Source organism: Actinomadura sp. NPDC049753 (assembly GCF_040674655.1).
GTDB lineage: Bacteria > Actinomycetota > Actinomycetes > Streptosporangiales > Streptosporangiaceae > Spirillospora > Spirillospora verrucosospora.
Map to the genome: position 1 here is coordinate 1 of NZ_JBFARL010000005.1, position 55458 is coordinate 55458.

The window sequence follows — 55458 nt, forward strand, 5'->3', positions numbered from 1 at the left end:
GTGCGTTCGGCGACGCCGCCGCCCGCGGCCGCGACGCCGCTGCTGGCGAGGACGGCGCCGGCCACGCCCAGGGCCACGATGGTGCGGGGCCCGCGGCGGCGCGGGCCGGGCCCCGAGGGGGCGGGCGGTTCGGGGGCGTCGCAGGCCTGGTCGTCGACGTCGACGATCAGGGCGCGCAGGAGCCGCACCGCGGGGTCGCGGTCGTCGGAGGGCTCCGCGGAGTCGCGGTCGTCGTCCTGCGGGACGGCGGGGCGGGCTTCGGCCGGGGCCTCGCCGGGGCCCTCACCGGGGGCGGCGGAACCGGCACCGTCCCGTGCCGCCAGCGACTCGAAGAGCGCGTCGGTCCGCCGCACCGCGGACAGGTCCACGGGCGGGACGGCAGGCGCCCGGGACCGCGGCGGCCGCGCCGGGGCGTCGCCGCGGTGGGCGGGGTCGTCCGGATCCGGGGCGCCCCGCAGGCCGGTGAGGGGGCCGCGCTCCGTCAAGCGATCGACTCCTCTCTGGCCATCGCACGCAGCCGGGCCAGGGCCCGGTGCTGCGCGACCCGTACCGCCCCCGCGGACATGCCCAGCACATTACCGGTCTCCTCCGCCGACAGGCCCGCGACGACCCGCAGCAGCACCAGCTCGCGCTGGTGCTCGGGCAGCCGGGTGAGCAGGTCGCGGGCGCGCTGCGCCTCGATGTAGCGGACCACCGTCTCCTCGGGGCCCGGGCGGTCGTCCGGACCGTCCGGCAGGTCCTCGGTGGGCACGGCGGCGCGGACCGCGCTGCGCAGCGCGTCCGCGATCTTGTGCGCGGCGATGCCGAAGACGAAGGACGCGAACGGCCGGCCCATGTCCCGGTAGCGGGGCAGGGCCGACAGGACGGCGATGCAGACCTCCTGCGCCACGTCGTCGGCGATGTGGTACTGCCCGGAGACCCGGCCGAGCCGGGCCCGGCAGTACCTGACGATCATGGGCCGCACCTCGGCGATGAGGACCTCGATGGCGCCCGGGTCGCCCTGCACGGCGAGATGGGTCAGCTCCCTGAGGTCGCCGTCGCCCGCGTCCGCGGCGCGCAGCGCCCGCGCCGAACGGGCGGTGTCGCGGGGGGCGGGAGGGGCGGGCCCGTTCGAGGGGTCGGCAGCGCGCGCGGTCATGGTCCCGGCGAAGCATCCCTCGGTCACGTCAAGCATGATGCCCAGCACCCCCGGGCGTGTCTCCACTGTCCTCTACAACGGAATGGTCACAGTGCGGGAGCGAACCTGGAGTTATTACGCGTCGTGGTCATCGTGCTGCCGGGCGTGGCGGGCGGGACGGCCACTCGGCCGCGACGCGGCGAGACCCCCGCCCGGACGGACGGGGGTCTCGCCTACTGCTTCCCGGACGGGACGAGCCCGCCGGTCGGCCGATCTCAGTGGCCGTGGCCGTGACCGTGGCCGTGGCCGCCGCCGGCGGCCTCGTCGGCCTCCTCCGGCTTGTCGACCACGAGCGCCTCGGTGGTGAGGAGCATGCCCGCGATGGAGGCGGCGTTGGTGACCGCCGAGCGGGTGACCTTCACCGGGTCGATGACGCCCTGGGCGATGAGGTCGCCGTACTCGCCGGTGGCGGCGTTGTAGCCGTGCCCGGCCTGCAGCGCCTCCACCTTGGAGACGACGACGTAGCCCTCCTGGCCGGCGTTCTCGGAGATCCAGCGCAGCGGCTCGAGCAGCGCGCGGCGGACCGCCTCGGCGCCGGTCGCCTCGTCGCCGGACAGGCCGAGGGCGCCGAAGCCCTCCTTGGCGACGTGCACCAGGGCGCTGCCGCCGCCGGAGACGATGCCCTCCTCGATCGCCGCTCGGGTCGCCGAGATGGCGTCCTCCAGGCGGTGCTTCTTCTCCTTCAGCTCCACCTCGGTGGCGGCGCCGACGCGCAGCACGCAGACGCCGCCGGCCAGCTTGGCCAGGCGCTCCTGCAGCTTCTCGCGGTCCCAGTCGGAGTCGCTGTTCTCGATCTCCACCTTGATCTGGTTGATCCGGGCGGTGACCTCGTCCGCCGAGCCCTCGCCGTCGACGATGGTGGTGGCGTCCTTGGTGACGGTGATCCGGCGGGCGCGGCCGAGGTCCTCCAGCCCGATCGAGTCGAGCTTGAGGCCGATCGCCTCGCTGACGACCTGGCCGCCGGTCAGGGTGGCCATGTCGCCGAGCATCGCCTTGCGGCGGTCGCCGAAGCCGGGCGCCTTGACCGCGACGGACAGGAAGGTGCCGCGGATCTTGTTGGCGACGAGCAGCGCCAGCGCCTCGCCCTCGACGTCCTCGGCCACCACGAGCAGCGGCTTCTTGGTCTGGGCGACCTTCTCGGCCAGCGGCAGGAACTCCTGCACGTTGGAGATCTTGCCGTCCACGATCAGCACGTAGGCGTCCTCCAGGACGGCCTCCATGCGCTCGTGGTCGGTGACCATGTGCGGCGACAGGTAGCCCTTGTCGAACTGGAGGCCCTCGGTGAACTCCAGCTCGAGGCCCATCGTGTGGGCCTCCTCGACGGTGATGACGCCGTCCTTGCCGACCTTCTCGAACGCCTCGGCGATCAGCTCGCCGATCTGCGGGTCCTGCGCGGAGATGGTCGCGACGTGCGCGATCTCGCCCTTCTCCTCGACCTCGCGGGCCGACTTCAGCAGCTGGTCGGAGACGTACTGGGCGGCCGTGTCGATGCCCCGCTTGAGGGCGAGCGGCGAGGCGCCGGCCGCCACGTTGCGGATCCCCTCGCGGACCAGCGCCTGCGCGAGGACGGTCGCCGTGGTGGTGCCGTCGCCCGCGATGTCGTTGGTCTTGGTCGCCACTTCCTTGGCGAGCTGGGCCCCGAGGTTCTCGTAGGGGTCCTCCAGCTCCACCTCGCGGGCGATGGTGACGCCGTCGTTGGTGATCGTCGGCGCGCCGAACTTCTTGTCGATGACGACGTTGCGGCCGCGCGGGCCGATCGTCACCTTGACGGCGTCCGCGAGAGCGTTGACGCCGCGCTCAAGAGCCCGGCGAGCGTCCTCCTCGAACTCCAGGATCTTCGCCATGCGGATACTCCTCTTTCACGCGATCCGCCCCGGCGGGCCGCCCGAAGGCGGCGCCGACCGGGGCGGGTGCATCACGTCTCGGTGATTACTTCTCGATGACCGCGAGCACGTCGCGGGCCGAGAGGACGAGGTACTCCTCGCCGTTGTACTTGACCTCGGTGCCGCCGTACTTGCTGTAGAGCACGACCTCGCCGACCTTGACGTCGACGGGGACGCGCTCGCCCTTGTCGTCGACGCGACCCGGGCCAACGGCAAGGACGGTGCCCTCCTGGGGCTTCTCCTTGGCGGTGTCCGGAATCACCAGGCCCGACGCGGTGGTGGTCTCGGCCTCAAGCGGCTGGACGACGATGCGGTCCTCAAGCGGCTTGAGAACAACCTTGGTGGCGGTCGTCACGATCTGACCTCCCCTTCGATTGGTCCTCGGCCGGCCACGGATGACCGACCAGCACATGTGACAGAAGAGGCGACCCTGGACCGGCCTGCCGTCGCGGGTGCCAGACCGACCTTCGTCGCTGTATTTGGCACTCTACCCTTGAGAGTGCCAGTCGTGAGACTATTCCGTGCCCGTTACCCCGTCAACACGGACACGAACCCGCCCGGCGGCCGTCCCCGGACGTTCACCCGCGGCCGCGGTCCGGTCTCCGCCGTCCGGCTCGGCCGCTAACTTCCACCCTATGGACATCGCGTCGTTCCGGGCCCTGAGCACCCCCTCCGGCCAGGCGCTCCTCAGGGAGACGGCCGAGGCGGACGTGAGCGAGGACGGTCTGCTCGCCACGGCGTCGCGGCTGCGGGAGCGGCACGATCCTCCGCTCGTGGCCGCCGCGCTGACGCAGGTCCGGTTGCGGAGGAGGGCGCGGGCAAAGTTCGGGGCGGACGCCGACCGCATGTACTTCACGCAGGCGGGGCTTGAGCAGTCGACGCGCGCGAGCGTGGCGGCCTACCGCGCCGGAAGGTTCGCGGACCGGCTGCCCGGCGCGCGCGTGCTGGAGCTGGGATGCGGGATAGGCGCCGACCTCATCGCCCGAGCGCGCGCGGGCCTGGCCGGGGACGGCGTGGAACTGGACCCGCTGACCGCCGAGGTGGCCCGCGCCAACGTGGCCGCCTTCGGGCTGGACGATCTCGCCTCCGTCCGGGTCGGGGACGCCACCGAGGAGGACCCGGCCGGGTTCGACGCGGTCTTCGCCGATCCTGGACGGCGCACGGCGCGGGGCCGCGTCTTCGATCCCCGTTCGTATGAGCCGCCGCTCGACGTCGTCCTGGCCATGGCCGGCCAGGTGCCCGCGGCCTGCGTGAAGGTCGCGCCTGGCATTCCGCATGAGGCCGTACCGGACGACGCAGAGGCCGAGTGGGTCTCGGTCGGGGGTGAGGTCAAGGAAGCAGCCCTCTGGCTGGGCGGGCTGGCCGGGGAGGTGGGTCGGCGGGCCACTCTCCTCGCGTCCGACACCCATCTCTCGGGAACAGAGCCTCACACGAAAGCAGAGCCTCAGGTGTGGACCCTGACTCCCCAGCGGCTGGACGACCCGGACGTACGCGCGTGGGGCCGTTACCTGTACGAGCCTGACGGCGCCGTGATCCGGGCCCATCTGGTCGGCGAAGTCGCGGACCTGGTCGGCGGCGGCTTGGCGGACCCCCACATCGCGTACGTCACCTCCGACGAGCTGCGCCCGACGCCCTTCGCCTCCGCCTACGAGGTAGAGGACGTGCTGCCGTTCTCCGTGAAGCGGCTGCGTGCCGAGCTGCGCCGCCGCGAGATCGGCGTGCTGACCGTCAAGAAGCGGGGTTCCGCCGTCGACGTCGACCGGCTCCGCCGCGACCTCGGCTTCGGGGGGCGCCGCGCGGGACGCGGCGCCAAGGAGCTGACCCTCGTGGTGACGCGCGTGGGGCGCGATCCCGTCGCCCTGCTGACGCACCCCGTCCCAGCGGCCTGACCGGCCGGTCGCCGGGGCCTGACCCGCCCGGGGCGGGCTCCGCCCGGCAACCCTGCCCAAAGATCTCCCACTCGGCGGCGCAACGCCAAGGGGGACCGGGCGACGCGCCATGGCGGTGCAAATCATCGACGCTTTCCGGCATTGCGCGCACCAGGGATTGCGGCCGCCCGGCAAGGGCACGGCGCGGCGCGGGAATCGGCTCGCCGAGATCAACCGGCGCGATAACACCAAGGCAGGTTCACCGGCCGGGACGCCCGTCCCCCTAAAGCCCTCCCGAAAAGGGCCCGAACCCGCCCCTCGGCATCACGCGCGACGCGCGCGCGTCGGGCCGGTGTGGCCGTCCCCGAGGTTCGGGAACTGCCGATGTTGGACGAGATGTACGGACAGAACGGCACCCGGAACGCCGGACCCGTCCCGCACCGCCCGCCACCGTCCACGCCACCTATCCCCCCAACAAGGGCAATAAGCGTGAAACGGAAACCCCGCCGCGCATTCGGCGATATCTCGCTATCCCGTCTAGTCGGATAACAGGCGCATTCCGCAGAACTCGCAATCTTCTCTGCTACCCGTTTTAGCCGCGCTCTACACGCACTACAGTGGCCACTCCAGAGATTCATTTGCCGTGCGTCATTTCGTCGCGCCGGCACACGAAGGAGCATCGGGTGGAAACGAATCACAACTTCCTGCAGACGGGGGGTCAACCGGTCTCGGATCGGATGCGGGAGTTGCTCGCCCGTGCGGCGCAGGACCACGTCTACGAACAGCGCTCACAGGGTCAGGTCCTCGACGAGATCCGCCAGCGCCTGGAAGGCATGGAGTGGCTTCTCCGCGAGGTCCGGGAGCGCGAGCTCAGCGGGCTGACCGGACAGATCGAGAGCGTCCGCGGGCAGGTCGACGACCTGTCCGGAAAGCCCCCTGAATGGGCCGAGGGCCTGGCCGAGCACATCGAGGCGTTCGGCGAGCGGGTCAAGCCCGTCGCCGAGCTGCCCGCGCTGTGGGCCGACGTCGGCGTGGTGGCCGAGAACGTCGACGAGGGCCTGACCCGCATCCAGGCCGTCCTCGACTCCGCGCAGCAGATCACCGACGCCACCCAGCAGGCGTCGCAGCGCATGGACGAGATGACCAAGCGGCTGGACAAGCTCCAGGGCAGCATGGAGGCCGCGTCCGTCCGCTTCAACCGGCTCGACAAGTCGCTCGCGGAGCTCGGCCACCGGTCCGAGCGGCTCGAACACTCGGTCAACGGGGTCACGTCACGGGTCGACCAGGCGCTCGGCGAGATGGCCGAGCGGATGGAGCAGGGCCTTGAGGCGGTCAACGGCCGGGTCGAGGGCGTCGGCGGCCGCCTCGACGGGCTCGACGGGCGGCTGGACGGCGTCGACGGGCGCCTCGAAGGGGTCTCGGGCAAGCTGGGCGGGCTGGACGGCCGGTTCGAGAGCGTCGACGGGCGCCTCGACGGGCTCGGCGAGCGGATCAACCGGCTGCCCGCCACGCTGGAGATCGCCGAGGTGCACCGGCTGCTGGCCGAGATCGCGCGGCGCCCGGCGGCCGAGTACGGCGACCGGTTCGACGCGCTGGAGAAGCACCTCGCCGAGGCCGTCGACCCGCTGATCGAGGAGCTGCGCGCCCGGCCCGACCGCGACGAGGTCAAGGCCACCATGTCGCAGATCGCCGAGACCGCCTACAGCGACGTCGCCAAGCGCATGGACGAGTTCTCCCGCAGGTTCGAGGACGTGCACGACGACGTCCGCAAGCGCATCGAGAACATCCACGAGGAGGTCACCAAGCGGGTCGACAGCGCGCTGGAGGAGTTCACCGCGCAGGTCGACATCGTCTCCCGCCGCGTCGAGTCGGTGCACGCCGACGTCGCCAAGCAGGTCGAGTCCGTGCACAGCGAGATGTCGCGGCAGGTCAGCGGCGTCCACCACGACTTCGGCAAGCGGATCGGCGACATCCACCAGGACGTCACGCGGCAGGTCGGGAGCATCCACGACGACGTCGCCAAGCAGGTCGGGACCATGCAGGAGGACGTCGCGCGGCAGGTCGGCGGCGTCCAGGCCGAATTCGCGAGGCGGGTGGAGAGCATGCAGGACGAGGCCGCGCGGCGCGCCGACGCGGCGCAGGCGGATTTCGCCAAGCGCTTCTCCCATGTCGAGGACGAGGTCGGCCGGAAGATGGACGGCGTCCACGACGATGTGTCCAAGCAGGTCAACGCGGTGCACGAGGACGTGCTGAAGCGGCTGTCCACCCTGGAGGAGACCATGCTCGCGCTCGCCGAGGCGCTGCTGCGTCCCCGCCGCGAGACCAAGGACTGACGAGCGTCCGGGTGGGGCCGGCGCGGGCCCCACCCGGCATCCTGATACCTCCCGGTATTCGCGGCATTCGTCCCGCGAACCCCCGGGACGACCGAAGATGCTTCTTTCATGTCACCCCGATGACGTGCGTTTTGTTACTTTCCGTCTTCGCAAAACCACTCCCAATACCCTTCGGAATCCGTTTTCATGGATCAGGTGACCCACCTACCGGCTCCCTGCCTGCCGACCGGCGTCCCGCCCGGGCACACCACCCTGCGATGGGTGGAGGAATGCCTCGGCAAGGGCGCCGAGGTCCGCATGGTGCGGCCCCTCGCCGGCGGCTCCGCCCACGCCAACCACGCCCTCCTCGTCGAGAGCCGCTCCGGTGAGGAGCACCACCTCGTCCTGCGCCGCTGGACCTCCCGCGAGGCCGCTCCCCGCCACTGCTACGGCGACGCCGAGTTCTCCCCCGAGCGCGAGATCGCGGCGCTCGCGCTGCTCGCCAGCAGCAAGATCCCCGCACCGTCCCTGGTGGCCGCCGACCCGTCGGGCGCCTACTGCGACGTCCCGGCCCTGCTCCTCACCCGGCTCCGGGGCCACCCGCCGCGCCCCTCCCACGACGACCTGCCCGAGTACCTGATCCAGCTCGCCGCCGCGCTGCTGTCGGTGCACGAGCTGAACGGCGCGTCCACGATGCCGCCCTACGTCCCGCACAACCGCCTCGACGTGCGGCTCCCGCCCAAGCACGCGCTCCGCCCCGACCTGTGGGAACGCGCCTTCGAGGTCGCCGCCCGGCCCGCCCCGGAGGCGCCCTCCCGGTTCATCCACCGCGACTACCACGCCGACAACACCCTGTGGTCGTACGGCGGGCTCACCGGCATCGTCGACTGGTCGGACGCCTCGTCCGGCCCCGTCTCGGTCGACATCGCCTGCATGCGCCGCGGCCTGGCCCTGCGTTACGGCGCGTCCGTCGCCGACCGCTTCCTGTGCTCCTTCGACCAGGTCTCCGGCGGCCACGCGCACGACCCGTACTGGGACGTCCGCGGCCTCCTCGACCTGCTCCCCGAGGACGGCGTCCGCATGATCGACGAGCCGCAGGTCCCCCTCTACGAGGACTACCTCGACCGGCTCCTCGCCCAGTGCTGAGAGCCCGGGCTGAGAGCCCGGGCTGAGGCGCCGCCTCGCGGGGGCGGCGCCGCGGGCGTTCAGGGCAGGGTCACGGCCTCGATCGGGAGGCTGGAGTCGGCGGGCAGTTCCAGCTGGGACGGGCCGACGCCGGAGGCGACCAGCTCCGACCCCAGGGCGGCGACCATCGCGCCGTTGTCGGTGCACAGCTTCGGCCGCGGGACCCGCAGGTGCACCCCGGCGGCCGCGCAGCGCTCCGCGGCGAGGGCGCGCAGCCGCGAGTTGGCCGCGACGCCGCCGCCGATCAGCAGGTGGTCGACGCCGTTGTCCTTGCAGACCTTCAGCGCCTTCTGCGTCAGGACGTCGACGACGGCCTCCTGGAAGGACGCCGCGACGTCGGCGACCGGCACGGGCTCGCCCGCCCGCTCCTTCGCCTCGACCCAGCGCGCCACGGCCGTCTTCAGCCCGGAGAACGAGAAGTCGTAGGTGCCGTCGTTGTACTTGCCGCGCGGGAACGCGATCGCGGCCGGGTCGCCCTCGCGGGCCATGCGGTCGATGACGGGCCCGCCGGGGAACCCGAGGTCGAGGACGCGGGCGACCTTGTCGAACGCCTCGCCCGCCGCGTCGTCCACGGTGCTGCCCAGGGGCCGGACGTCGCTCGCCACGTCCGGGACCAGCAGCAGGGAGGAGTGGCCGCCCGAGACCAGCATCGCCACGCACGGCTTCGGCAGCGGGCCGTGTTCGAGCTGGTCGACGCACACGTGCGCGGCCAGGTGGTTGACGCCGTAGAGCGGCTTGCCGAGCGACAGCGCGTACGCCTTGGCGGCGGCGACGCCGACCATCAGCGCGCCCGGCAGCCCCGGGCCCGCGGTGACCGCGAACGCGTCCACGTCGGCGAACGTCACCCCGGCGTCCGCGAGGGCGCGCTCGACGGTCGGCCCCATCGCCTCCAGGTGCGCCCGCGACGCGACCTCCGGCACGACGCCTCCGAACCGGGCGTGCTGGTCCACGCTGGAGGCGATCGCGTCCGCCAGCAGCGTGTGCCCGCGCACGATCCCGACCCCGGTCTCGTCGCAGGAGGTCTCGATGCCGAGCACCAGTGGCTCGTCCCGAATCACGTGAGTCTCCCTGTCTCCCCGTTCGCCCTGTCTTCCCGCCCGCTTCGAGGGCGCCTTCCGCCGCCGCGGCTCATTCGGCTCTGGTGAAGCCCATGGGCGGGCGGTCGCGGAGCTTGCGGCACATCACGATGGCGTCCACGTCCGAGGGCTGGTAGTAGCGCTTGCGGATGCCGACCCGCTCGAAGCCGAACCGCTCGTACAGGCGGTGGGCGGCGTCGTTGTCGGCCCGAACCTCCAGGAACACCGACTCGCTGCCGCGCCGGACGGCCTCCTCCAGCAGGGCGGTGAGCAGCACCGCGCCGATGCCGCCCTTGCGGCGGTCCGCGCGGACCCCGATGGTCTGCACGTCGGCCTGCCCGCCCGCCGCGGCCAGGCCCGCATAGCCGACGATCTCGCCGTCGGGCGTCTCCGCGACGACGTAGTACCGCGTGCGGGGCTGGTCGGCGAGCTCGCCGGCGAGCATCTCCTCGCTCCAGGTGTCCTCCGGGAACAGCACGCGGTCCAGCCGGTGGACGGCCGGAAGGTCCGCCTCGGTCATGATCCGCAGGACGACGTCGCTCACGCCGGCGTCACCTTCTTGCGGGGGCCCGGCTCCTTCGCGTCCGGCCGGCGCAGGTAGAGGGGCTCCGGCGGCAGCAGCTCGGGGCCCTTCAGGCCCGACAGCCGCGCGACGACGAGCTCGGCGAGGGCGCTCGCGGTGGGCAGCAGCGGCTCGTGCCCGGAGTCGCCGAGCACCTCCGGGTACAGCGCCGCGCCCTCGCCCACGACGGGCAGCCCCTCGGGCGCGCCCTTCAGGACGTCCGCCGCCGGGCCCACGGCGGGCTCGGTGGCGCGGAACCGCGCCGATTCGTACCGCGCCCAGTAGACCTCCTTGCGGCGGGCGTCGGTCGCCACGGCGAACGGCCCGTCCCGCTTCGTGGCCCAGGCCATGATGTCGAGCGTGCAGACGCCGTGCACGGGGACGCTGAGCGCCTCGCCCATCGCGCGGGCGGTGACCAGCCCGACCCGCAGGCCCGTGTAGGGCCCCGGCCCGACGCCGACGGCGATCGCGCTGAGGTCGCCCGGCGCCGCGCCCGCCTCCGCCATCACCTCCGCGATGGACGGGGTGAGCAGCTCGGTGTGGCGCCGCCGGTCGACGGCCTCCGCGAGACCGCGCGGCACCGCGCCCTCGCCCGGGGTCCACTCGTACAGCGCCACGGTGATCGCGGCGGTCGCGGTATCGAAAGCCAAGACCAGCACGGGTTGTAAGCCTACCGGCCGCCGGCACGGCGTCGTCCGGCTCTTTCGCAGCCGGGTTCGGACGGGTCAGAGCGGGTTCAGCGCTGGCTCAGCGCGGTGACGACGGCCTTGGTGACCTCGGTGGCGCCGCCGGTGGCGGCGTCCGACGACAGGGGGTCGCCCTTGTCCGAGCCCGAGTAGTGGACGGTGACCAGGACGTTGGCGACCCGGACGTTGCCGACGGCCTCGCCGGAGCCCTGGTTGTCGTCCACGCTGTAGACGATGTAGCCCTCGTCGCCGACGCCGGTGAGCCGGATCTTGTCGGTGAGCTTCTGCCCGGCCAGCAGCGCCTTGCCGGACTCGTCGGCGGTCCGCTCGCCCGCGAACGTCCTGCGGGCGGCGTCCGTGGGCGACGCCGCGCCCCCGGCCGCGATCGCGCGCAGCTCGATGGTGAGCTGCCGCCTCTTCTCGCCCGCGTAGGCGCCCCAGACGCACTGGTTCTGCTGGTCGCCGCCCTGGTAGTTGTCGGCCTCGGTGCGCTCGGACTCGGGCGCCAGCCGTTTGATCAGGTCGTCGCCGACGATCGTGCAGGAGTCGGGGACGGCGGTGCGCTCACCCTTGGCCGTCGGGGAGTTGTCCGTGGCGCCGCTGCCGACGATCTGGCCGGTGCTCTTGTCGCCGCTCGCGCCGACGCCCGCCAGGACGGCGAACGCCGCGAACCCGCAGACGGCGACACCGGCGACGACGCCGCCGAGGACGACGGCCCAGCGCCGCCCGTTCCGGCGCTCGCGCGCCCGGTGGCTGCCGGTGCGGTATCCGCCGCTCCCGCCGCGATGGGTTCCGCCGCCCGACCGGTATCCGCCGCTGTCGGTGTGGTATCCGCCGCTCTCGGCGCGGTATCCGCCGCTGTCCGTGCGGTAGCCGCCGCTACCGGTCTCGTACGGGCCGGTCTCCCGCTGGTACGGGCCGCTGCCCGGCCGTCCGGAGGAGTACCGCTCGTAGCGGTCGTCGTCCGTGCCGTGTCCACCGCCGTCCGGCCGGTAACCGCCGCCTGATCCCCGGCCACCGCCCGAAGCGCGGTAGCTGTCGCGGTAATTCCCGCTGCGATGGCTACCACTCACCGGCCCCACTCCCGTTCGGATTAGATATGTCGCGAAGGTGAGGTTCGTTCCGGCAAAGAGTACGACATCAAGCCGCAAAATGGACCAACTGGCTTGGCAAAAACCGTAGAAGTTGCCAGATCCAGGTCATCCAGGGCCGAGTTGCAGGTCCGACCAGCGATCACCGACCCCGACGATCCTTACCTCGCGCCCCTCGCCGGGGCCTTCTCCGCGAGAAATGATCACTTCCAGCCGGTCGTCGGCGAGACCCTCGGCGAGCCCTTCTCCCCATTCCACGATCGTCACCGAATCCTCGACCGACGCGTCGAGATCGAGATCGTCCAGTTCCGCGAAACCGCCCAGCCGGTAGGCGTCCACGTGCACCAGCGACGGGCCGCCCGCCAGCGACGGGTGCACTCGCGCGATGACGAACGTGGGCGAGGTGATCGGGCCGCGCACCTTCAGCCCCTCGCCGATGCCCTGGGTGAGGGTCGTCTTGCCCGCGCCGAGGTGGCCCGTCATCACGAGCAGGTCGCCCGCCCTCAGCAGCCCGGCCAGGCGCAGGCCGAGCTCGCGCATGTCCTCGGCGGTCGGGACGGTGACGGTCACGGCTTTCACGCGGTGCGCTCCTCTTCCTCGTACGCGGGACGGACCCGTTCGACCAGCCGGCGCAGCCCCCCGGTCACCACGCCCGGGTACTCCAGCGGCAGCACGTGCCCGGCCTCCTCCACCTCTACCAGTTCGGCGTCCGGCAGCGCCGCGGCGATCCGGCGGGCGTGCTCCGCGGGGGTCAGCCGGTCGCGGCCGCCCGCCAGTACCAGCGTCGGCACGCCGCGGAGCACGTCCAGGCACCCGATCTTGTCGTGCGCCATCAGCGCCGGGTAGTACTCCGCGATCACGTCGATCGGCGTCTCCCTGATCATCTGCTCCAGGAAGCCCACCACCGACGGGCTGACGTACTTGTCGGCGAACGCCATCTTCCGCGTGACGACGAACGCCAGGTCGGCGCCCAGCCCGCGGGCCTTGTCGACGAGGTCGGCGCGGCGGCCGAGGCCGCGCAGCGTCCCCGGGGCGAGCGGCCGGACGGCCTTGGCGAGCACCAGCGGCAGGCCCAGCGTCATCTCCCCCAGGTCGCCGCAGGAGGTGTTCACCAGCGCCACGCCCGCGACCCGCGACCCGAACAGCTCGGGGTGCCGGTCCGCCAGCGCCATGATCGACATACCGCCCATGGAGTGCCCCACGAGGACGACCGGACCGCCCGGCGGGACGGCCGCGTCCAGCACCGCGCGCAGGTCGTCGCCGGTCTGCTCGATCGTCGCGTCCCCGGGCCTGCCGCGCCCCGAACGGCCGTGGCTGCGCTGGTCCCAGAACACCAGCCGCAGCGAGCCCCGCAGGTCGCGGCGCTGGTAGTGCCACGAGTCCTGGTTGAGGGTGTAGCCGTGGCAGAACACGACGGTGAGGTCGGCGTCGTCGGGGCCGTCCACCTCCACGTGCAGCGGGACGCCGTCGTCCGTCCGGACGGAGAGCTCCCGCCCGCGCAGCTCCCCGAAGGGCTCGGCCGCGTCGGGGTCCGGGCGCAGCCGCACCCGGCCGACGGCGAGATGCCGCAGCCCGACCGCCGCCCCCACCCCCGCGGCGCCCACGCCCGCGACGACACCGGCGAGGCCGATCCTGCGCCTGTTCCTGCTGTCCATGACCGCGCCCCCTACAGCCCCCCTCCCGGGTACGCCCTCGGCACCCGGGCTCCGATGCGGGTGACGATCTCATACGAGATCGTCCCCAGCGCCTCCGCCCACTCCTGCGCGGTCGGCTCGCCCCGGTCCCCCGGGCCGAACAGGACGATCTCGTCGCCCGCCGCGAGCGGGTCGTCGCCGAGGTCGACGACGAACTGGTCCATGCAGACCCGCCCGGCGATCGTCCTGCGGCGCCCGCCCGCGAGGACCTCCAGCACGTTGGACCCGTGCCGCGGGATCCCGTCCCCGTACCCCACGGGCACCACGGCCAGCGTGGTCTCCCGCTCGGTGTGGTAGGTGTGACCGTACGACACTCCGCTGCCCGCCGGAACCCGCTTGACCAGCGCCGCGTCCGCCACGAGCGTCATCGCGGGCCGCAGCCCGAACCCGCCGAGCGCCGGCACCGGCGTCAGCCCGTACGTCGCGATGCCGGGCCGGACGAGGTCGAACCGCGCCTCCGGCAGCGTCAGCGCCGCCGCCGAGTTCGCGATGTGCCGCACCTCGAACCGCGCCCCCGCCTTCTCGGCCTGCGCGACCATCTCGGTGAACGCGCCGAGCTGCGCCGCGATCGAGGGATGGCCGGGCTCGTCCGCGCAGGCGAAGTGCGACATGACCCCGGCCACCCGCACGTGCCCGGTGGCCTCGGCCTTGAGCGCCGCGTCGACCAGCGCCTCCCACCCGTCGCCCCGCGCGCCCCCGCGCGACATGCCCGTGTCGGCCTTGAGGTGGATCCGCGCCTCGCGCCCGGACAGCTCCGCCGCCCGGACGACCTCGTCCAGCAGCCAGACCGCCCCCACGGTCAGGTCCACGCCCCGCGCGACGGCCTCCTCGTAGGGCTCGCCGGGAACGCCCAGGCAGACCAGCGTGCGGGCGGTGATCCCCGCGTCCCGCAGGCGCAGCGCCTCCGCCAGCTTCGCGACGCCCAGCCAGGACGCGCCGCCGGCGAGCGCCGCGCGGGCGGCCTCCACCAGCCCGTGCCCGTAGGCCTCGGCCTTCACCATGGCCATCACCTCGGCGCCCCCCGCGCGCTCGCGCAGCACCCCGATGTTGTGGCCGATGGCGCCGAGATCGACCCGTGCCTCCGCAGGAACCCTCATGGTCACCCAGTCTGCCGTCCCCACCCCCATGCCCGCGCCTCATCCCCCAGGTCACGGCCGGAACGGCCCCTCACGAGCACGCCCCCGACACCCCATCTGCCCTGTATGACGCGAATGCCCGACTGTGGGTTCAGCCCCCGCACGGGTTCGAGGGGGTCGCTACCCCTGGGCGGACACGACCCTGAAGGCGGCGGGGAGGGCGTCGACCACGTCCTGGGCGCTGATGGGGGCCTCGGGGCCGGGGGTGGGGGACGAGGCCAGGCGGGCGGCGAGGCCGTGGAGGTAGGCGCCGGCGGCGGCCGCGTCGAGGGCGGGCATGCCGCCGGCGAGCAGGGCGCCGATCAGACCCGACAGGACGTCGCCCGTGCCGGCGGCGGCGAGGCGGGGGGTGCCCGTCGGGTTCACGCGGACGGGGCGGTCCTCCTCGGCGACCAGGGTCGTGGAGCCCTTGAGCAGGACGGTCGCGGAGAGCTCGGCGGCGGCGCGGCGGACGTGGTCGAGGCGGGCGGCCTCGATGTCCTCGCGGGCGGCGGCGACGAGGCGGGACAGCTCGCCCGCGTGCGGGGTGAGGACGGTCGGGGCGGCGCGGCGCAGCAGGTCGCGGCGGCGGGCCAGGACGGTGAGGCCGTCGGCGTCCACCAGCACGGGCAGGTCGGTGGTGAGGACGGCCTCCAGCAGCGACTCGGCGGCGTCGCCGGTGCCGAGGCCGGGACCGGCGACCCAGGCCTGGACCCGTCCGATGCGCTCCAGGACCCCCGCGTCGTGGCGGCCCGGCTCGATGACCGTGGTGACCGCTTCGGGCCAGCGGCGCCGGACGAGCTCGACCGGGCGCTCCACCGAGGCGAAGCGGACCATTCCGGCGCCGCCGCGGACGGCGCCGCCGGTGCTGAGGACGGCCGCGCCGGTGAACTGGTCGCCGCCGGCGAGGATGCCGACGACGCCGCGGCGGTACTTGTCGGACTCGGGGCGGGGCTCGGGCGGGGCGATGTCGGCGGGGCGGGCCGCGACGACGTCGGGATCCGGCAGGTCGGGGCCGAGTCCGATGTCGACCAGTTCGACCACGCCGCAGTGGGCCGCGCCCGGGTCGATGAGCAGGCCCGGCTTGTGCGTGCCGAAGGTGACGGTGACGTCGGCGTGGACGGCGGCGCCCTCGACGCGGCCGGTGCTCGCGTCCACGCCGCTCGGGACGTCGCAGGCGACGACGAGCCCGGCGGATCCGGAGGCGAGCGCGGCGTAGCGGGCGTGGGGCTCGCGGAGGCCGCCGGAGCCGCCGATACCGGTCAGGCCGTCGATGATCAGGTCGGCGCCGGCGATCGCGGCCTCGGCGCCGGAGTCCAGCAGGCGGCCGCCCGCGGCGCGCAGGTCCGCCAGCCCGCCGGGGTGAACACCGGCCCCGGCCTGGACGGCCCGGACACGGGCCCCGCGCCGGGCGAGGCGGGCCCCGGCGTACAGGGCGTCGCCGCCGTTGTCGCCGCCGCCGATCAGCAGGACGACGCGGGCCCCGTACACGGCGGGCAGGAGGCGCGCGCAGACCGAGGCCAGCCCGGCGGCGGCCCGCTGCATCAGGGCGCCGTCCGGGAGGCGGGCCATGAGGGCCCGCTCGGCCGCCCGGACCTTGCCGACCTCGTGCGCGTACCTCATCCGCGGCTCCCCAAGACGATCACACACTGTAGAGTGCCACGTGGGGACCGTCCGCAACCTCCGGCTGGGGTGATCACAACTTGCACCGCAAGTTTCGGTGTCATGTGCGTAAAAGAATCTTCAGCCGTAGAATCTTGGTCCACCGGTCCGATGTATTCGCGCCGCGACCCCCCGGTGCGGCAGAATGCGCCCAGATCAGTCCGCCGGGACTGGAGAGGCCCGAGCAATGAGCACTTCCCGAGGTCCCTCCGTCCGGCAGCGGCGGCTGGCCGCCGAGCTCCGGAGACTGCGCGAGCGCAGGGGTCTGACCGGAGACGAGGTCGCCGAACGGCTCGCCTGGTCCACAGCCAAGGTCAGCCGGATCGAGAACGCGCGGACCGGCGCGAAGATCGGCGATGTGCGGCGGCTGCTCGATCTGTACGAGATCGACGGCGCGCGGCACGACGACCTGATCGCCCTGGCGCACGACGCCGCCCAGCGGGGCTGGTGGGAGGACTACCGCGACCTGCCGAGCCCGCTCGCCGACTTCATCGCGCTGGAGTCCGAGGCCACGGCGGCCAGGGAATGGGGCAGCACGGTCATTCCCGGGCTGCTGCAGTCGGAGAGCTACGCCCGAAATGTGATCGGCGGCTGGAGTGACCTGGCCACCCTGCCCCCGCAGGAACTCGAACGCCGGCTGGACGTGCGAATGCGGCGGCGCGAACTGCTGGACGGGCCCACTCCGCTGGAACTGTCGGCGATTATCGACGAGGCGGTTCTGCGGCGCCGCATCGGCGACCACAAGGTCATGCGCGAGCAGCTCGATCATCTCTACCAGATGACCGAGCGGCCGAACGTGACCGTACAGATCTTGCCCTTGGACATAGCACACTCGGTGTTGGCTGAATCGTTTATCCTTCTAGAATTCTCTTCGGTGCACGACATCACCTTTCCTGATATCGTTCACACGGAATCACTGACGATCAGCCACTTCGCGGATGAAGCCGTCACCTATATGTACCGGCTCGCCTATTCGAGCCTGTCCCGGCAGGCGCTGGACGCCGCGGAATCGCGGCGGCGCATAGCCGAGGTCAAAGAGGCGTGGTGACGGCCCGCCAAGGGGCTCAATCCTTGCGAAAGGCACCGAGTGTCCCCTTTTGCCACTCCTGTTCCACAATGGAGGAAAAGCGCCCACTGCGGGGCGAGCAATACCTGCGTCGAGATCGCCACACTGGTCGATTCGTCCCGTCTTATCGGGGCGCGGGACGCGAAGCACGGCACGCAGAGTCCGGTCCTGTCCTTCTCCCAGGCTGAATGGCGGGAATTTCTCAAACGAGCCAAGAAGGGTGATTTCGACCTGGGCTGCTGATCCGGCGCCGACGCGCCGTCCGGCCCCGTCCGCCCAGGGCGGCACGGGGCCACGACGCACGGGCCGGGTCCCTCGCTGACCCGGCTCGTCGCCTTCCCACCCGGAACTCTGCAACAACCTCGGCACGCCTGTCACACGGGTACCGCGCCACCCGGACGTGATCAGGCGTTTTTTGCGATCTTGTTACCGTGTGCTTGAGCACCGGCAGCGCGGCCGCGGGCCAAATGCAACTTTCGATGCAGGGAGCCGGAATGAGTTTCCAGGGGACACCGCCCGCTCGATGGAGAAAGAGCACCCGATGCGCCAGCAACGGGTGCGTCGAGGTCGCACGGCGCGTCGAGGGCGCCATATCCGTGCGCGACACCGAGGACACCGCGACGATCCTGTCGTTCCGGCCCGACGAATGGCGCAGGTTCACCGAGGACGCCAAAGACGGCCGTTTCGACCACCCGCTGAAATAGTCACTGCAACTTGCATCGCCGGAGAGATTCCCAACCGGCCGGAGAATTACGTCCAGCGGGAGCGGATACGCGCCGCCGCATGATAAGCCACACGTTTTTCCGCCACACCCCGCTCCCGCTGATCGCATTTCCCGGAAGGGGATCGCATTGTGGCCCCGCTCACGCCACGCGAACGCCTCGGGGAACCCGGTGCAGAGGCGTCCGCAGGCGGGAGGCCGTGATCATCACCGCGCCTCCCGCGAGGGCCAGGTCGAAGGCCAGCCCCCACGGCCACACCGCGGCCCCGTCCCGGCGGTCCGGCCCGGAGGCGCCCTCCCCCGCGCGGATCTCGCGCACACCGCGGCTGATCTCCCCGAGCGGGTCGGACGAGGCCGACTCGGTGATCATCACGTCGCCGACGAGGATCCGGCGCTCGGGCAGGCGCGGCGCCGCGTCGGCGAGCGCGACGACCGGGTTCGGGGCCAGCAGCCACCAGATCCGCTCCGTGTGGTCCCGGTCGTACCCGCCGTAGGCGCCGTCGACGTGCTCGGACGTGAGCGGCTTCGCCAGCGTGAACAGCAGCGGCGTCCCGACGAGCAGGCCGAACACCGTCATGTACGACAGCAGGATCGAGGTGACGCTGCGGGCCAGGACCGCCGACCAGGCCTGCGAGACCGCGCACACGACGCCGATCATCAGCGCCGTCACGAACAGGACGGCGAGGGCCCGGCCCGCGCCGATGGCGCCCTCGGCGACCGGCAGCAGCAGGCTCGGCATCGTCAGGAGCAGGGCGACCAGGCCGGTCCCCCAGGCGGCGGCGAGCTTGCCGAGCGCGATCTCGCCCGGCGTGAGCCGGGTGACCTGCAGCGTCGCGAGCGTCCCGCGCTCCCGGTCCCCGTTGACCGACTGCCCGCCGAGCGCCGGGGTGACGAGCAGCGTCAGCACCAGCACCCCGAGCAGGACCCCGCCGAACATGGGGATGCCGGGCTCGCCGTAGGAGGAGGCGTCGCCGTACTCCAGTGCCACCCGGAACAGCAGCCCGAGCCCGTTGACGACCAGGAACCAGGCCGCGAGGAGGACCTTCCAGCGTCCGGTCCGCAGCCGCGTCATGATCTCCTGCCGCGCCACCAGGCCGATTCCGCGCGCGGTCACGGCGCTCACCTCCGGTCCTCGGTCATCGCCAGGTAGGCCGATTCGAGCGCGCTGCCGGCGGGCGCGAGGCCGCTGACGGGCACGCCCGCGGCGACGAGCCTGGCCAGCAGCCCGGCCGCCTCGGCCTCGGTCAGCGGCCCGACCTCGGCGCCTCCCGCCGCGTCGGCCGCCCGCGCCCACGGCAGCTCCGGCTCGCCCTCCAGCGCCGCCGCCAGCGGATCGAGGTCGAGCGAGCGGATCCGCCACCGGACCCGGGCCGACGCGCCGGCGATCTCCGCCATCGCGTGGTCCCCGGCCGTCCGGCCGTGGTCGACCAGGACGACCCTGTCGGCGATCTCCTCCAGCTCGCTGAGAATGTGGCTCGACACGAGCACCGCGACCCCGTCGGCCGCGAGGGAGCGCAGCAGGTCGCGCAGTTCGATGCGGGAACGCGGGTCGAGGCCGGACGCGGGCTCGTCCAGCAGCAGCACGCGCGGCCGGTGCACGAGGGCCCGCGCCATCCCGAGGCGCTGCTTCTGCCCGCGCGACAGGGCGTGGACGGGCTGCCCGAGACGGTCCTCCAAGTGGACGAGGGTGAGCAGCGCCCTGATCCGGCGCGGGCGCTCCTCCCTGGACAGCCCGTAGGCGTCGGCGAAGAACCCCAGGTACTCGTCCACCGTGAGCTGGTCGTACACGCCGAACGTGTCCGGCATCCAGCCGAGCGCGTCGCGGGCCCGCGCGGGATGCGCGAGCGCGTCGTGGCCCGCGATCCGCACCATGCCCGCGTCGGGCGCGAGCAGGGTCGCCAGGATGAGCAGCAGCGTCGTCTTGCCCGCCCCGTTGGCCCCGACCAGCGCCGTCACCTGCCCGTACGGGACGGTGAGGTCGAGGCCGCGCAGCGCCTCCACCGGCCCGAAGCGCCGCACCACCCCGCGCGCCTCGATCGCGAGGCCGCCGTCTCCTGCCACCCGTCACCTCCGACGCCGGGCCGGTCCCGATGGGGATGGGACGCGGCCCGCCGCCGAAGGGTTCAGTCGATTTCGGGCCGCTCGCCCGAACCGGCCGCTATTCGACGGTGACGGACTTGGCGAGGTTGCGGGGCTGGTCGACGTCGTGGCCCTTGGCGGTGGCCAGCTCGCACGCGAAGACCTGCAGCGGGACGGTCGTGACCAGCGGCTGCAGCAGCGTCGGGACGGCCGGGACGCTGATCAGGGTGTCCGCGTACGGCTCGACCGACGCGTCGCCCTCCTCGGCGATCACGATCGTCCGGGCGCCGCGGGCCCGGATCTCCTGGATGTTCGACACGATCTTGTCGTGCAGGACGTCCCGCGCCCGCGGCGGCACGACGACCACGACGGGCAGGTCCTTCTCGATCAGCGCGATCGGGCCGTGCTTCAGCTCCCCGGCGGCGAAGCCCTCGGCGTGCATGTACGCCAGTTCCTTGAGCTTGAGCGCGCCCTCCAGGGCGACCGGGAAGCCGACGTGGCGGCCGAGGAACAGCACGCACCGCTCGCCGGCCAGCGAGCGGGCCAGCTCCCGCACCGGCTCCATGGTCTCCAGGACCTTCTCCACCTTCTCCGGCATCCGTTCGAGGAGCTGGACCATGGCGAAGACCTCGTCGCCCCACTTGGTGCCGCGCACCTGCGCGATGTAGAGGGCGATGAGGTAGACGGCGACGAGCTGGGTGAGGAACGCCTTGGTGGACGCGACCGCGATCTCCGGCCCGGCGTGCGTGTAGAGGACGCCGTCGCACTCGCGGGGCAGCGTGGAGCCGTTGACGTTGCAGATGCCGAGCAGCTTGGCCTTCTGCTCGCGGGCGTGCCGGACGGCCATCAGCGCGTCCATCGTCTCGCCCGACTGGGAGATCGCGATGACCAGCGTCGTCGGGGACAGGATCGGGTCGCGGTAGCGGAACTCGCTGGCCAGCTCGACCTCGCAGGGCAGCCCCGCCCAGTGCTCGATCGCGTACTTGGCGATCAGCCCGGCGTGGTAGGACGTCCCGCACGCCACGATGATGATCTTGTCGACCTCGCGCAGCTCACGGTCCGGGATGCGCATCTCGTCCAGGTGCAGGCGCCCGTCCGCGCCGATCCGGCCGAGCAGCGTGTCGGCGACGGCGCGCGGCTGCTCGGCGATCTCCTTGAGCATGAAGTAGTCGTAGCCGCCTTTTTCCGCGGCGGACACGTCCCAGTCGACGTGGTACTCCTTCACCTCGGCGGGGCGCCCGTCGAAGTCGGTGACCTTCACGCCCTCGGCGCGCAGCTCGACGATCTGGTCCTGGCCCAGCTCGATCGCGTCCCGGGTGTGCTCGATGAACGCGGCCACGTCGCTGGCGAGGAAGTTCTCCCCGTCCCCGACGCCGACGACGAGCGGGGAGTTGCGGCGCGCCCCGACGACCAGGCCCGGCGAGCCGGTGTGCGTCGCGACCAGCGTGAACGCGCCCTCCAGCCGGCCGCAGACGCGGCGCATGGCGTCGGCGAGGTCGCCGCCGCCCTTCAGCTCGTCCTCCAGCAGGTGGGCGACGGCCTCGGTGTCGGTGTCGGAGCCGAGCCCGTGCCCGCCCTCCTCCAGCTCCGCCCGCAGCTCCGCGAAGTTCTCGATGATGCCGTTGTGGATCACCGCGACGGAGCCGGTGCAGTCGACGTGCGGGTGGGCGTTGCGGTCGTTCGGCGGGCCGTGCGTCGCCCACCGGGTGTGCCCCATGCCGAGCGTCCCGGCAGGCGGGGGCTCCTCCTCCAGGGCGCCGCGCAGGTTCACCAGCTTGCCCGCGCGCTTGGCCGTCGCCAGCTTCCCGTCGGCCAGCACGGCCACTCCGGCCGAGTCGTAGCCGCGGTACTCCAGCCGCGCCAGCCCGTCGACGACCACGTCGAGGGCGGACCGGCCGCCCACGTAACCCACGATTCCGCACATGGCGGCAACTCTATTCGGTGCGCGCACCGGACCTACCTGCGAGGGCCGCCCTGGCATGACGCTAGCGTGGACGACCGGTGGAAACCCGGTGACCGGAACGCAGCCCGGTTACTGTTCAGCCATGACGAGCGGATGGGACAGCGTGCCGAGCCCCTACGTGGAACTCTCCCGTGAGGCCTGGCGCGGCCTGCGCGAGAACACCCCGCTCCCGCTCACGCCCGGTGAGCTGGACGCCCTGCGCGGCCTGCGCGACCCGATCGACATCACCGAGGTCGAGGAGGTCTACCTGCCGCTGTCCCGGCTGCTCAACCTGTTCTTCCTGTCGGACGGGCGGCTGCGCGACACCGTCAGCGGCTTCCTCGGCGGCGAGGTGCGGCCCACCCCGTTCATCCTCGGCGTGGCGGGCAGCGTCGCGGTCGGCAAGTCCACCACGTCCCGGCTGCTGCGCACGCTCCTCGCGCGCTGGCCGGAGCACCCGAGCGTGGAACTGGTCACGACCGACAGCTTCCTCTACCCGAACGCCGTTCTGGCCGAACGCGGGATCATGGACCGCAAGGGGTTCCCCGAGTCCTACGACCGCCGCGCCCTCGTCCGCTTCGTGTCGGCGATCAAGTCGGGCGCGGCGGAGGCGTCGATCCCGGTCTACTCACACCTGGAGTACGACATCGTCCCGGGCGCCGCGCAGACCGTCCGGCGCCCCGACATCCTGATCGTCGAGGGCCTCAACGTGCTGCAGGCGCCCCCGCCCGGCACCCTGGGCGTATCCGACTTCTTCGACTTCTCGATCTATGTGGATGCGCGGGTCGAGGACATCCGGCAGTGGTACATCGACCGGCTCTTCGCGCTGCGCCGCACCGCCTTCACCGACCCGCGCTCCTACTTCCACAAGTACGCCCGCGACCTGGACGAGGACGAGACCGCCGCGTTCGCCCAGCGCGTCTGGCGCGACGTCAACGAGATCAACCTCGTCTCCAACATCCTCCCGACCCGCGCCCGCGCCACCCTCGTCCTCCACAAGGACAAGCAGCACTCTGTCCAAAGAATCCGACTGCGTCGGATTTGATTTCTCTCCTCCTTCGGGCCTGACGGCCCTCCATCGTCGAGAAATCAAGCGATCGCTGGCATCGCTCCGACTCGCCTTGCGGCTCGCTGCGCGATCAGATTCTTGCTTCGCTCGAATCTGCCTTCGGACGCGATCGCAACCGTTGGGGTTGTTGCGGGGTTGCGGTGGTGGCTGAGGTCAGCGGGTCCAGGGGCCTGTTACGGCGAAGGTCGTGCCTGGGGTGTAGACATTCACGTACATCGTGCGCTCGTCGGGGGAGAACGTGACTCCGGCGAACTCGCCCCACTCCGGCTCGGTCTCGGTGCCGATGTTCTGGCGGTTGCGGGCCATCGGGTAGACCGTGCGGCGGCGGGAGACGCCGAAGACGTGCTGGGCGCCGTTGCCGTCCTCGCACACCATCAGGCCGCCCTGCGGCGCCAGGCAGATGTTGTCGGGCGACTCGCCGGGCTTCTCGACGTCGGTGTCCGGGCCGAACACGATGACGAGGGTGAGCCGGCGGTGGCGCGGCTCGTAGGACCACACCTGCCCGAAGTGGTCGGCCTGGGAGCCGTCCTTCTTCTTCGCGAAGCTCGACACGAAGTAGACGCGGTCGCCGCCCCAGTAGCAGCCCTCCAGCTTCTGGGCGTGGGTGATGCCGCCGGACCCGAAGTCCTGGAACCGGATCGGCGTCTGCGCCGCCAGCGGGTCGGGCACCTTCTTCCACTCGACGTGGTCGAACACGGTGCCGGGCTCCTGCACGACCGACAGGTCCGGGACGCCGGGAACGCACAGCGCCTCAAGCCGCCCGCCGGCCCGCAGGCTGCCGAAACCGCCGCGCGGCCGCTTCGGGTGGAACCGGTAGAACAGCCCGAACGGCTTCTCGAAGGCGTCCTCGGTCTCGTAGACGGTCCCGTCGCGGGGGTCGACGGCGATCGCCTCGTGCTGGAACCGCCCCATCGCGGTCAGCGGTTCGGGGTCGGTGCGGCCCTGGTCGTACGGGTCGACCTCGAAGATGAACCCGTGGTCCTTGGTGTAGTTGCCGGTGCCGGCCTTGTCCTCGGTCTCCTCGCAGGTCAGCCACGTGTTCCACGGGGTGGGGCCGCCCGCGCAGTTGACGGCCGTCCCGGCGATGGCGACGCGCTCGGTGTGCACGCGGCCGGCCGCGTCGACCTCCAGCGCGGTGCAGCCGCCGAGGCCGCCCGGATCGTAGGTGACGCCCTCGACCGCCGGCACCCGGTGCTCGGCGGTCGGCCGGTTCTCGTGGTTGCGGACGAGCCACGTGCGGCCCCGGCGCCCGGGGAAGGCCGCCATCCCGTCGCAGTGGCTCGGCACCGGGCCCTCTCCCGAGCGCAGCGGCTCGCCCTCGCGGGACAGGACGGTGTAGCGGAAGCCGCGCGGCAGGTCCAGCAGGCCCTTCGGGTCGGGCACGAGGGGCCCGTACCCGTCGTGGCCCCCGGTCGGGGCGGCGGACGCGCTTCCGGCGAACAGCTGCTCCACGGCTCCGGTGAAGGCGATCCCCGCCCCCACCGCACCCGTCCTGGCGAGGAGCTGGCGGCGCGAAACTGACATGAGCACACTCCCTGATGGATCGTTACAAGATCCTCTTGCCCGTTGTAACACGCGTCACATCGATTGTGAACCGCTCCGGATGCGGAGCCGGGCGAACCGTGGATCCGGGCGGGACGTCTGAAGATCCGTACTGTCCGTGCCTGCAGTGAGACTGGAGCGATGACCGACACCCCCGGCGTCGAGGACGCCCCCGAAAGCGCGCTGCCCCGCCTGCTCGTCGAACCGCCGTGGACGCGCCGGCCGCCCGCGGGCGCCGAACCGGTCGTCTTGAAGGGGCTGAAGCGGCCCAAGACGCCCACGGTGGAGTCCTGGCCGCCCGGGCTGCGGGACGAGTGGTCGAAGACCCCCCACATGTTCCCGAAGGCGTACGAGCCGTACGCCGAGGAGCCCGACTGGAAGGCGCTGGCCGAGCGTTTCCGCAGCGGCGAGGCGCTGAACGACCGGCGGGGCGGGGACCGGGGCCGCGACTACTACTGGCTGGTGATGCGGGGGCCCGACGACCTCGCCGAGGAGCTTCTCGCCGACGAGCGCTACCACGACGACTGGGACAGCTACGTCTACGTGGTCCCGCTGAAGCACTTCGCCGCCCGTCGCGGTCTGGCCGCGCACCCGCTGCTGCTCCGCGCGGTGAAGGGCCACATCTCCTGCGCGGCGGCGCTCGTCCCGTTCCTGGACGACGCCACCGCCCAGATCATGATCGGCGCGCTCGGCCGGGTCGACGAGGCCGCGCGGCTCTGGTTCACCTGGCACGGCGCGGGCGCGGCCCCGTTCGTCGTCCCGGAGGCGCTGCGCAAGCCCGGCCCCAAGCGCACGAAGGCCGAGCAGGGCCTCGCGCTGATCGCCCGCGAGCACGGCAGCGCCTGCCTGGCGGACGCGGCGCGGGCGTACGGCGAGGAGGCGGTCGCGGCGATCGAGGCGCTGCGCACCGACCCGCTGGACCAGTACCCCGACGATCTGCCGGAATGGGACGAGGAGACCGTTCGCAAGCTCCCGCGGATCCTGCTGCGCGGCCGCGACCGGGCGCTGCCGGTGGAGGCCGCCCGGCACTTCGTGACGATGCTGCTGATCTCCACGCCGGAGGACCCGTACCCCGGTTGCGAGCAGGTCATCGAGCTGTGCGACCCGGACTCCCTGGCCGAGTTCGCCCTGACCCTCAGCACCCACGACCGGGGCAGCGGGCTGTGGGCGTCGCCGGGTGCGCAGTACGCCCTCCGGCGCCTCGGCGACGCCGGCACGGCCGCCCGGCTGGCCGACCGGATGGTGCGCTGGGACAACTACTACACCTGGACGTTCAAGGGGTGGACGGCGCTCGACGTCCTCATGGCGATCGACATGCCCGCCGACGACAGGCTCCGCCATCTGGACCGCATCGCCCGCCGGGGCGCCGACGCCAAGCACCTGCGGCCCCGCGCGCAGGGCCGGCTGAACGCCGCCGCCCGGGAGCGCGGGCTGACCTCCGAGCAGCTGGCGGACCTGCTCGTCCCCGACCTCGGCCTGGACGCCGAAGGCTCGATGACGCTCGACTACGGCACGCGCCGCTTCGTCGTCGGCTTCGACGAGCAGCTCAAGCCCTTCGTGGCCGACGAGGACGGCAAGCCCCGCAAGACGCTGCCGAAGCCGGGCGTCAGGGACGACGAGAAGCTCGCGCCGCTCGCCTACAAGCGGTTCGCCGACCTCAAGAAGGAGGCGCGGGCGGTCGCCGCCGACCAGATCAAGCGGCTGGAGAAGGCGATGGTGGCCGGGCGCTCCTGGACGCCCGAGGAATTCCGCTCGGTCTTCGCGGGGCACCCGCTGATGCGCCACATCGCGCGCCGCCTGGTGTGGTCGGCGGACGGGACCGCGTTCCGGGTCGCCGAGGACGGCACGCTCGCCGACGTCCACGACGACGGGTTCGTCCTTCCGCAGGACGCCCGCGTGACGCTCCCGCACCCGGTCCTTCTCGGGGCGGACGCCGTGGCGGCCTGGGCGTCGGTCTTCGGCGACTACGAGATCCTCCAGCCGTTCCCGCAGCTCGAACGTCCCGTCTACGAGCTGGAGGACGGCGAGCGCGACGCCGCCCGGCTGGCCCGCTTCGAGGGGATCACCGCCCATTTCGGCAAGTTCATGGGCATGACGTCGCGCGGCTGGGAGCTGGGCGACAAGGAGACCGGCGGGTTCCGCCGCCAGGTCAACCTGATCACCCCGGACGAGCGGCACGTGATGGTCGCGTTCGAACCCGGCATCCGCGTCCTGAGCCCGGAGGAGTTCGCGGAGCAGAGGATCGAGCGCGTCATGCTGATGACCGGACGCTACTCCGGGAAGGCGCATCCGTTCGGCGCGCTCGACCCGGTCACCCTGTCCGAGATGCTCGCCGAGCTGACCCGCCTCACCGCCTGACCCGCGGGCCGGCGCCTTCCGTCCACCGATCGGTGGACGGAAGGTTCCACCGGTCGAGGCTCATGCGCGCCGGGGCGCCGCGGCCAGCATTTCCGGTATGACGGATCTACTCGTACGCATGGCCCGGTGGAGCGCCGGGCACCCCTGGCGCGGCATGGCGGCCTGGCTGCTGTTCGTGGTGCTGTGCCTCGGCATCGGCGTCGCGGCCGGCGGGCACGCGGCCACGACCGAGGACTTCCGGATCGGCGAGGCCGGCCGGGGAGAGGCGATCGCCGCCGAGGGCGGGCTCCAGCAGCGGCCCGTCGAGCACGTGCTGGTCACCGGCGGCGGCGCGGCCGCCGACGCGGCGGCGCGGGACGCCGCCGCGCGGATGGGGCGGCTGCCCGAGGTCGCGTCGGTGTCCGCGCCCGTGAGGTCGAAGGACGGCTCGGCGGTCCGCGTCGACGTGACGTTGAAGGGCTCCGAACTCCAGGGCAAGGAGCACGTCGAGCCGCTGCGGGCCCAGACCGCCGCGGTCCGGGCCGCGCACCCGGACGTGAGGGTGGAGGAGACCGGCGGCCCGTCCATCAGCAAGGGCGTGGGCGAGCTGCGCGACGACGACCTCGCCCGCACCGAGATGATCGCGTTGCCGATCACCCTGGTCACGCTGCTGCTGGTGTTCGGCTCGTTCGCGGTGGCGGTCGTGCCGGTGGTGCTCGCGCTGACCTCGATCGCGGCGGCGATCGGCCTGTCGATGCTCGCCTCGCACGTCTTCCCGGACGCCGGGGTCGGCGCCAGCGTGATCCTGCTGATCGGCATGGCGGTCGGCGTCGACTACACCCTCTTCTACCTCAAGAGGGAACGGGAGGAGCGGGCCCGCTCGGGCGGCCGGCTGGACGCGCGGGCCGCCGTGGAGACCGCCGCGGCGACGTCCGGGCGCTCGGTGGTGGTGTCCGGACTGGCGGTCGCCGCGTCCAGCGCGACCCTCTACCTGGCCGACGACGTGATCTTCTCCTCGATCGCGACCGCGGCGATCGTCGTCACGCTGATCGCCGTGGTCAGCTCGCTGACCGTCCTGCCGGCGGTGCTGGCCAAGCTCGGCGGATGGGCGGAGCGGCGGGCCGCCCGGCGCGGCCGGACGCCGAAGCCGCCGCGGACCGGCGGCGGCCGGATCACCCGGGCGATGCTGCGTGCCACCGGAAGGCGCCCGGCCGCGACGCTGGCCGTGGCGGTGACCGCGATGCTGGCGCTGACCGCGCCGTTGCTCAGCATCGACCTCACCGACATGGGCCGCGACAGCCACCCGCGGGAGATCCCGGCGATGCGGACCTACGACCGGCTGAACGCGGCGTTCCCGGAGCTCAAGGCCATGCACCAGATCGTCGTCAAGGCCGACGCCGGACGCGCCGACGAGGTGACCGCGTCGCTGCGCGCCCTGGCGGAACGGGCCGAGGGCGACCCCCTGCTCGCCGGGACGTCCGAGCTGCGCACCTCGCCGGACGGGCGGATCAGCCTGCTCGAACTCGCGGTGCCCCACCACGTGAGCACCGACGCCGCGCGGCGCTCCCTGGAGCGGGTCCGCGGCGAGTACGTCCCGGAGACCGTCGGCAAGCTCGGCGTCGAGACCGCCGTGACCGGAGACGTGGCCCGCTACGCCGACTACCCCGAGCACCAGGAGAGCAAGCTTCCGTTCGTCATCGGGGCGCTGCTGCTGGTGACGTTCGCGATGACCGTGTGGGCGTTCCGCTCCGTGGTCCTCGGGCTGATCGGCGTGCTGCTGAACCTGCTGTCGGCCGGCGCCTCGCTCGGCCTGCTCACCCTCGTCTTCCAGGGGACGTGGGCCGAGGGGCCGCTCGGCTTCACCTCCACCGGCTCGGTCGGCTCCCGCGTCCCGCTCTTCCTGCTGGTGATCCTTTTCGGGCTGTCGATGGACTACCAGGTGTTCGTGATCAGCCGGATCCGGGAGGCGGCGCTGCGCGGCGTCCCGGCCCGGCAGGCCGTGCTCGACGGGGTCGGCGGCTCGGCGAGCGTGGTGACCAGCGCCGCGTTCGTCATGGTCACGGTGTTCGCCGGCTTCGCCACCGTCCACATCATGGAGCTGAAGCAGATGGGCTTCGCGCTGGCCGTGGCGGTGCTCCTGGACGCGGCCGTCATCCGGATCACGGTCCTGCCCGCCCTGATGCTGCTGCTCGGCGACCGGTGCTGGTGGCCCGGCGGGCGGCACCGGCCCGGCGCCGCCCGGAAGCGGGACCGCGCGGCCGCGTCCCTGCCGCAGAACATAGGCTGACCGGCATGGTGCAGCCCGGTGAACGTCCCCAGGTGCGGGCGCTCCGCAGGTGGTACGCCGCCGCCTGGATCACGTTCGGACTGGTCCCGCCCGCCCTGGCGGTGGCGGACCAGCCGGACTCCACCAGGGCGGCCACGCTGGCGCTGCTGTCCGCGCTGGGGCTCTGCTACCCGATCACGGAGACGTTCCCCGGGAACCCGGCGGTCCGCCGGAACGCCTTCCTGGCCGCGCTGATCGCGGGGATCGGCGCCGTCTCCTACCTGATGGGCGGCGCCGCGTCCCTGCTCATCACGTCCCTCCCGCACTTCTGGATCCTCGCGAGGACCCCGCGGCGCGCGGTACTGCTCAGCGGCGCCGCCGCCGCGGCCGCGGTCGCCGGAGGCGCCCTCCACAACGCCCCGGACGGGGAGCCGCTCACCGGCAACTCGATCGCCGCGCTCATCGGATACGCGGCGGGCGTCCTGTTCGGGCTGTGGATGCACCGGGTGGTCGGGCAGCACGACGAGCGCGCCCGGGTCCTCGAAGCCGACCTGGCCGAAGCCGAGCGGCGGCTCGCCGAGGCGCAGCGCCGGCAGGGCGCCGCCGACGAGCGCGAACGCATCGCCCGCGAGATCCACGACACGCTCGCGCAGGGGTTCGCGTCCATCGTCGTCCTGGCGGAGGCGGCCCGCGACGGCCTGCGCTCCGACCCAGACCGCAGCGACCGCCAGCTCGTCTCGATCGAGCAGACGGCGCGGGAGAACCTCGCCGAGGCGCGCGTCCTCGTCGGGGCGGCGTCGCAGGGCAGCGTCGCCCCCGCCTCCGTCGCCCGGACCCTGCGCCGCACCCTCGACCGGTTCGCCGAGGACACCGGGCTCACCGTCCACGCCGAGCTGCCCGACGTCGAGTGCGACCAGACGACCCGGATCGCGCTGCTGCGCTGCACGCAGGAGTCGCTCGCCAACGTCCGCAAGCACGCCGCCGCGTCCACGGTCGGCGTCGTGCTCGAACGGCACCCGCACGGCGTCGAGCTGGAGATCACCGACGACGGGCGCGGGTTCGCGGTGGCCGGGTCGCGCGGCTTCGGCCTCGACGGCATGCGCCGCCGCCTCGCCGAACTCGGCGGCGAGCTCACCGTGACCAGCTCCCCCGGCGAGGGCACCCGGATCCTCGCCATGATCCCCGCGAGGGCGTGAGATGACCGCGAAACTCAGGATCATCGTGGTGGACGACCACACGGTCATGCGCGCGGGCGTCGTCGCGCTGCTCGCCGCCGAGCCCGGCATCGAGACCGTCGGCGAGGCGGACGACGGCCGCGCGGCGATCGCCCTGGCCGAGCGCCTGCGGCCCGACGTCGCGCTGCTCGACCTGCGGATGCCGGTGCTGGACGGCGTCGCGGCCACCGCCGAACTCGCCCGGCTCGGCATCCGCGTCCTCGTCCTCACCACCTACGACACCGACACCGAGATCGAGCGCGCGATCGAGGCCGGGGCCATCGGCTACCTGCTCAAGGACACCACCCGCGACCAGCTGGTCGACGCCATCCGGGCGGCGGCGCGCGGGGAGACCGTCCTCGCGCCGCGCGTGGCCGAGAAGCTCGTCGCCCGGATGCGCCGCCCGGAGCCGGCCGCGCTGACCGCCCGGGAGATCGAGGTCCTCCGGGCGGTCGCCGACGGCCTGTCCAACGCCGAGATCGGGCGGCGGCTCGTCATCGCGGAGGCGACCGTCAAGACGCACCTGCTCCGCGTCTTCGCGAAGCTGGACGTCGGCGACCGCACGCACGCCGTCGTCGTCGCCATGGACCGCGGCCTCCTGCCCCGCTAGCCGCACCGCCCCGCTAGTCGGCGCTGGCGACGGGCAGGGAGCGGAGCCGGAAGGTGGCGAGGAACGCCGCGACGAGCGTGACCGCGACCAGCAGCCCGACCGCCACCGGAAGGTCCACGGTCGACCTCACCGGCGACGCGCCCGTGAGTGCGTCCGTCACCGACAGGCACCACTGCTGGATCGACGCCGACTTGGCGCCCGGCGCGAAGTTGCCGAGCAGCGATTCCCACACCAGCGCGTACAGCAGGCCGATCGTGACGGCGTTGCGGCTGGCGACGGCCAGCGCGACGAACACCGCGCTGTAGACGACGCCGCCGATCAGCACGCCGATCGCGAACGCGGGCGTCAGCTGCGCGGTCGTCCCCGTGAGGACCAGCCCCGCCAGCAGCGTCGGCACCGCCGCGAACGCCGTCACCAGGACGATCGCCACGACCAGCTTCGTCAGCACGATGACCTCGCGCGGAACCGGCTTGGTCAGCACGTACATGATCTGGCCGTCGTCGATCTCCGGGCCGATCACCCCGGTACCGGCGATCAGCGCGAGCAGCGGCAGCAGCGTCGCCAGGCCGAACTTCTGCAGGATGTTCGCCGAGACGTCCAGGTCGTCGTTGCCGGTCACCTTGAGCGCCGCCGCCAGCACCAGCAGGAGCAGCGGCAGCCCCAGCAGGAGCAGCGCGCGCTTGCGTCCGAGCATCGCCCGGAACGTGATCATCGCGATCGTGCCATTCATCGGGCCACCAGGTAGGAGAAGACGCTTTCGAGGGACTCGTCGGCCGGGGAGACCTCCCACAGGCGCACGCCGGCGTCCCGGGAGACCTGCGGCAGCAGCCAGGTGAAGCGCTGGAAGTCGACCGCCTCGACCTGAAGGCCCTTGTCGGTGAGCTGGACGCTGCGGGCCGACCCGTCGGCGATGACGGCGGCGGCGAGCCGCCGGTCGTCGGACGAGCGGACGAGGAAGATGTGCGGCCGGTCGGTCATCAGCCGCCGGATCTTGCGGAAGTCGCCGGACGCCGCGTGCCGCCCCGCCACGATCACCTCGATGTGGCTGGCGAGCCGCTCCACCTCCTCCAGGATGTGCGAGGAGAACAGGATCGTGCGGCCCTCGGCGGCCATCCGCTGGATGAGGTCCATCAGTTGGAGCCGCTGCCGCGGGTCCATGCCGTTGAACGGCTCGTCCAGCAGAAGCACGGGCGGATCGTGCACCAGCGCCGACGCCATCTTGATGCGCTGCTTCATGCCCTTGGAGTAGTTGCCGATGGGGCGCCCGGCCGCGTAGTCCATCTCCACCAGGCCGATGGCACGGCGGGCGGCGGCGCCCGGATCGGGCAGCTTGTGCAGTTTGGCCATCGCGAGGATGAACTGCTCGCCGGTGAGGAAGTCGTAGGCGGACTCCCGCTCGGGCACGAGTCCGAGGCTGCGGTAGATGCCCGGGTTGCGCCAGATCGGCTTCCCGTCCAGCGTGACGGAGCCGGACGACGGCGCGAGGAACCCGCCCATCATGTGGATGAGCGTCGACTTGCCCGCCCCGTTCGGCCCGAGGAGCCCGGTGACGCCCGGCCCGACCTTCATCGTCACGCCGTTGACGGCGACGACGTTCCCGTACCACCGGGACACGTTCTCCAGAATGAGCTCACTCATGTCTTCCTCCATGTGGGGGGACGACCCCCCACACCCCCCGGTTCGCTTCGCTCATCCGTACTCCCCGTGGGGGGACGACCCCCCACACCCCCCGGTTCGCTTCGCTCATCAAGAGAGGCCCGCCTTCCGGAACCTGCGGTAGAGCACCGCGATCGAGCCGACGACGATCAGGACGCACACCGCGAGGGCGACCACCCCGCCGGCGACTCCGGACGGGACCCCGGCGGACGACGACTGGGCACCGAGCAGCCGCACCTGGACGATGTCGACCAGGTTGAACGGCGTGAACAGCCCCGCCCAGCCCTGGAGCGTGAAGTTCGTCTGCGCCTCGGCGATCCCCTGGACGGCTCCGACGAACGCCGCGCTGATCATGTAGACGGCGATGACCGCCGCGACCCCGAACCCGCGCCGCGGGGTGAACGCCGCGACCACCATCCCGATGGCGGCCAGGACGAGCGCGAACAGCACGCAGCCGACGAGCGCGCCGAGGTACTTCAGCAGCTGCTCGCCGGAGTCCGGCATCTTGGAGATCAGGCCGCCCACGTACAGGACGGTGACCGGCACCGCCATCAGCGCGAACAGCGCGGTCGCCATCGCGGCGGCCTTCGCCAGCACGAAGTCGAGATGGCCGACGGGGCGCGAGAAGTACAGCGGGATGACGTGGAAGCGCACCTCCCGCGAGGCCAGCACCGGCGCCTGCGTGGCCAGGAAGATCGCCACGATGACCTGCATGATGTTGGCGTAGGAGGAGTAGCGGAACAGCGCGTCCTCCTGCTTAGTGAACGCGAACGCCGCGACCGACCCGGCGGCCGGCAGCAGCATGATCGCCCCCAGCAGGAACGGCATCACCTTCGCCCGCGCGGGACGGCCGAGACCGTAGGCGGCGCGCAGGTTGTGCACGTACAGCGACCGCAGCACGTACGCGCGGCCGTTGCGGCGCCCCTCGTAGTGCCGGTATCCGATGTCGTGGATCGTGCTGGTGCTCATCGCGGCGCTCCCTCCTGCACGTCGCCGGACCGCACGTCTCCGGCCGGGGCCTGCGGGGCGGGCGTCTGGAAGACCTCTTCGATGTGGTGGCGGCGCTGCTCCATCCGGATCAGCCGGAGCCCGAGCTCGGCGACGCCGTCGCGGACCAGGTCGTAGGTCTGCTCGCCGGCGATGTCCACGACGAGGAACCGGCCCTCCGGACGGACGGCCACGCCCTGGTCGTAGAGGTGCTGCCCGAGCGTGTCGCGCCCCTCGTCCACCTCGACGGTGAGCACGCCGCTCTCGGCCGTGTACGCCTCGACGGCCTGGGAGCGCAGCAGCTTCCCGCCGTCGACGATGACGACGTGCTCGCAGACCCGCTCCAGCTCGCCCAGCAGGTGCGAGGTGACCAGGACGCTGATCCCGAACTCGGTGCCGATCCGGCGGATCAGTTCGAGCATCTCGTCGCGTCCGGCCGGGTCGAGGCCGTTGGTGGGCTCGTCCAGGAAGACGAGCTTCGGGTCGTGGACGAGGGCCTGCGCGAGCTTCACCCGCTGGCGCATCCCCGTCGAGTAGCCGCCGATGGGACGGTAGCGCTCCTCGTACAGGCCGACGTGCCGCAGGGTGTCGGCGGCGCGCTCGCGGGCCGCGGTCGGCGGCAGCCCGCACATCCGGGCCATGTGCACGACGAACTCGGTCGCGGACACGTCCGGCGGCAGGCAGTCGTATTCGGGCATGAACCCGACGCTCTCCCGGATCCGCAGGCCCTCGCGCGCGATGTCGAGGCCGAGCACGGTCGCGGTCCCGGAGGTGGGCGGCAGCAGCCCGAGGAGGATCTTGATGAGCGTCGACTTGCCGGCGCCGTTGGCGCCGACCAGGCCGACGACTCCGGGCTCGACGGCCACGGAGAGGTCGTCCAAGGCGGTCACCCGGGGGAACCTCATCGTCAGGCCCTGGGTGGCGATGATGGGCATACCGTCGAACCTAGCGGCTGCCTCCGCCCGGCACGTCACCCTGAAGGGCGATCAGGGGCAGCCTTTGGTCCGATGCCCGAGGCGACCTAAGTTCCCCGCACCGCGTTCCTTCGGCCGCGGTGCCGCAGCACGACGGCCCACACGGCCCGCTGCAGGAGCAGGGTCAGCGTCCCCGCGATGATCATTCCGACGACGTTCACGCCCAGCTGGAGCAGCGACCCGTTGATCTCGCTGCCGTGCTTGAGCGCCATCGCGACCGCGAGGTTGCCCGCCGCCGGCACGGTGGTGACCGAGATGAAGACCCCGACCAGCGCCGACGACTTGCCCGCGGTGAGCGACAGCACGCCCGCGGCGCCGGCGAGCAGTGCGACGATGAACGACCAGCGGTCCGGGCTGTAGATGAACGCGGTGAGGGGGCGTTCGTCCGGCAGGCGGTCCAGCTCGATCACCCCGGTCCACCGGGCGGCCAGCGCGCACACGTAGGTGACGGCGATCGCCACGGCGAAGCCGATGACCAGCGCCCGGATCGCGTGCACGATGCGTCCGGGCTGGAGCCGGACGAGCCCGTAGCAGATCGCCGCGATGGCCGCGAACTCCGGTCCGAGGACCATGGCGCCGACCACCAGCACCGGCGAGTCGATCAGCGCCGCGATCGCGGCGAGCTGCGTGGCCAGCACGAGGAACGCCACGAACGACCAGGTCAGCGCAGTTCCCTCGCTGACCTGCCGGTCCAGTTCGTCCCAGACGACGGCGTCGTCGCCGTGCCCAGGCGCCAGGTCCTTGGCCAGCTCGGCGCGGTCGGACAGCGTCAGGTCGACCTTGTCGAGAGCGATCGACCCGTCCCGGTCGACGTCGAGGGCGCGCAGCGCGTCCAGCACCTCGTTGGCCGACTCGCGGGCGATGTCGGCGGTGACGAGGTCGCCGCGCGGGGCACGGGCGGCGCCCTCGATCACGACGACGTTCGTGGCGCCGGCGCAGGCCGCCAGCTCCTTGCAGACCGCTTCCGTGCGCTCGGCCGGGACGATCGCTCTGAGATGCAACACGGGCCAATCGTGCCGCAAGCATCGCGGCGGCGGGTCACGGGCCCCGCCGGTGAACGCCCAGGCCAGAATGTTTGATCGATTATTTGCCTTCAAGATGGCAAAAACGCCCAGAAACTCCCCCAGGACGGTGAAGTCATGACTCAGGCGTCGGTGCTGTGGAAGGCCGCGCGGACGGCCGCGGCGGGCCTCGCGCTCGCCGTCCCGCTGGCGACCGCGGGCTGCGAAGGCGATGTGGGCCTCTCGCAGACGGGATCGCCCTCGTCCGGCTCGACCAAGCCCGCCTCCGGCGACGAGGCCAAGGCCCGCAAGAACCTGTCCGGGCTCCGGATCGCGTCCGAGGGGGACCGCGGCGGCTACCGGCGCGACAGGTTCGGCACGCGCTGGAAGGACACCGACCACAACGGCTGCGACCAGCGCAACGACGTCCTCGCCCGCGACCTGACGAAGGTCGAGAAGAAGGGCCGCTGCATCGTGCTCGCCGGGAAGCTGGACGACCCCTACAGCGGCAAGCAGATCGCCTTCGAGAAGAAGGACGCCGCCGAGGTCCAGATCGACCACGTCTACCCGCTCGCCCTCGCCTGGCGGATGGGCGCGTCCCGCTGGAGCGAGGACAGGCGCGAGCAGTTCGCCAACGACCACGACAACCTGCTCGCCGTGTGGGGCGTGCCCAACCGGGACAAGAGCGACTCCGGTCCCGGCGAGTGGAAGCCCCAGAAGGGGTTCCAGTGCGTCTACGCGATCAAGTACGTCGCGGTCGCGAAGAAGTACTCCCTGCCGGTGACGCGCTCCGACCACGACGCGCTCCAGGACTTCCTCGCCCGCTGCTGACCGGCGGCGCCGCCGGCGGGCCGTAGGCTCGTGCCATGAGCGAATCGCGCGGCGAGGACGCCGAGAAGGACGTGGAGAGCGCCGGGCAGGAGCGGCCGCGGGTGCGGACGGAGCGGGGCGTGGGGGCGCGGGCGACCGGCGCGGAGGTGACCGGCGCGTCCGCGACCGGCCTCACGCTGCGGGCCGGGAACGGGCTCGGCTCCCTGGCGCTCGGGGCCATGGCCCTCGGCGCGGTCGCGGTCGGCGCGGTCGCGATCGGCAGGCTCGTCGTGAAGCGGGCGGTCGTCGACCATCTCCAGGCCGGGACCGTCGAGATCAGGCATCTGAAGGTCGGCCGGCTGGAGATCGACGAGCGCTAGCCGGGCGGGCCCGCGCCCGTCCGGCCGTGCGCGTCCGGCTAGCCGAGGGTCGTGCGGACCACGCCGGCGAGGTGCTCGGCCACCGACTGGGCCTGCGTCTCGGACGCCGCCTCGACCATCACGCGCACCATCGGCTCGGTGCCGCTCGGCCGGATCAGGACGCGGCCGGTGTCGCCGAGGTCGGCCTCGGCGGCGGAGACGGCGACGGCCAGCTCGGGGGAGGTCTTGGCACGGTCCTTGTCGACGTCCTTGACGTTGATGAGGACCTGCGGCAGCCGCGTCATCACCTTGGCCAGCTCGTCCAGCGGGCGACCGCGGCGCACCATCGCGGCGAGCAGGTGCATGCCGGTGAGGACGCCGTCCCCGGTCGTCGCGTGGTCCAGCATGATGACGTGGCCGGACTGCTCGCCGCCGAAGCCGAAGCCGCCCTCCTTCATCGCCTCCAGGACGTACCGGTCGCCGACCGCCGTCTCCACGACGGTGATGCCCGCCTCCCGCATGGCCAGCTTGAAGCCGAGGTTCGACATCACGGTCGCGACCACCGTGTCGGCGGCGAGCGCGCCCGCCTCCCGCAGGTCCAGGGCCAGGATCGCCATGATCTGGTCGCCGTCGACGATCTCGCCGCCCGCGGTCACCGCCAGGCACCGGTCGGCGTCGCCGTCGTTGGCGATGCCGGCGTCCGCGCCGTGCTCGCGGACGGCCCGCTGCAGCGCCTCCAGGTGCGTAGAGCCGCAGCCGGAGTTGATGTTCAGCCCGTCGGGGGCCGTGCCGATCGTGATGACCTCGGCCCCCGCGCGGCGCAGCGCCTCCGGGGCGACGTCGCTGGACGCGCCGTTGGCGCAGTCGATCACGACGCGCAGGCCGTCCAGCGACACCGGGACCGTGGTCAGCAGGTGCGCGACGTACTGCTCGACCGCGCCGTGCGCCTCCCGGACGCGGCCGACGCCCGCTCCGGTCGGCGGCTTCCACGCCTCGCCGAGCCGCGCCTCGACGCGGTCCTCGAGCTCGTCGGGGAGCTTGTAGCCGCTGCGGTCGAAGAACTTGATCCCGTTGTCGGGGGCGGGGTTGTGCGAGGCCGACAGCATCACGCCGAGGTCGGCGTCCAGCGCGTGGGTCAGGTGCGCCACCGCGGGCGTCGGCAGGACCCCGAGGCGCAGCACGTCCACCCCGGCGCTCGCGAGGCCCGCCACGACGGCGGCCTCCAGGAACTCGCCCGAGGCGCGGGGGTCGCGGCCGACCACCGCGACCGGGCGGTGCCCCTTGAACGCGCCCTGCTCCCCCAGCACCCGCGCCGCCGCGACGGACAGGTCCATGGCGAGCGGGGCGGTCAGGTCTCGGTTGGCGAGTCCGCGCACGCCGTCGGTCCCGAACAGACGAGCCACAGTTCAACTCCCGATCAGAGAGAAGGTTCCGGAAAACAGGGAGAGGACACCCGGAAAAGCGGACGAGCCGCCGCACCCGGGTGCGCCGGCCGTGCGGGCCGGCTGCGGAGAAGCCACGGGGTGCGACGGCTCGTGCCGTCGATCAACGCTTGCTGTACTGCGGAGCCTTGCGGGCCTTCTTGAGACCGGCCTTCTTGCGCTCGGGCACCCGCGCGTCGCGGGTGAGGAAGCCGGCCTTCTTCAGCGCCGGGCGGTGCTCGATGTTGGCGAACTGCAGCGCGCGGGAGATGCCGAGGCGCAGCGCGCCGGCCTGGCCGGTGGTGCCGCCGCCGTTCACGCGCGCGAGCACGTCGAACTGGCCCTCCAGGCCCAGCAGCACGAACGGCTCGTTCACGATCTGCTGGTGCACCTTGTTCGGGAAGTACTGGTCCAGGGTGCGGCCGTTGATCTTCCACTGGCCGCTGCCGGGAACGATGCGGACCCGCGCGATGGCCTGCTTGCGGCGGCCGGTGCCGGCCGCGGGGCCGGTGGCGACCGGCTGGCCGAGGTAGCTCTCGCCGGCGCTCTCGGGGGTCTCGGTGCTGTACTCGGAGGGCGCTTCCTCGTACGAGTCGAGCTCGGCGGCCTGCTCGGCGCCGGTGGTGTCGTCCACGGTTCTCCTTGGGGTGTTCTAGCCAGGGCGGCTGGCCCGTCAGGCGGGTGCCCCGGCGGCCTCTGCTTCCGGGTCGCGCACGATCGGCTCGTGCGCGGGCGTCACTTCTTGATCTGGCTGACCTGGGTGATCTCGAACGGGACCGGCTTCTGCGCCTGGTGCGGGTGGTCCGGTCCGGCGTAGACCTTCACCTTGCCGAACATCTTCCGGCCGAGGGAGTTCTTGGGCAGCATGCCCTTGATCGCCTTCTCGACGGCCCGCTCGGGGTGCTTGGCCAGCAGGTCGCCGTAGCTCACCGAGCGCAGACCGCCCGGGTAGCCGGAGTGCCGGTAGGCGCGCTTCTGCTCCAGCTTGTTGCCCGACAGCGCCACCTTGTCGGCGTTCACGATGACGACGAAGTCACCGGTGTCGAGGTGCGGGGCGTAGATCGGCTTGTGCTTACCCCGGAGCAGCTGTGCGACCTGACTGGCGAGACGGCCCAGCACGACATCGGTCGCGTCGATGACGTACCACTGACGCTGGACGTCAGCGGGCTTAGGGGTGTACGTGCGCACGGTCGTAAGCCTTCGTTTCTCGTCGACTCTCAGCGGTTTCGATCCTCCACCCGTCCTCGTGGACGGGTGCCACCTGGCAGCGGAATCCTGCTCGCGCCGATCAGAGGATCATCCGACCCGGCGCTCCGGGATGCCGGGGCCCGCACGCGGCCACGGGGGCGCACATGATGGGGACACACCGACAGGTCGTCGCGCCTCCCGCCTGCAGCGAGCAGGCGCCGACGCACACAACAAACACGCAGGATACTCGGCCACGCGCACGCGGGTCAAAACGAGCCGCCGTGGCGCTTCCAGCCGCATGCCCAGTATGCCGCATGACCCGAATGCCAGGAAGTGGACGTTCAGCACCGCCACGATCACACTTCGTGGCGAATCAGCTCTTTCTGGATTCATTTCTGTAACAGAGGGTCTATATCGGGATATGGTGCCGGGCGACCGGTCCACGCCGGCTCACGCCGGCCCGCACCCGGGAGCCCCCGCTGACCACTCCCCGCAGACCAGCCGATCCCGCCGGAGGCCGCCGGCCCGGCCACGCCGGGCGCCCCGGCACCTCCGGGCGCGACGCCTCCGCGCCGCGCGACGTTCCCCCGCGGCCCGGTGTCCCTCCTTACCGCGACGAACTCGTCGCGAGCGGCCCGCGGCGCGCCCGCCGGGAGCCCCCGCCCGCCGAGCGGGCGCCGAGCGACGGCGACGCGTTCTGGAACGGCCGCCCGCCGCGCGGGAGGCGCCCCAAGAAGAAGGGCGCGAAGACGATCGTCGTGGCCGCCACCGCGTCCGCCCTCGCCATCGGCACCGGCGTCGTGATCGACCGGCTCGTCCTGCCCCAGTTCCGGTCGGAGAGGACGTCCGCTTCCGGAGCGGAGCGCAGCCCGACCGTGGAGGTTCCCGCCGGGCCGCAGAGCGACCCGCTCGCCGCGACCGGCAAGGGCTCCGGCAGCGGCTCGGGTTCCGGGACGGGGGCGGGCGGCCGGACCGGCGCCTCTCCCGCGCCGACCGCCGAGGAGCAGACGCCGCCGCTGAAAGTGATCCACCCGCCGAAGAGCGCGTCCGCCAAGCCCTCGAAGTCCAAGCGGTCCGCCGGGTCCGACGCCCCGTCGGCGCCGGGCGCGAGCAGGACTCCGGGCGGCGGCTCCGGCGGCTCCGGCTCCGGCGGCTCGTCCGGTCCCGAGGCGAGCGTGGTGTCGCTCACCAACGCCGAACGAGCCAAGCACGGCTGCCCCGCGCTGCGCACGGACGCGCGGCTCGTCACCGCGGCCCGCAAGCACTCGGCGGACATGGCGGCCAACAACTACTTCGACCACACGTCCCGCAACGGCGACAGCCCGTGGAAGCGGATGGAGGACGCCGGATACAGCAGCCCGGGGGCGGAGAACATCGCCAAGGGCTACCCCACCGCGTCGGCCGTCGTGAAGGGCTGGATGGACAGCCCCGGCCACCGGGCCAACATCCTGAACTGCGGGCTGCGCGCCATCGGCGTCGGGATGGCCTCGGGGTCCGGCGGGCCGCTGTGGACGCAGGACTTCGGCTGGAAGTGACCGCCCCCGCCCGGCGGGGACGCGACCTTCGGCAAATCACCGGCGTCCGGTTCGCCCCCATGTCATGGTGGGTGTCGCGAAGGTCCAGAGCCCTGAACGAGGAACGGTAAGGTCCAACCCATGGGTTATCCGGGCGATCAAGGCAAACCCGGCGACTGGCCTCCCCGGCAGTCGCCGCACGCGCCGTACGGACCCGGAGCCGAAGCGCCGCCGTACGGCAACGACAACGACGAATCCCCTTTCGCCCCGCGCGACGAGCCCGCCGGCACGCCGCCGGCGTTCGGCGGGGGCGGCTTCGGCGACGACAAGTTCGGCCAGGACAAGTTCGGCGATGACGCGTTCGGCGGTCCCCCCTACGGTGGCGGCGCGCCCGGTGGCGCATCCGGCGGTGCGCCCGGTGGCGAGGCGCCCGGCGAGCGGACCGCGGCCTGGTCCGACCAGCCGCCCGCGTGGGGCGACGAGTCCGCCGCCGGCGGCGGCTTCGGCGAGAACGCCCCCGGCGAGGGCGGCTTCGGCTCCTACGAGGGCATGCCGCCCGGGCCGTCCGGCGCGCCCGGGCGCCCCGAGCGCCGCCGCAACCTGCCGCTGATCATCGGCGGCGCCGCGGTCGCCGGGATCCTCCTCATCGGCGGCGGCATCGGGCTGTCGTCGATGCTCAAGGGCGACCCCAAGCCGAAGCCGAAGCCGACGCAGGCCGCGTCCCAGCAGCCCCAGGCCACGCCGAGCCCCACGCAGCCCGTCCTGACTCCGGTGAAGCTGCAGAGCCGCACCACCGACCCCGTGCCGCTGACCCTCAAGGAGGTCTTCGGCAAGGCGACGTTCAAGGCGGGCAGCCACAAGTACGTGCGGACGGCCGCCGCCGGGAAGAAGGGCTGCACCGGCACCGTCGGCGGCACGACCCTGGCCGCGGCGCTCAAGAAGGGGCGCTGCACGCAGGCGCTCCGGGCCACCTACGCGCTCAGCAACGGCTCCCTCGTCGGCACGGTCGGCGTGTTCAACCTGCAGACCGAGGCCGCCGCCAAGAAGGCCGTCAAGGCCGCCGCCGCCAAGGACGCGTTCCTCGTGTCCCTGCCCGGCAAGGGCGTCAGCAAGAACATCGGCAAGGGCGAGGCGCTCGGCACCTCGCAGGCGCGCGGCCACTACGTCATCATGACCTGGGTGCAGCGGCCGGACGGCAAGAAGATCTCCAGCAAGTACCATGCCGCGGTCCGGGTCTTCGGCACCCAGCTGGTCAAGGGCAGCAACCTGGCACTGGCGCTGCACTACCGGGAGACCGAAGGCAAGCCCCTCCAGAAGTGACCCCCATGACTACCCTCACTGCTTATGTCTGGACCTAGAGACGCACGGGAGCCCGGCGAGCAGGCCGGCGAGGCCGTTCCCCTGAAGCTCCCCGCCTTCGGGCTGGAGGCCCCCTGGTGGGCCGCGGAGTCCGCGGACACCGCCCCGTCGGCCGAGCAGGCAGCGGCGCCGGAGATGCTGTCGGCGCCCGTGGTCGAGGACGCCCTCGCCGAGGAGGTCCAGGACGAGGCCGGCGCCTCCGCCCCCGCGGCGCCCCGCGTCTCCGAGGTCCCCGCCGCTCCCCACGTCGCCTCGGCGCCGCCCGGGACGCTCGTCGCCGGGCGGGGCGTCCCGCACGTCGACTCCCGCGGCGCCGTCCCCGCCGATCCGATCATCAAGCCCCCGATCTCCCCCGACGAGACCGACCCCGAAGGCTTCCCGCCCGTCCCGCCCCTCCCGGGCGGGTTCGGGGCGGCGACGCCGCGAGGCGAGGCCGCGGGGGCCGTCACACCAGAGACCGAGGCCACCGTGGACCACCCCGCCGTGACCGACACCGCGACGGACATCCCCGCGTCGCTTTCGGCGTTCGAGAAGGCCAAGGAGGCGGAGGACGCCGCCTCGCTCGCGCCCGTGCTCGTCCCGGACGCCATCCTGCCGCCCGGCGTCGTCCCGCCCACCGGAAGCGGCCCGTTCCCGCACACCGATCCGGCCGCGGTGGGCGCGGCCGGCGCCGACCAGGGGGGCACGCCGCCCTTCCACGCCGAGGGCGCCGCCCCCGCCGACGCCCCGCCGCCCGGACGCCCACCGCAGGGCATGCCCGTCACCGGCCAGGGCGGCGGCAAGGGGCGCTCGGTGCTGATCGGCGGCGTCGCCGCGGTCATCCTCGCCGCGGTCGGCGCCCTGTTCCTCATCGGCGGCACGGGCTCGGACGGCGACCACGGCAAGAAGGGCAAGACCCCCGAGGCCCCCGCCGCGGCGCAGACCACGCCCGCGGTCACACCGTCCGCCACGGCCACCGCCCGCGTGGACATCAACAACGAGAAGACCGACACCGCCGACCTGACGTTCCGCGACGTCTTCCCGACCGAGACCATCCGGTTCGGCGACCGGACCTACCTCCGGGACCGCTGGTCGCTCAACCGCGACGTCACCTACGCGGCCCGCGGCTCCATGCTCGCCGCCCTCCGCAAGGACCAGTGCCGCAAGATCGTCCGCGCCACCTACATCGACCCGCAGAGCAAGCTCGCCGTCACCTCCGGCATCGCGGTGATGCCGACGAAGGCGGCCGCGATCGCCGTGAGCAAGGCGGGCGACCCCGCCCGCTACGAGTGGTTCCGCGGCATGGCGGGCAAGCGGTCCCCCGACATCGACCAGGCCGGCGGCTACGCGGCCGCGACCGTGCGCGGCCGGTACGTCGCCTACGCCTACGTCCAGTGGGCGAACGGGAAGAAGGCCAAGCCCGGCGACCCGACGATCAAGAAGGCGGCGCAGCTGTTCCTCGACTACGACCTGCGCCCGATCGTGGCGCGGTCACGGGGCTGAGCCCCGCAGGCCCGGCCCAGGGACCGCGGGGTCAGGCGCCCTGCCGGGGCGCGGCGCCGCCGGGCGGCGCCGGCTGGTCGGCGGACGCCGCGGCGGCCGTGGCGTTCAGCGTCCGGACGCGGCGGGTCTCCTGGGCCCGCCTGGCCAGGCTCTCGTCCTCGGGGTAGCGGATCTCCTCCAGCGACAGGCCGTGCGCGGGCGCCACGTTCACGCCCGAGTCGCGGACGCGCGCCGCGAGCACCTGCGCGGGCCACTCGACCTCGCGCCGCCCGTCCCCCACCATCAGCAGCGCGCCGACGAGCGCGCGGACCATCGAGTGGCAGAACGCGTCGGCCTCCACGGTGGCGAGCGCGAGATGCGGGTCGCGGTCGTCGCGCGCCCACTCGTAGCGCAGCAGCTCCCGGATGGTCGTCGCGCCCTCCCGCCTGCGGCAGTACGCGGCGAAGTCGTTCTCGCCGACCAGCCTGCGGGCGGCCTCGTTCATCCGGGCGAGGTTCAGGGGACGGGGATGCCACAGCACGTCGTGCCGGCGCAGCGGCTCCACCCCGAACGGGTTGTCGCACACCCGGTACACGTAGCGCCGCGACAGCGCGGAGAACCGCGCGTCGAACCCCTCCGGGGCGATCGACACGCGCCACACCCGCACGTCCGGGGGCAGCAGCCCGGCGAGGCGGCGCGGCATCGTCCCGTTGATCGCCGAGTAGGCGGCGACGGGGACGACGAGGTGGGCGACCTGGCCGCGGGCGTGGACGCCGGCGTCGGTGCGGCCGGCGACGGTGAGCATGGGAGGCGGGTCCAGGCGAAGCATCCGGGCGAGCGCGTCCTCGATGACGCCCTGGACGGTCCGCTGGTTCGGCTGCCTGGCCCAGCCCGCGAAGTCCGACCCGTCGTAGGAGATGTCGAGCCGGAGTCGTACCAGTGCGGTCATGTCAGCCGAGTCGTCCTTCTGCAACGTCCGTCCATCCCTCCGGGCAGCCCGCGTTCGTCGGGCACTCCCCTGACACGCTCCCCGGTGAACCGTCGCCCTCCTGCCATGACCATGCGATCAAGTCTGGCAAAGTTCGGGCCCGCCGTCCCGATGGAAACGGCGGGCCCTCACGAACTTCGAGCAAACGCTCGCCCAGTTCAAGCGGCGGATTACTCCTTCTCGCCCTCGTCCTTGGCTTCCGCGTCTCCGGCGGCCTCGTCCTTGGCTTCCACGGCGGCGGTGTCGTCCGCCTCCGTCTTGGCCTCGGCCTCCTCCGCCTTCGGCGCCGGGGCGGCCGGAGCGGCCGTGCCGCCGGACGCCGCCAGCTGCTCCTGCACCAGCTCGATCACGGCCATCGGGGCGTTGTCGCCCTTGCGCGGACCGATCTTGGTGATGCGGGTGTAGCCGCCGGGACGGTTCTCGAAGCGCGGCGCGATCTCGGTGAAGAGCTCGTGCAGGACGCCCTTGTCGCGGATCGTCTTGGCGACCAGGCGACGGTTGTGCAGGTCGCCCTTCTTCGCCTTGGTGATCAGCTTCTCCGCCAGCGGACGCACCCGCCGGGCCTTGGCCTCGGTGGTGGTGATGCGGCCGTGCTCGAACAGCGCCGTGGCCAGGTTGGCCAGGATCAGGCGCTGGTGCGCCGCGCTGCCGCCGAGGCGGGCGCCCTTGGTGGGCTGGGGCATGTCGTTTCCTTCCTGCACCGGCCGTGTCAGGTACCGGTGTCAGCTGGTTCCGGCCGGCCGGGGACCGCGGGCCCCCGGCCGCCGGACTCGGGTTCCTAGTACTGCTCGGTCTCGGCGTAGCCCTGGTCGTCGTCGCCGTAGTTGTCGGCCGCCGCGCTCGGGTCGAACCCGGGCGGGGAGTCCTTCAGCGACAGGCCCATGTCGTTGAGCTTCTGCTTGACCTCTTCGATCGACTTGGCGCCGAAGTTGCGGATGTCGAGCAGGTCCTGCTCGCTGCGGGCGACGAGCTCGCCCACGGAGTGGATGCCCTCGCGCTTCAGGCAGTTGTAGGAGCGGACCGTGAGGTTCAGCTCCTCGATCGGCAGGGCCAGGTCCGCGGCGAGCGCGGCGTCCGTCGGGGACGGGCCCATGTCGATGCCCTCGGCCTCGACGTTGAGCTCCCGGGCCAGCCCGAACAGCTCGACGAGGGTCTTGCCGGCGGAGGCGACCGCGTCGCGCGGCAGCATCGCCTGCTTGGTCTCCACGTCCAGGATGAGGCGGTCGAAGTCGGTGCGCTGCTCGACTCGGGTGGCCTCGACCTTGTAGGTGACCTTGAGCACGGGCGAGTAGATGGAGTCGATCGGGATCCGGCCGATCTCCTGGCCCGGCTGCTTGTTCTGCGCGGCCGAGACGTAGCCGCGGCCGCGCTCGACCGTCAGCTCCATCTCCAGCTTGGCCTTGTTGTTCAGGGTGGCGATGTGCAGGTCCGGGTTGTGGACCTCCACGCCCGCCGGCGGCGCGATGTCGGCCGCGGTCACCTCGCCCGGGCCCTGCTTGCGCAGGTACATGACGACGGGCTCGTCGTGCTCGGAGGAGACGACGAGCTCCTTGAGGTTCAGGATGATGTCGGTGACGTCCTCCTTCACCCCGGGCACGGTCGAGAACTCGTGCAGGACGCCCTCGATCCGGATGCTGGTGACGGCCGCACCGGGAATGGAGGAGAGCAGGGTGCGACGCAGCGAGTTGCCGATCGTGTAGCCGAAGCCCGGCTCCAGCGGCTCGATGGTGAACCGCGACCGGTACTCGTCGACCTGCTCTTCGGTGAGAGTCGGACGCTGAGCGATGAGCATGGTGGTGCCTTCTTTCCGCGGTGCCCGCTATTTGACTACCGCGTTCTGGATTCTTCCCCGATCCGCCGGGGTCCCAACGGGGGACCCCGGCGGGCGTTGAGCCCTTACTTGGAGTAGAGCTCGACGATCAGCTGCTCCTGGACGGGAGCGTCGATCTGCTGCCGGACGGGCAGCGAGTGCACGAGGATCCGCATCTTCTCGCCGTCGACCCCGAGCCACGCCGGAACCTGGCGCTCGCCGACCTCGGCCTTGGCGACCTGGAACGGCGTCATCTCCAGCGACTTCGGCTTGACGTCGACGATGTCGGCCTCGCCGACCAGGGCCGACGGGATGTTGACCTTCTTGCCGTTGACCCGGATGTGGCCGTGCCGGATGAGCTGGCGGGCCATGTCGCGGGACTTGGCGAAGCCGGCCCGGTAGACGACGTTGTCGAGCCGGCGCTCCAGCAGCATGAGCAGGTTGTCACCCGTCTTGCCCTGCTGGCGGGTCGCCTCGACGTAGTAGTTGTGGAACTGCCGCTCCAGCACGCCGTAGATGCGCCGCGCCTTCTGCTTCTCGCGAAGCTGCAGCAGGTACTCGGTCTCCTTCGGCCGGCCGCGACCGTGCTCACCCGGCGGGTAGGGACGGATCTCGATCGGGCACTTCGGGCCCTCGCACTTGCTGCCCTTGAGGAACAGCTTCATCTTCTCGCGGCGGCAGAGCTTGCAGTCCGCACCGGTGTAACGAGCCATTGTTCTAGATCTCCCCTGCCTCAGACCCGGCTGGCCAGCGCAGTGGCGGGCGGTGCCGCCTGCGCAAATTCCAGATTGCTCATGACGGGTCAGACCCTCCGACGCTTCGGCGGGCGGCAGCCGTTGTGCGGAACGGGCGTGACGTCCTGGATCGAGCCCACCTCGAGGCCGGTGGCCTGCAGCGACCGGATGGCGGTCTCGCGGCCCGAGCCCGGGCCCTTCACGAAGACGTCGACCTTGCGCATGCCGTGCTCCATCGCGCGCCGGGCGGCGGCCTCGGCGGCCTGCTGCGCGGCGAACGGGGTGGACTTGCGCGAGCCCTTGAACCCGACGTGGCCCGAGGAGGCCCAGGAGATCACGTTGCCGTTGGGGTCGGTGATCGAAACGATCGTGTTGTTGAACGTGCTCTTGATGTGGGCGTGCCCGTGAGCGACGTTCTTCTTTTCCTTGCGGCGCACCTTCTTGGCGCCGACACGGCTCTTAGGAGGCATGTGCTCTCTCTACTCTTGAGGTCATCGATCCGGAGGACCGACTCCGGACTACTTCTTGCCGGCCTTCTTCTTGCCGGCCACGGTCTTCTTCTTGCCCTTGCGGGTGCGCGCGTTGGTCTGCGTGCGCTGACCGTGCACCGGAAGCCCGCGGCGGTGCCGGATGCCCTGGTAGCACCCGATCTCGATCTTGCGGCGGATGTCCGCCTGGACCTCGCGGCGAAGATCACCCTCGATCTTGTAGTTCGCCTCGATCCAGTCGCGGAGCTTGACCAGCTCGTCGTCGCCGAGCTGGTGCACGCGCAGGTCGCCGCTGACGCCGGTGCCCGAGAGGGTCTCCAGCGCCCGCGTCCGGCCGATGCCGAAGATGTAGGTGAGAGCGACCTCGAGGCGCTTGTCGCGCGGGAGGTCGACGCCGAGGAGGCGTGCCATGTGGGCAGTTCCCTTCATTCGTCCGGAGGTATGGACGCACCGCCTCCGCATACACCCTGCCCGGGTGGCGGCCCCGGCCTCCGAAGGTCCGGGGGTGCCCCTCCACACGACACTGCCGTACGGCCGGATCCCGGAGTTCCCGGACCCGGCGCGTACGGCCGTGTGAAGGCTGCGGTGCGCTTGCTGGGTTGTGAGCGTCAGCCCTGACGCTGCTTGTGGCGCGGGTCGGAGCAGATGACCATGACCCGGCCGTGCCGGCGGATGACGCGGCACTTGTTGCAGATCTTCTTGACGCTCGGCTTGACCTTCACTGGGTCTCCTAGAGATAAGGGTCACCCCCGCGCCGCCACGCACGGGGAAGGCAACCCCAGTGGGATTTACTTGTAGCGGTAGACGATCCGACCGCGCGTGAGGTCGTAGGGGCTCAGCTCCACAACGACGCGGTCGTCCGGCAGGATCCGGATGTAGTGCATCCGCATCTTGCCGCTGATGTGGGCGAGCACCTTGTGCCCGTTGTCGAGTTCCACCTTGAACATGGCGTTCGGCAGCGACTCGATGACGGTGCCCTCGATCTCGATGGCCCCTTCTTTCTTGGGCATGTCCTCCGCGCTTCGCTGATCGGCTCATTGGACGCGGCCCGGCTCTCCAGGGGAGAATCGGCCGCGACCCGCACCGCGGCGCGGATGCGCCAGGAAGGGGAATCGAGCGGCCGTCGACGGACCGACAAGGGAGTCTACGTCAACCGGCCGTCCAATGCGAAATCGACGCATGATACGTGTCCGGAGACTGCTCCCGAGTCAAGCATACATCGCCTGCGCGTTGTACCTTTCCAGGAGAGCGACGTTCGAGGAGGGTCAGCATGCCGAGCTATGACTTCGCGCTGATCCTCAGCCGTCCCCTCTACGAGGACGAGCTCGACCCGCTGTTCGACCGCACGCACGGCGCGGTCACCGTGTCGATCATCAGCGAGCCGCACCACGCAGACCGTCCTCCAGCCCCCACCCACCACCATCCAAACGACGCGCTCCGCTCGGCGGACCGTCCTCCAGCCCCCACCCACCACCATCCAAACGACGCGCTCCGCTCGGCGGACCGTCTGGGGAACGCCTCGTGCACCTGGCCGGGCGCCACCCTCGCCGCGGCGATCATGGAGGTGGTCGGGCACGTCGAGGAGAGCGCGCCCGGCCTGCACGTCCTGCAGGTGGAGGCCGACCCGCTGCTGACCATCCGCGACATCGCCGAGCGGGTGGGCCGGTCCCTCGACTCGGTCCGGCACGCGATCACCGGGGCGCGCGGCGCCACCGGCTTCCCGTCCTCGGAGATGTCCACCGCCGGTCACCGGCTGTGGCGGTGGTCCAAGGTCGCCGCCTGGTACGGGCTGGACGATCCCCAGCTCATCGAGGCCAAGCCGACCGTCCAGGCCATCAACGGCTGGCTCGCGCTGCGCGACGTCGTCCCCGACATCGCCCCCGCCCCGGAGGACGTCACCTCGGCCCTGTCCCTCGTCATCCCGCACGTCGCCTGAGGGCGCGTCGCCCGGGCGAGGCGGAGGCCGCCGCCCCGGCGACCGCGCTCCCGGCGGGGGCGAGTCGACAGTCCCGGCGCGCGGACGCGAAGATCGTCCCGGCGCCCGCGGCCCGGGGCGGCCCGGAACACGGGGTTCCGTGATGTGCTGGGGGCAACGGGGAGGGGATCGATGGCGATCATCGCGCAGCTGAGCGACATCCATCTGGCGGCCGGACGCGACGGCGGGATGGACGACGACTCGGGGCCGGTCCGCGCGCTGCGGGCCGCCGTGTCGAGCCTGCTGTCGCTGCCCGCGCGGCCCGACGCCGTCGTGCTCACCGGGGACCTCGCCGACCGCGGCCTGCCCTCCGAGTACACCCGGCTGCACGCGCTGCTGTCGCCGCTGCCGATGGCCGTCTACCCGATGTGCGGCAACCACGACGACCGCGACGAGATGCGCCGGACGTTCGCCGACCATCCGGCGGTCGCGGCGACGGGGACCGGCCCCGGGGCGCCCGTCCAGTACGCCGTCGACGTGGCCGGCGTGCGCCTGGTCTGCTGCGACACGACCGTCGACGGCCACCCCCACGGGCACATGAGCGAGGAGAGGCTCGCCTGGCTGGAGGAGACGCTGAGCGCCGCGCCCGGCGTCCCGACCGTCATCGCCACCCACCACCCGCCGTACCCGATCGGGATGCGGTTCATCGACGACCTGCGGTTCGTCGACCCCGCCGGGTTCGCGGCCGTGATCTCCCGGCACCCGCAGGTCGTACGGGTGATCTCCGGGCACGCGCACCGGGCGACGGTCGGATCGCTGGCGGGACGGGTCTGCACCACCTGCCCGAGCACCTACCGGCAGCTGTTCCTCGACCTCACCCGGCGGGGCCGCGCCGCCGTCACCGGGGAGCCCGCCGGGTTCGCCCTGCACCTCGTCGGCGAGGACGGCACCGCCACCACCCACTTCGCCCCGACCGGGAACTACCGGCCCCTGATGGACGTGGAGTGACCCCGCCGGGCGGCACCGGGCACGCCGGCCCGGGCCCTGCCGGACGGGCGCGTCAGCGGTCGCCCTGGCGCCCGCCGAAGACCGTGCGCATCAGCAGGACGGCGCCCCACGGGCCCGCCACCCAGATCCACCACGGGTAGACCGCGCCCGACGTCACCAGGATGATCAGCCACACCGTCAGGTTGATCGCGCTGACCGTCGCCCAGGCGCCCCACATCGCCGCCATCCGCTGCGGTTCGAGGCCGCCCGACGGCCGCCGCGCCGGCGACGCGGTGCCCTTGCTCTGCGTCGCGGGGACCGGGAGCTGGTACAGGTCCTCCTCCGGCAGGTCGGACGTGACCTCCTGGAGCTGCCCGAGCGTCCTGGCGCCGTAGACCGCGTCCAGCCGCTCCTGCAGCTCGTCCATCGTGATCCGGCCCTCCGCGCAGTGCTCGCGCAGACTCGCGGCCACCCGGTCGCGGTCGGCGTCCGACGCCCGGATCTCAGGGTTCGGCGCCATCGCTCCTCCGCTCCTCAGGACCTGCCTTCACTCTCCATTCTGCGGCGCGGATCCGAGCTTCGCGAACCGGTCGCGGCCCTCGTCGAGCGCCGTCAGGACGCGGGGGCCGTCCGCCGTGACCGCGAACGTGTGCTCGAAGTGCGCCGAGGAGCGCCCGTCGGTCGTCACGACCGTCCAGCCGTCGTCGAGCTCGGCGGTCTCCTTCGTGCCGAGGTTCACCATCGGCTCCACCGCGAAGCACATGCCCGGTTCCAGGACGGGCCCGTGCCCGGGCGCGCCGTGGTTGGGGATCAGCGGGTCCATGTGCATCTCGGTCCCGATGCCGTGGCCGCCGTAGCCCTCGACGATGCCGTAGCGCCCCTGAGAGCGGATGTGGGACTCGATCGCATGGGAGATGTCCGTGAGGCGGGCGCCGGCGCGCCCGGCCGCGAGGCCGCGCCACAGGGACTCCTCCGTGACCTCCAGCAGCCGCCGCTCCTCGTCGGTGATCTCCCCCACCGGGACCGTGATCGCCGCGTCGCCGTGCCAGCCCTCCACGATCGCGCCGCAGTCGATGGACAGCACGTCGCCCTCGCGCAGGATCTTGTCCGCCCGCGGGATGCCGTGCACGATCTCCTCGTTGACCGACGCGCAGATCGTCCCCGTGAAGCCGTGGTAGCCCTTGAACGACGGGACGCCGCCGTTGTCGCGGATGTGCTCCTCGGCGAGCGCGTCCAGGTCCAGGGTGCTCATGCCCGGCTTGGCGGCCGCGCGCAGCAGCTCCAGCGTCCGGCCGACGAGCAGACCCGCCGTGCGCATCAGCTCGACCTGCTCCGCGGTCTTCATCTGGATCATGAGTCTGCGCCGTTTGAACATCTCTCCCCTTGCACCGGTCCTCGCGCCGAAAACGGCCGCGCGGACGCGGGATCACCCGCGTCCGCGCCCACGACCCCACCGGGGGCCGTCACTTCTCCAGTGAACCCGTCGACCTCTCCGGCCTGCCCGTCATTTCTCCAGCGGGCGCAGCGCGGTGAGGGCGCGCTTGGTGACCTCTTCGACCGGTCCCGTCGCGTCGATGCCGACGAGGATGTTCTCGTCGGCGTAGAACTGCACCAGCGGCGCCGTGTCGTGCCGGTACACCTCCAGGCGGTGCATGACGACCTCTTCCTTGTCGTCGTCCCGCTGGAACAGGTGACCGCCGCAGTCGTCGCAGATGTCGTCCTGCTTGTCGTCGAAGTCGACGTGCCAGATCCGGCCGCACTTGTCGCAGGTGCGCCGGCCCGACAGCCGCCGGACGACCTCGTCCTCGTCGACGACGAGTTCCAGCACGATGTCGAGGCGGGTGTCCCACTCGGCGAGGATCTTCTTCAGCGTCTCGGCCTGCGGGACGTTCCGCGGGAACCCGTCCAGCAGGAAGCCGTCGCGGGCGTCGTCCTCGCCGAGCCGGTCGCGGACCATCGCGATCGTGACCTCGTCGGGGACGAGGTCGCCGCGGTCCATGTACTGCTTGGCCTGCCGGCCGAGCGGCGTCCCGCCGCTGACGTTCGCGCGGAAGATGTCACCTGTCGAGATCTTCGGGACCGACAGATGAGATGCGATGAACTGGGCCTGCGTCCCCTTGCCCGCACCCGGGGGGCCCACCAGGACGATACGCACTACCGGAGGAAGCCCTCGTAGTTGCGCTGCTGGAGCTGACTCTCGATCTGCTTCACGGTATCCAGTCCGACGCCGACGACGATGAGGATGCTCGTGCCGCCGAACGGGAAGTCCGAGCTCGCCTTCATGAGTGCGAAGGCGACCATCGGGATGAGGGACACGAGCCCCAGGTAGAGCGCACCGGGTGTGGTGATCCGGGTCAGCACGAAGTCGAGGTACTCGGCAGTCGGCCGACCAGGACGGATACCTGGGATGAATCCACCATACTTCTTCATGTTGTCGGCGACTTCAGTGGGGTTGAAGGTGATCGCCACATAGAAGTACGTGAAGAAGATGATGAAGACGAAGAAGATCCCCATGTGCCAGGCGTTGTCCTGCTGGAGATAGGGCTGCACCTTCTGCAGCCACTTCGTGTTGGGCCACAACTGGGTGGCCAGAACCGGCAGGTAGAGCAGCGAGGACGCGAAGATGATCGGGATGATGCCGGCCTGGTTGACCTTCAGCGGGATGTAGGTCGACGTGCCGCCGTACATGCGGCGTCCCACCATCCGCTTGGCGTACTGGACGGGGATGCGCCGCTGCGCCTGCTCGACGAACACGACCCCGGCCATGATCGCCAGACCCACCAGGATCACGATCGCGAAGACGAACCCGTTCTTGGTCTTGTAGATGCTCCAGAACTGGGCGGGGAAGACCGCCACCACCTGGGTGAAGATCAGGATCGACATGCCGTTGCCGACGCCGCGGTCGGTGACCAGCTCGCCCAGCCACATGATGACGGTCGTGCCCGCCACCATAATGATCACCATAGTGATGATCGGGAAGATACCCTTGTCGTACAGGATGTCGCCGCTGCCGGAGATGCCCTGGAACAACTGGCCCGTGCTCGCCATCGCGACGATGCCGGTCGCCTGCAGGATCGCCAGCCCGACCGTCAGGTACCGGGTGTACTGGGTGATCTTCGTCGTACCGGCCTGGCCCTCCTTCTTCAGGGCCTCCAGCCGGGGGATCACCACCGTCAGCAGCTGCAGGATGATGCTGGCCGTGATGTACGGCATGATGCCGAGCGCGAAGACCGACAGCTTCAGCAGCGCGCCGCCGCTGAACAGGTCGACCAGGCCGTAAAGCTGGCTGCTGTCCTTGGCCGCGTCCGCGGTCTCCTTCAGCACCTTCACGTTCACGTTGGGCGTCGGCAGGATCGAACCGATCCTGAACACCACGATCATAAACAACGTGAAAAGGATTTTCTTACGCAGGTCAGGCGTACGGAAAGCCCGAGCGAACGCGGTCAGCACCATTCCTCCTGCGCGACTGGCTGGTTCATGGCCGCCGAGGGGGCGGTTTCAGGTCCATGAGTTCGGGCGGAGAATACCCGGTGTGACGGCAGAGTGCGCAATCTCACGCGGAGTACCTTCGCTCGTGTGACTCTAACAGCAGATGACACCGGGGCCGCCCCGCCGGACCCGGTGGCCTCACGGCCCCGGGCCTCATGCGGAGGCGGCCCCGGCATCAGGTGTCCTTCTTACAGCTCGTCGGCGGATCCGCCGGCGGCGGCGATCTTCTCCTTGGCGGCGCCGGAGAAGGCGTGCGCCTTCACCTGGACCGCGACGGAGATGTCGCCCGTGCCGAGGATCTTGACCGGACGGCCGCGGCGCACCGCGCCCTTGGCCGCCAGGTCCTCCGCCGTGACCTCGCCGCCCTCGGGGTAGAGCGCGGCGAGCTTGTCCAGGTTCACGACCTGGAACTCGACCCGGTTCGGGTTCTTGAAGCCCTTGAGCTTCGGAACCCGGCGGATCAGGGGCATCTGGCCGCCCTCGAAACCGACGGGGACGGTGCTGCGGGCCTTGGTGCCCTTGGTGCCGCGACCGGCGGTCTTGCCCTTGGACGCCTCGCCGCGGCCCTTGCGGGTCTTGGCCTTGTTGGCGCCGGGGGCCGGACGCAGGTCGTGCACCTTCAGCGGGGCGCCCTCGGTCTCCGCGGCGGAGTCCTTACCGAGATCAGCCGCCATGTCAGTCGACCTCCTCGACGGTGACCAGGTGCGCCACCGTCCGGATCATGCCGAGCACCTCGGGGCGGTCCTCGCGGACCACGCTCTGCCCGATCTTCTTCAGGCCCAGGGTGCGCAGCGTGTCACGCTGGTTCTGCTTCTCGCTGATCACGGACTTGGTCTGCGTGATCTTCAGGTTGCTCACGACGACGCGACCTCCGCCCTCGGCTCGCTGCCCGCGGCACGCGCGCGCAGCATGGCCGCCGGGGCGACGTCCTCGATCGGCAGGCCGCGCTTGGCCGCGATCTCCTCGGGACGCTTCAGCGACTTCAGACCCGCGATCGTGGCGTGCACGATGTTGATCGCGTTGTCGCTGCCCAGCGACTTGCTCAGCACGTCGTGGATGCCGGCGCACTCCAGGACCGCGCGCACCGGGCCGCCGGCGATGACGCCGGTACCGGGGCTGGCCGGACGGAGCAGGACCTCGCCCGCCGCGTCGCGCGCCTG

At 72.0% G+C, this 55458-nt stretch carries 57 protein-coding genes (1 of these 57 only partly in view); 18 read left to right on the forward strand and 39 right to left on the reverse strand.

Annotated elements, in window-relative coordinates; all coding sequences use genetic code 11:
- The 4 genes from AB0K37_RS02425 to groES form a co-directional block, all read right to left on the reverse strand.
- Positions 1-485 (reverse strand): hypothetical protein (locus AB0K37_RS02425; RefSeq protein ID WP_363973616.1); only part of this gene is annotated, 485 nt, incomplete at its 3' end.
- Positions 482-1165, reverse strand: a complete 684-nt coding sequence (locus tag AB0K37_RS02430; protein ID WP_363973619.1) for a sigma-70 family RNA polymerase sigma factor — start codon at positions 1163-1165, stop codon at positions 482-484. The genes AB0K37_RS02430 and AB0K37_RS02425, both read right to left, overlap by 4 nt.
- A 227-nt stretch (positions 1166-1392) precedes the next feature.
- Positions 1393-3021, reverse strand: a complete 1629-nt coding sequence (groL, locus tag AB0K37_RS02435) for a chaperonin GroEL (RefSeq protein WP_363973622.1) — start codon at positions 3019-3021, stop codon at positions 1393-1395.
- Positions 3022-3106: 85 nt separating this feature from the next.
- On the reverse strand, positions 3107-3418 hold the full coding sequence (gene groES / locus AB0K37_RS02440; RefSeq protein WP_200841863.1) for a co-chaperone GroES: 312 nt from the start codon (positions 3416-3418) through the stop codon (positions 3107-3109).
- A gap of 277 nt (positions 3419-3695) precedes the next feature.
- Between groES and AB0K37_RS02445 the strand changes: the two genes are divergently transcribed.
- The 3 genes from AB0K37_RS02445 to AB0K37_RS02455 all read left to right on the forward strand — a co-directional run bounded on the left by AB0K37_RS02445 (position 3696) and on the right by AB0K37_RS02455 (position 8386).
- Positions 3696-4949 carry an SAM-dependent methyltransferase gene (locus tag AB0K37_RS02445; RefSeq protein ID WP_363973625.1) on the forward strand — a complete coding sequence of 418 codons (1254 nt, stop codon included), beginning with the start codon at positions 3696-3698 and terminating at the stop codon, positions 4947-4949.
- A 662-nt stretch (positions 4950-5611) separates the two neighbouring features.
- Complete coding sequence (locus AB0K37_RS02450; protein ID WP_363973628.1) at positions 5612-7261, forward strand: hypothetical protein; 1650 nt, start codon at positions 5612-5614, stop codon at positions 7259-7261.
- A gap of 186 nt (positions 7262-7447) precedes the next feature.
- The gene (locus tag AB0K37_RS02455; protein ID WP_363973631.1) at positions 7448-8386 is read left to right on the forward strand and encodes an aminoglycoside phosphotransferase family protein; all 939 of its coding nucleotides are present in this window, start codon (positions 7448-7450) and stop codon (positions 8384-8386) included.
- Positions 8387-8445: 59 nt separating this feature from the next.
- Here AB0K37_RS02455 and tsaD read toward each other — a convergent pair whose 3' ends face one another.
- From tsaD to AB0K37_RS02495, 8 genes are all read right to left on the reverse strand, one after another.
- Entirely contained in the window at positions 8446-9483 is a 1038-nt protein-coding gene (tsaD, locus tag AB0K37_RS02460) for a tRNA (adenosine(37)-N6)-threonylcarbamoyltransferase complex transferase subunit TsaD (RefSeq protein WP_363973634.1), read from the reverse strand.
- Positions 9484-9553: 70 nt separating this feature from the next.
- Positions 9554-10045 carry a ribosomal protein S18-alanine N-acetyltransferase gene (gene rimI / locus AB0K37_RS02465; RefSeq protein WP_363973637.1) on the reverse strand — a complete coding sequence of 164 codons (492 nt, stop codon included), beginning with the start codon at positions 10043-10045 and terminating at the stop codon, positions 9554-9556.
- Positions 10042-10722, reverse strand: a complete 681-nt coding sequence (tsaB, locus tag AB0K37_RS02470; protein WP_363973640.1) for a tRNA (adenosine(37)-N6)-threonylcarbamoyltransferase complex dimerization subunit type 1 TsaB — start codon at positions 10720-10722, stop codon at positions 10042-10044. The genes rimI and tsaB overlap by 4 nt, the downstream gene beginning before the upstream one ends.
- 77 nt (positions 10723-10799) lie before the next feature.
- The gene (locus tag AB0K37_RS02475) at positions 10800-11822 is read right to left on the reverse strand and encodes a hypothetical protein (protein ID WP_363973643.1); all 1023 of its coding nucleotides are present in this window, start codon (positions 11820-11822) and stop codon (positions 10800-10802) included.
- Positions 11823-11948: 126 nt separating this feature from the next.
- The gene (tsaE, locus tag AB0K37_RS02480; protein ID WP_363973829.1) at positions 11949-12380 is read right to left on the reverse strand and encodes a tRNA (adenosine(37)-N6)-threonylcarbamoyltransferase complex ATPase subunit type 1 TsaE; all 432 of its coding nucleotides are present in this window, start codon (positions 12378-12380) and stop codon (positions 11949-11951) included.
- A gap of 35 nt (positions 12381-12415) precedes the next feature.
- Positions 12416-13495 (reverse strand): alpha/beta hydrolase, encoded by a 1080-nt coding sequence (locus tag AB0K37_RS02485; RefSeq protein ID WP_363973646.1) that lies wholly within the window; start codon positions 13493-13495, stop codon positions 12416-12418.
- An 11-nt stretch (positions 13496-13506) separates the two neighbouring features.
- Positions 13507-14631 (reverse strand): alanine racemase, encoded by a 1125-nt coding sequence (gene alr, locus AB0K37_RS02490; RefSeq protein WP_363973649.1) that lies wholly within the window; start codon positions 14629-14631, stop codon positions 13507-13509.
- Between the two features lie 159 nt (positions 14632-14790).
- Positions 14791-16272 (reverse strand): NAD(P)H-hydrate dehydratase, encoded by a 1482-nt coding sequence (locus AB0K37_RS02495; RefSeq protein ID WP_363973652.1) that lies wholly within the window; start codon positions 16270-16272, stop codon positions 14791-14793.
- 226 nt (positions 16273-16498) lie between these two features.
- Here AB0K37_RS02495 and AB0K37_RS02500 point away from each other — a divergent pair, with 226 nt between their 5' ends.
- From AB0K37_RS02500 to AB0K37_RS02510, 3 genes are all read left to right on the forward strand, one after another.
- Positions 16499-17359 (forward strand): helix-turn-helix transcriptional regulator, encoded by an 861-nt coding sequence (locus AB0K37_RS02500; RefSeq protein ID WP_363973655.1) that lies wholly within the window; start codon positions 16499-16501, stop codon positions 17357-17359.
- Between the two features lie 39 nt (positions 17360-17398).
- A complete protein-coding gene (locus AB0K37_RS02505) occupies positions 17399-17620 on the forward strand; it encodes a DUF397 domain-containing protein (RefSeq protein WP_363973658.1) in 222 nt (73 codons plus the stop codon).
- 251 nt (positions 17621-17871) lie between these two features.
- Positions 17872-18081, forward strand: coding sequence for a DUF397 domain-containing protein (locus AB0K37_RS02510; RefSeq protein WP_363973832.1), 210 nt, complete (start codon positions 17872-17874; stop codon positions 18079-18081).
- Positions 18082-18240: 159 nt separating this feature from the next.
- Here AB0K37_RS02510 and AB0K37_RS02515 read toward each other — a convergent pair whose 3' ends face one another.
- The 3 genes from AB0K37_RS02515 to glmS form a co-directional block, all read right to left on the reverse strand.
- Positions 18241-19212: an ABC transporter permease subunit gene (locus AB0K37_RS02515; RefSeq protein ID WP_363973661.1), complete on the reverse strand. Its 972-nt coding sequence runs from the start codon at positions 19210-19212 to the stop codon at positions 18241-18243.
- 5 nt (positions 19213-19217) lie between these two features.
- Complete coding sequence (locus tag AB0K37_RS02520) at positions 19218-20159, reverse strand: ABC transporter ATP-binding protein (protein WP_363973664.1); 942 nt, start codon at positions 20157-20159, stop codon at positions 19218-19220.
- Positions 20160-20256: 97 nt separating this feature from the next.
- Entirely contained in the window at positions 20257-22101 is a 1845-nt protein-coding gene (glmS, locus tag AB0K37_RS02525; RefSeq protein ID WP_363973667.1) for a glutamine--fructose-6-phosphate transaminase (isomerizing), read from the reverse strand.
- Positions 22102-22222: 121 nt separating this feature from the next.
- On the opposite strand from glmS, the gene coaA reads away from it, so the two are divergent.
- The gene (gene coaA / locus AB0K37_RS02530; protein WP_363973676.1) at positions 22223-23164 is read left to right on the forward strand and encodes a type I pantothenate kinase; all 942 of its coding nucleotides are present in this window, start codon (positions 22223-22225) and stop codon (positions 23162-23164) included.
- Positions 23165-23341: 177 nt separating this feature from the next.
- Here the strand turns inward: coaA and AB0K37_RS02535 are convergent, their stop codons facing one another.
- Positions 23342-24712 carry an alkaline phosphatase PhoX gene (locus AB0K37_RS02535; RefSeq protein ID WP_363973679.1) on the reverse strand — a complete coding sequence of 457 codons (1371 nt, stop codon included), beginning with the start codon at positions 24710-24712 and terminating at the stop codon, positions 23342-23344.
- 159 nt (positions 24713-24871) lie between these two features.
- Between AB0K37_RS02535 and AB0K37_RS02540 the strand changes: the two genes are divergently transcribed.
- The 4 genes from AB0K37_RS02540 to AB0K37_RS02555 all read left to right on the forward strand — a co-directional run bounded on the left by AB0K37_RS02540 (position 24872) and on the right by AB0K37_RS02555 (position 31157).
- Entirely contained in the window at positions 24872-27088 is a 2217-nt protein-coding gene (locus tag AB0K37_RS02540) for a DUF4132 domain-containing protein (protein ID WP_363973682.1), read from the forward strand.
- Positions 27089-27185: 97 nt separating this feature from the next.
- Positions 27186-29354 carry an MMPL family transporter gene (locus tag AB0K37_RS02545; RefSeq protein WP_363973685.1) on the forward strand — a complete coding sequence of 723 codons (2169 nt, stop codon included), beginning with the start codon at positions 27186-27188 and terminating at the stop codon, positions 29352-29354.
- Positions 29355-29359: 5 nt separating this feature from the next.
- A complete protein-coding gene (locus AB0K37_RS02550) occupies positions 29360-30529 on the forward strand; it encodes a sensor histidine kinase (RefSeq protein WP_363973688.1) in 1170 nt (389 codons plus the stop codon).
- A 1-nt stretch (position 30530) separates the two neighbouring features.
- Positions 30531-31157, forward strand: coding sequence for a response regulator transcription factor (locus AB0K37_RS02555; protein ID WP_363973691.1), 627 nt, complete (start codon positions 30531-30533; stop codon positions 31155-31157).
- 13 nt (positions 31158-31170) lie between these two features.
- Here AB0K37_RS02555 and AB0K37_RS02560 read toward each other — a convergent pair whose 3' ends face one another.
- The 5 genes from AB0K37_RS02560 to AB0K37_RS02580 all read right to left on the reverse strand — a co-directional run bounded on the left by AB0K37_RS02560 (position 31171) and on the right by AB0K37_RS02580 (position 35778).
- Entirely contained in the window at positions 31171-31887 is a 717-nt protein-coding gene (locus tag AB0K37_RS02560) for an ABC transporter permease (RefSeq protein WP_363973694.1), read from the reverse strand.
- On the reverse strand, positions 31884-32795 hold the full coding sequence (locus AB0K37_RS02565) for an ABC transporter ATP-binding protein (protein WP_363973697.1): 912 nt from the start codon (positions 32793-32795) through the stop codon (positions 31884-31886). Before AB0K37_RS02565 ends, AB0K37_RS02560 begins: the two co-directional genes overlap by 4 nt.
- Positions 32796-32903: 108 nt before the next feature.
- Complete coding sequence (locus AB0K37_RS02570; RefSeq protein WP_345176446.1) at positions 32904-33782, reverse strand: ABC transporter permease; 879 nt, start codon at positions 33780-33782, stop codon at positions 32904-32906.
- A complete protein-coding gene (locus AB0K37_RS02575) occupies positions 33779-34735 on the reverse strand; it encodes an ABC transporter ATP-binding protein (protein WP_363973701.1) in 957 nt (318 codons plus the stop codon). Before AB0K37_RS02575 ends, AB0K37_RS02570 begins: the two co-directional genes overlap by 4 nt.
- 86 nt (positions 34736-34821) lie before the next feature.
- Complete coding sequence (locus AB0K37_RS02580) at positions 34822-35778, reverse strand: DUF389 domain-containing protein (protein WP_363973703.1); 957 nt, start codon at positions 35776-35778, stop codon at positions 34822-34824.
- 135 nt (positions 35779-35913) lie between these two features.
- Between AB0K37_RS02580 and AB0K37_RS02585 the strand changes: the two genes are divergently transcribed.
- Both AB0K37_RS02585 and AB0K37_RS02590 read left to right on the forward strand, forming a co-directional pair.
- The gene (locus AB0K37_RS02585) at positions 35914-36606 is read left to right on the forward strand and encodes an HNH endonuclease family protein (RefSeq protein WP_363973706.1); all 693 of its coding nucleotides are present in this window, start codon (positions 35914-35916) and stop codon (positions 36604-36606) included.
- Positions 36607-36641: 35 nt separating this feature from the next.
- Entirely contained in the window at positions 36642-36965 is a 324-nt protein-coding gene (locus AB0K37_RS02590; protein WP_363973709.1) for a hypothetical protein, read from the forward strand.
- A gap of 38 nt (positions 36966-37003) precedes the next feature.
- On the opposite strand, the gene glmM is transcribed toward AB0K37_RS02590, so the two are convergent.
- The 3 genes from glmM to rplM all read right to left on the reverse strand — a co-directional run bounded on the left by glmM (position 37004) and on the right by rplM (position 39553).
- Positions 37004-38347, reverse strand: a complete 1344-nt coding sequence (gene glmM, locus AB0K37_RS02595) for a phosphoglucosamine mutase (RefSeq protein WP_363973712.1) — start codon at positions 38345-38347, stop codon at positions 37004-37006.
- Between the two features lie 142 nt (positions 38348-38489).
- Entirely contained in the window at positions 38490-38999 is a 510-nt protein-coding gene (gene rpsI / locus AB0K37_RS02600) for a 30S ribosomal protein S9 (RefSeq protein WP_363973715.1), read from the reverse strand.
- Between the two features lie 101 nt (positions 39000-39100).
- On the reverse strand, positions 39101-39553 hold the full coding sequence (rplM, locus tag AB0K37_RS02605; RefSeq protein WP_345176432.1) for a 50S ribosomal protein L13: 453 nt from the start codon (positions 39551-39553) through the stop codon (positions 39101-39103).
- A gap of 758 nt (positions 39554-40311) precedes the next feature.
- Here rplM and AB0K37_RS02610 point away from each other — a divergent pair.
- The 3 genes from AB0K37_RS02610 to AB0K37_RS02620 all read left to right on the forward strand — a co-directional run bounded on the left by AB0K37_RS02610 (position 40312) and on the right by AB0K37_RS02620 (position 43908).
- Complete coding sequence (locus AB0K37_RS02610; protein ID WP_363973718.1) at positions 40312-41088, forward strand: CAP domain-containing protein; 777 nt, start codon at positions 40312-40314, stop codon at positions 41086-41088.
- A gap of 120 nt (positions 41089-41208) precedes the next feature.
- A complete protein-coding gene (locus AB0K37_RS02615) occupies positions 41209-42387 on the forward strand; it encodes a hypothetical protein (RefSeq protein WP_363973721.1) in 1179 nt (392 codons plus the stop codon).
- Between the two features lie 24 nt (positions 42388-42411).
- Complete coding sequence (locus AB0K37_RS02620; protein WP_363973724.1) at positions 42412-43908, forward strand: hypothetical protein; 1497 nt, start codon at positions 42412-42414, stop codon at positions 43906-43908.
- A 31-nt stretch (positions 43909-43939) separates the two neighbouring features.
- Here the strand turns inward: AB0K37_RS02620 and truA are convergent, their stop codons facing one another.
- From truA to infA, 8 genes are all read right to left on the reverse strand, one after another.
- Positions 43940-44836: a tRNA pseudouridine(38-40) synthase TruA gene (gene truA, locus AB0K37_RS02625; RefSeq protein ID WP_363973727.1), complete on the reverse strand. Its 897-nt coding sequence runs from the start codon at positions 44834-44836 to the stop codon at positions 43940-43942.
- 209 nt (positions 44837-45045) lie between these two features.
- Positions 45046-45558 (reverse strand): 50S ribosomal protein L17, encoded by a 513-nt coding sequence (rplQ, locus tag AB0K37_RS02630; protein ID WP_363973730.1) that lies wholly within the window; start codon positions 45556-45558, stop codon positions 45046-45048.
- A 95-nt stretch (positions 45559-45653) separates the two neighbouring features.
- Positions 45654-46667 (reverse strand): DNA-directed RNA polymerase subunit alpha, encoded by a 1014-nt coding sequence (locus AB0K37_RS02635; protein WP_067454600.1) that lies wholly within the window; start codon positions 46665-46667, stop codon positions 45654-45656.
- Between the two features lie 104 nt (positions 46668-46771).
- Entirely contained in the window at positions 46772-47398 is a 627-nt protein-coding gene (gene rpsD / locus AB0K37_RS02640; RefSeq protein WP_363973734.1) for a 30S ribosomal protein S4, read from the reverse strand.
- 89 nt (positions 47399-47487) lie between these two features.
- Positions 47488-47889 carry a 30S ribosomal protein S11 gene (rpsK, locus tag AB0K37_RS02645; protein ID WP_021596710.1) on the reverse strand — a complete coding sequence of 134 codons (402 nt, stop codon included), beginning with the start codon at positions 47887-47889 and terminating at the stop codon, positions 47488-47490.
- 48 nt (positions 47890-47937) lie between these two features.
- The gene (gene rpsM, locus AB0K37_RS02650; RefSeq protein WP_363973738.1) at positions 47938-48318 is read right to left on the reverse strand and encodes a 30S ribosomal protein S13; all 381 of its coding nucleotides are present in this window, start codon (positions 48316-48318) and stop codon (positions 47938-47940) included.
- Between the two features lie 197 nt (positions 48319-48515).
- The gene (rpmJ, locus tag AB0K37_RS02655) at positions 48516-48629 is read right to left on the reverse strand and encodes a 50S ribosomal protein L36 (RefSeq protein ID WP_021596712.1); all 114 of its coding nucleotides are present in this window, start codon (positions 48627-48629) and stop codon (positions 48516-48518) included.
- Between the two features lie 66 nt (positions 48630-48695).
- Positions 48696-48917 (reverse strand): translation initiation factor IF-1, encoded by a 222-nt coding sequence (gene infA / locus AB0K37_RS02660; protein WP_034519601.1) that lies wholly within the window; start codon positions 48915-48917, stop codon positions 48696-48698.
- A gap of 260 nt (positions 48918-49177) precedes the next feature.
- Here infA and AB0K37_RS02665 point away from each other — a divergent pair, with 260 nt between their 5' ends.
- Positions 49178-49843, forward strand: a complete 666-nt coding sequence (locus AB0K37_RS02665; RefSeq protein ID WP_363973743.1) for a hypothetical protein — start codon at positions 49178-49180, stop codon at positions 49841-49843.
- Positions 49844-50014: 171 nt separating this feature from the next.
- Positions 50015-50830: a phosphodiesterase gene (locus AB0K37_RS02670; protein WP_363973746.1), complete on the forward strand. Its 816-nt coding sequence runs from the start codon at positions 50015-50017 to the stop codon at positions 50828-50830.
- Positions 50831-50882: 52 nt separating this feature from the next.
- Here AB0K37_RS02670 and AB0K37_RS02675 read toward each other — a convergent pair whose 3' ends face one another.
- The 7 genes from AB0K37_RS02675 to rpsE all read right to left on the reverse strand — a co-directional run.
- Positions 50883-51329: a DUF1707 domain-containing protein gene (locus AB0K37_RS02675; RefSeq protein ID WP_363973749.1), complete on the reverse strand. Its 447-nt coding sequence runs from the start codon at positions 51327-51329 to the stop codon at positions 50883-50885.
- A 27-nt stretch (positions 51330-51356) separates the two neighbouring features.
- Complete coding sequence (gene map, locus AB0K37_RS02680) at positions 51357-52184, reverse strand: type I methionyl aminopeptidase (protein ID WP_363973752.1); 828 nt, start codon at positions 52182-52184, stop codon at positions 51357-51359.
- A gap of 129 nt (positions 52185-52313) precedes the next feature.
- Positions 52314-52964, reverse strand: coding sequence for an adenylate kinase (locus AB0K37_RS02685; RefSeq protein ID WP_149258925.1), 651 nt, complete (start codon positions 52962-52964; stop codon positions 52314-52316).
- Positions 52964-54259, reverse strand: a complete 1296-nt coding sequence (gene secY, locus AB0K37_RS02690; protein ID WP_363973835.1) for a preprotein translocase subunit SecY — start codon at positions 54257-54259, stop codon at positions 52964-52966. Before secY ends, AB0K37_RS02685 begins: the two co-directional genes overlap by 1 nt.
- Before the next feature lie 227 nt (positions 54260-54486).
- Entirely contained in the window at positions 54487-54972 is a 486-nt protein-coding gene (rplO, locus tag AB0K37_RS02695) for a 50S ribosomal protein L15 (protein WP_363973756.1), read from the reverse strand.
- Between the two features lies 1 nt (position 54973).
- Complete coding sequence (rpmD, locus tag AB0K37_RS02700; RefSeq protein ID WP_021596720.1) at positions 54974-55156, reverse strand: 50S ribosomal protein L30; 183 nt, start codon at positions 55154-55156, stop codon at positions 54974-54976.
- Positions 55153-55458: the end of a 30S ribosomal protein S5 gene (gene rpsE, locus AB0K37_RS02705; protein ID WP_149259522.1), read on the reverse strand. Its footprint extends 318 nt past the window's final position; the window shows 306 of its 624 coding nt (coding positions 319-624); its start codon lies off the right edge, out of view; the stop codon is at positions 55153-55155. The genes rpmD and rpsE overlap by 4 nt, the downstream gene beginning before the upstream one ends.

Excerpts from the sequence above, each read along its gene's own strand:
- groL (WP_363973622.1), bottom strand. The coding sequence starts at position 3,021 with ATGGCGAAGATCCTGGAGTTCGAGGAGGACGCTCGCCGGGCTCTTGAG.
- AB0K37_RS02445 (WP_363973625.1), top strand. The coding sequence starts at position 3,696 with ATGGACATCGCGTCGTTCCGGGCCCTGAGCACCCCCTCCGGCCAGGCG.
- AB0K37_RS02455 (WP_363973631.1), top strand. The coding sequence starts at position 7,448 with ATGGATCAGGTGACCCACCTACCGGCTCCCTGCCTGCCGACCGGCGTC.
- tsaE (WP_363973829.1), bottom strand. The coding sequence starts at position 12,380 with ATGCGCGAGCTCGGCCTGCGCCTGGCCGGGCTGCTGAGGGCGGGCGAC.
- AB0K37_RS02485 (WP_363973646.1), bottom strand. The coding sequence starts at position 13,495 with ATGGACAGCAGGAACAGGCGCAGGATCGGCCTCGCCGGTGTCGTCGCG.
- alr (WP_363973649.1), bottom strand. The coding sequence starts at position 14,631 with ATGAGGGTTCCTGCGGAGGCACGGGTCGATCTCGGCGCCATCGGCCAC.
- AB0K37_RS02495 (WP_363973652.1), bottom strand. The coding sequence starts at position 16,272 with ATGAGGTACGCGCACGAGGTCGGCAAGGTCCGGGCGGCCGAGCGGGCC.
- AB0K37_RS02500 (WP_363973655.1), top strand. The coding sequence starts at position 16,499 with ATGAGCACTTCCCGAGGTCCCTCCGTCCGGCAGCGGCGGCTGGCCGCC.
- AB0K37_RS02510 (WP_363973832.1), top strand. The coding sequence starts at position 17,872 with ATGAGTTTCCAGGGGACACCGCCCGCTCGATGGAGAAAGAGCACCCGA.
- glmS (WP_363973667.1), bottom strand. The coding sequence starts at position 22,101 with ATGTGCGGAATCGTGGGTTACGTGGGCGGCCGGTCCGCCCTCGACGTG.
- coaA (WP_363973676.1), top strand. The coding sequence starts at position 22,223 with ATGACGAGCGGATGGGACAGCGTGCCGAGCCCCTACGTGGAACTCTCC.
- AB0K37_RS02535 (WP_363973679.1), bottom strand. The coding sequence starts at position 24,712 with ATGTCAGTTTCGCGCCGCCAGCTCCTCGCCAGGACGGGTGCGGTGGGG.
- AB0K37_RS02540 (WP_363973682.1), top strand. The coding sequence starts at position 24,872 with ATGACCGACACCCCCGGCGTCGAGGACGCCCCCGAAAGCGCGCTGCCC.
- AB0K37_RS02545 (WP_363973685.1), top strand. The coding sequence starts at position 27,186 with ATGACGGATCTACTCGTACGCATGGCCCGGTGGAGCGCCGGGCACCCC.
- AB0K37_RS02550 (WP_363973688.1), top strand. The coding sequence starts at position 29,360 with ATGGTGCAGCCCGGTGAACGTCCCCAGGTGCGGGCGCTCCGCAGGTGG.
- AB0K37_RS02555 (WP_363973691.1), top strand. The coding sequence starts at position 30,531 with ATGACCGCGAAACTCAGGATCATCGTGGTGGACGACCACACGGTCATG.
- AB0K37_RS02560 (WP_363973694.1), bottom strand. The coding sequence starts at position 31,887 with ATGAATGGCACGATCGCGATGATCACGTTCCGGGCGATGCTCGGACGC.
- AB0K37_RS02565 (WP_363973697.1), bottom strand. The coding sequence starts at position 32,795 with ATGAGTGAGCTCATTCTGGAGAACGTGTCCCGGTGGTACGGGAACGTC.
- AB0K37_RS02570 (WP_345176446.1), bottom strand. The coding sequence starts at position 33,782 with ATGAGCACCAGCACGATCCACGACATCGGATACCGGCACTACGAGGGG.
- AB0K37_RS02575 (WP_363973701.1), bottom strand. The coding sequence starts at position 34,735 with ATGCCCATCATCGCCACCCAGGGCCTGACGATGAGGTTCCCCCGGGTG.
- AB0K37_RS02585 (WP_363973706.1), top strand. The coding sequence starts at position 35,914 with ATGACTCAGGCGTCGGTGCTGTGGAAGGCCGCGCGGACGGCCGCGGCG.
- AB0K37_RS02590 (WP_363973709.1), top strand. The coding sequence starts at position 36,642 with ATGAGCGAATCGCGCGGCGAGGACGCCGAGAAGGACGTGGAGAGCGCC.
- AB0K37_RS02615 (WP_363973721.1), top strand. The coding sequence starts at position 41,209 with ATGGGTTATCCGGGCGATCAAGGCAAACCCGGCGACTGGCCTCCCCGG.
- AB0K37_RS02620 (WP_363973724.1), top strand. The coding sequence starts at position 42,412 with ATGTCTGGACCTAGAGACGCACGGGAGCCCGGCGAGCAGGCCGGCGAG.
- truA (WP_363973727.1), bottom strand. The coding sequence starts at position 44,836 with ATGACCGCACTGGTACGACTCCGGCTCGACATCTCCTACGACGGGTCG.
- rplQ (WP_363973730.1), bottom strand. The coding sequence starts at position 45,558 with ATGCCCCAGCCCACCAAGGGCGCCCGCCTCGGCGGCAGCGCGGCGCAC.
- AB0K37_RS02635 (WP_067454600.1), bottom strand. The coding sequence starts at position 46,667 with ATGCTCATCGCTCAGCGTCCGACTCTCACCGAAGAGCAGGTCGACGAG.
- rpsD (WP_363973734.1), bottom strand. The coding sequence starts at position 47,398 with ATGGCTCGTTACACCGGTGCGGACTGCAAGCTCTGCCGCCGCGAGAAG.
- rpsK (WP_021596710.1), bottom strand. The coding sequence starts at position 47,889 with ATGCCTCCTAAGAGCCGTGTCGGCGCCAAGAAGGTGCGCCGCAAGGAA.
- rpsM (WP_363973738.1), bottom strand. The coding sequence starts at position 48,318 with ATGGCACGCCTCCTCGGCGTCGACCTCCCGCGCGACAAGCGCCTCGAG.
- infA (WP_034519601.1), bottom strand. The coding sequence starts at position 48,917 with ATGCCCAAGAAAGAAGGGGCCATCGAGATCGAGGGCACCGTCATCGAG.
- AB0K37_RS02665 (WP_363973743.1), top strand. The coding sequence starts at position 49,178 with ATGCCGAGCTATGACTTCGCGCTGATCCTCAGCCGTCCCCTCTACGAG.
- AB0K37_RS02670 (WP_363973746.1), top strand. The coding sequence starts at position 50,015 with ATGGCGATCATCGCGCAGCTGAGCGACATCCATCTGGCGGCCGGACGC.
- AB0K37_RS02675 (WP_363973749.1), bottom strand. The coding sequence starts at position 51,329 with ATGGCGCCGAACCCTGAGATCCGGGCGTCGGACGCCGACCGCGACCGG.
- map (WP_363973752.1), bottom strand. The coding sequence starts at position 52,184 with ATGTTCAAACGGCGCAGACTCATGATCCAGATGAAGACCGCGGAGCAG.
- rplO (WP_363973756.1), bottom strand. The coding sequence starts at position 54,972 with ATGGCGGCTGATCTCGGTAAGGACTCCGCCGCGGAGACCGAGGGCGCC.